The following is a 56,338-nucleotide window of genomic DNA, read 5'->3' as shown; positions in this document are numbered from 1 at the left end:
CTCGAAGGAGGCCGGGGTCTCCTCGGTGATGTCGTTGGGGATCTCGTCCAGGGTGTAGCCGACGGCCAGCTTGGCGGCGATCTTGGCGATCGGGAAGCCGGTGGCCTTGGAGGCGAGCGCCGAGGAGCGGGACACGCGCGGGTTCATCTCGATGACGATGACCCGGCCGTCCTCGGGGTTGACGGCGAACTGGATGTTGCAGCCGCCGGTGTCGACGCCGACCTCGCGGATGACGGCGATGCCGATGTCGCGCAGGATCTGGTACTCGCGGTCGGTCAGGGTCATCGCCGGGGCGACGGTGATCGAGTCACCGGTGTGCACGCCCATCGGGTCGAAGTTCTCGATGGAGCAGACGACCACGACGTTGTCCTGCTTGTCGCGCATCAGCTCCAGCTCGTACTCCTTCCAGCCGAGGATGGACTCCTCCAGGAGCACCTCGGTGGTCGGCGAGAGGGTCAGGCCCTGGCCGGCGATGCGGCGCAGGTCCTCCTCGTTGTGGGCGAAGCCGGAGCCGGCGCCGCCCATGGTGAAGGAGGGGCGCACGACGACGGGGTAGCCGCCGAGCGTGTCGACGCCGGCCAGCACCTCGTCCATGGTGTGGCAGATGACGGAGCGGGCGGACTCGCCGTAACCGATCTTGGCGTTGACGGCTTCGACGACGCCCTTGAACAGGTCGCGGTCCTCGCCCTTGTTGATCGCCTCGACGTCGGCGCCGATCAGCTCGACGCCGTACTTCTCCAGCGTGCCGGAGGCGTGCAGGGAGATCGCGGTGTTGAGCGCGGTCTGCCCGCCCAGGGTCGGCAGCAGCGCGTCGGGGCGCTCCTTGGCGATGATCTTCTCGACGAACTCCGGGGTGATCGGCTCGACGTAGGTGGCGTCGGCGATCTCCGGGTCGGTCATGATCGTGGCCGGGTTGGAGTTCACCAGCACGACCCGCAGGCCCTCGGCCTTGAGGACCCGGCAGGCCTGCGTACCCGAGTAGTCGAACTCGGCGGCCTGGCCGATGACGATCGGGCCGGAGCCGATGACCAGGACGGACTTGATGTCGGTGCGCTTAGGCACGCTGGCCCTCCATGAGGCTCACGAAACGGTCGAAGAGGTAGGCGGCGTCGTGCGGGCCGGCAGCGGCTTCGGGGTGGTACTGGACGCTGAAGGCGGGGACGTCGAGCGCCTGCAGGCCCTCGACCACGTCGTCGTTCAGGCAGACGTGGGAGACCTGGACCCGCCCGTACGGGGTGTCGCTCACCTTGTCCAGCGGGGCGTTCACGGCGAAGCCGTGGTTGTGCGCGGTCACCTCGACCTTGCCGGTGGTGCGGTCCTGCACCGGCTGGTTGATGCCGCGGTGGCCGTACTTGAGCTTGTAGGTGCCGAAGCCCAGTGCGCGGCCGAGGATCTGGTTGCCGAAGCAGATCCCGAAGAACGGGGTCCTGCGCTCCAGCACGCCCTGCGCCACGGCGACCTGGTGGTCGGCGGTGGCCGGGTCGCCCGGGCCGTTGGAGAAGAAGACGCCGTCCGGGTTGACGGCGTAGACGTCCTCCAGGGTGGAGTTGGCGGGGAGCACGTGCACCTCGATGCCGCGCTCGGCCATCCGCTGCGGGGTCATCGCCTTGATGCCGAGGTCCAGCGCGGCGACGGTGAAGCGCTTCTCACCGATCGCGGGCACCACGTACGGCTCGGTGGTGGCGACCTCGGCGCACAGGTCGGCGCCCTTCATCTCGGGCGCCTGCTGCACCCGGGCGAGCAGCTCGGCCTGGTCGGCCAGCGCCTCGCCGGAGAAGATGCCGCAGCGCATCGCGCCGCGCTCGCGCAGGTGGCGGGTCAGCGCGCGGGTGTCGATGCCGCTGATGCCGACGACGCCCTGGCGGACCAGTTCCTCGTCGAGCGAGCGGCGGGAGCGCCAGTTGGAGGCGACCCGGGCGGGGTCGCGCACGACGTAGCCGGCGACCCAGATCTGCTGGGACTCGTCGTCCTCGTCGTTCCAGCCGGTGTTGCCGATCTGCGGCGCGGTCATCGCGACCACCTGGCGGTGGTACGACGGGTCGGTCAGGGTCTCCTGGTAGCCGGACATGCCGGTGTTGAAGACGGCCTCGCCGAAGGTCTCGCCGATCGCGCCGTAGGCCTGGCCGCGGAAGGTCCGGCCGTCCTCCAGGACGAGCACGGCGGGCACACGCTCCCGCCGTTGGCGCTGCGTGGTGGGGGCAGGTGCGGTCATTGCGCGGCCTCTTCCGTCATCTTCGTCTTCGTACGTGTGGCAAGTTGAGCGATCGCCTCGACCCAGGCGGCGTGCTCGTCGGGGTGGTCGGCCCGGAAGCCGGAGTCCAGCTCGGTGCCGATGGGGGTCCCCCCGGCCGAAGGCTGGGGGAGCGTCCAAGTGACGACGAGCAGCCCGGACGGGACGACCTTGCCGGCGATCCCGGAGTCCGTACGGGCACCGGTCAGGTGCGCCGCCGGGATCCAGAAGTCGACGTCGCCGGGGCGCCGGACCAGCAGGCCGTCCTCGCCGAGGGTGAGGTCGGCCCTGCTGCGGGTGCCCAGGCCGTGCGCGACGACCCGGTCGAGCCAGTTCCCGGCGGTGGTCGTGCCGTGGTACCGGCCGCTGGTCTCCAGGATGGTCCGCCCGGCGCGCTCCGGCACGGCGGGCAGCGGCGGGATGCCGGACTGCAGGGTGCGCCGCCAGTTCCAGCCCTGGCGCATCAGCCAGTAGACGAGGCCGATGATGATCAGCAGGCCGACGGACCACCCGATGTACCCGGGCCAGTTGGTGACCTTCGCCTGCTCCTTGGCGAGCGTGGCGTAATCCATCACGCGGTGCCGTCCTGCTCGACCGGCTCGCCGGCCAGCACGGTGGCGCGCCCGCGCAGGAAGGTGGCGTGCACCCGTCCGGGCAGGTCAAGGCCCTTGTAGGGGGTGTTGCGGCTGCGGGTGGCGAAGCTGTCCGGGTTCACGGCACCACGGTACGCGGGATCGAACAGCACCAGGTTGGCGGGCTCACCCACCGAGACCGGCCGGCCGTGCCCGGTGAGACGGCCGATCCGGGCCGGGCGGTGCGACATCCGGTCGGCGACGCCCTCCCAGTTCAGCAGGCCGGTCTCGACCATGGTCTGCTGCACGACGGACAGCGCGGTCTCCAGGCCGACCATGCCCATGGCGGCCACGGCCCACTCGCAGTCCTTGTCCTCGGCCGGGTGCGGCGCGTGGTCGGTGGCGACGGCGTCGATGGTGCCGTCGGCGAGCGCGGCGCGCAGCGCCTGGACGTCCTCGGCGGTGCGCAGCGGCGGGTTCACCTTGTACACCGGGTCGTAGGAGCGGACCAGCTCGTCGGTGAGGAGCAGGTGGTGCGGGGTGACCTCGGCGGTCACGTCCCAGCCCTTGGCCTTGGCCCAGCGGATGATCTCGACCGAGCCGGCCGTGGAGACGTGGCAGACGTGCAGCCGGGAGCCGACGTGCGCGGCGAGCAGCACGTCGCGGGCGATGATCGACTCCTCGGCGACGGCCGGCCAGCCGCCGAGCCCGAGCTCGCCGGAGACCTGGCCCTCGTTCATCTGGGCGCCCTCGGTCAGCCGCGGCTCCTGCGCGTGCTGGGCGACGACGCCGTCGAAGGCCTTGACGTACTCCAGGGCGCGGCGCATCAGCACCGCGTCGTCCACGCACTTGCCGTCGTCGGAGAAGACCCGGACGTTCGCGGCGGACTCGTGCATCGCGCCGAGCTCGGCGAGCTTCTTGCCCTCCAGGCCGACGGTGACGGCGCCGACCGGCTGCACGTCGCAGTAGCCGGCCTCCTGGCCGAGCCGCCAGACCTGCTCGACGACGCCGGCGGTGTCGGCCACCGGGGTGGTGTTGGCCATCGCGTGCACGGCGGTGAAGCCGCCCATCGCGGCGGCCCGGGTGCCGGTGAGCACGGTCTCGGCGTCCTCGCGGCCGGGCTCGCGCAGGTGGGTGTGCAGGTCGACCAGGCCGGGCAGCACGAGCAGCCCGGTGGCGTCGATCTCGATGTCCGCCGCGGCCGCCAGGCCGGTGCCGATCTCCTTGATCACACCGTCGGCGAGGAGGAGGTCCTGCGGGGCTCCGCCCAGGATCTGAGCGTTGCGGATCAGGTAGCTGGTCACTGAGCGGTCTCCACGGAGTCGGTGCGGGGGGCGTCGGCGGGGGTGTCGGCGGGGGTGGCTCCGCCGAGCAGCAGGTACAGCACGGCCATCCGCACGGAGACGCCGTTGGCGACCTGCTCGACCGCGGTGCAGCGCGGCGAGTCGGCGACCTCGGCGGTGATCTCCATGCCGCGGACCATCGGACCGGGGTGCATCACGATGGCGTGCTCGGGCAGCTGGGCCAGCCGGAGGCCGTTCATGCCGTAGCGGCGGCTGTACTCGCGCTCGGTCGGGAAGAACGCGGCGTTCATCCGCTCGCGCTGCACCCGGAGCATCATCAGCGCGTCGGTCTTGGGCAGCACGCGGTCCAGGTCGTAGCTGATCTCGCAGGGCCAGTTCTCGATGCCGATCGGCAGCAGCGTCGGCGGGGCGACGAAGGTGACCTGCGCACCGAGGGTGGCCAGCAGGTGCACGTTGGAGCGGGCGACCCGGCTGTGCAGGACGTCGCCGACGATCGTGACCCGGCGGCCCGCGAGGTCGTGGCCGGCGCCGGGGTTGAGGTGGCGACGCATGGTGAAGGCGTCGAGCAGCGCCTGGGTGGGGTGCTCGTGGGTGCCGTCACCGGCGTTGATCACGCTGCCGTGCAGCCAGTCGGACTGGGCGAGGCGGGCCGGCGCGCCGGAGGCGTGGTGGCGGATGACCACCGCGTCGGCGCCCATGGCCTGCAGGGTCAGCGCGGTGTCCTTCAGGCTCTCGCCCTTGGAGACCGAGGAGCCCTTGGCGGAGAAGTTGATGACGTCGGCCGAGAGGCGCTTCTCGGCGACCTCGAAGGAGGTCTTGGTCCGGGTGGAGTCCTCGAAGAAGAGGTTGACGACGGTGCGGCCGCGCAGCGTGGGCAGCTTCTTGACGGCCCGGCCGGAGAGCTGGGCCAGCTCCTCGGCGGTGTCCAGGATCAGCAGCGCGTCGTCGCGGCTGAGATCGGCGGCGGAGACGAGGTGGCGCTTCACGCGGGTTACTCCGGGAGGTGCGGTTCGGTGGGCTTGGCGGCCATGGCCTGCGAGGACCGTGCGGTGAAGTCGCGGTCGCCGACCAGCACGGCGTCCACGCCGTCGCTGTCGGACAGGCGCACCTGGACGGCCTCGCGCAGCGAGGTGGGGAGGTTCTTGCCCACGTAGTCGGCGCGGATCGGCAGCTCGCGGTGGCCGCGGTCGACCAGGACGGCGAGCTGGACGGCGCGCGGCCGGCCGATGTCGTTGAGCGCGTCGAGCGCGGCGCGGATGGTGCGGCCGGAGAAGAGCACGTCGTCGACCAGGACGACGAGCTTGCCGTCGATGCCGCCGGGCGGGATCTCGGTGTGCTCCAGGGCGCGGGCGGGCTTCAGCCGCAGGTCGTCCCGGTACATGGTGATGTCCAGGGTGCCCAGCGGGATCTCGCGCCCGGTGATCTGGGCCAGCCTGGCGTGCAGGCGGCGGGCGAGGTGGACGCCCCTGGTGTGGATGCCGAGCAGCACGACGTCCTCCGCGCCCTTGGCGCGCTCGACGATCTCGTGCGCTATCCGGGTGATCACCCGGGCGATGTCCGTGCCGTCCAGCACCTGGTGCGGCGGCCGCGGCGTCGGTTCGTTGTGTGCGGTCATGCCGAAGCGGACCTCCTTCCCCGCCTCACTGGACGGGCCTTAAAGGATGTCGGGATGGCCCCCGCCGACTCGGCGCGGGCTTCGGGTCATCCTAGCAGTGCCCGGACGACAAACCGAAGTCCACCATTCCGCTTCCGCCGGTTAACACCCCGGACGCGCCGACGATGCGGGCCATTCGCACGACTGCCCCATTCGGCTTGACGCAACTACCTTACTCTACGTAACCTCACAGTGAGTTACGAGACGGACGTCGAACCCACCGGTAACGGCGTCGGCAATCGCCCGTGACCCACCACTGAACGCGAAGCAATCTCGTCCGGGGAGATCAATGTCCAGCGACTACGCGAAGCAACTCGGAGGCAAGCTCCGAGCGATCCGCACTCAGCAGGGTCTCTCCCTGCACGGTGTCGAGGAGAAGTCCCAGGGGCGCTGGAAGGCAGTCGTCGTCGGCTCGTACGAGCGCGGCGACCGTGCGGTCACCGTGCAGCGGCTGGCCGAGCTGGCCGAGTTCTACGGCGTCCCGGTACAGGAGCTGCTGCCCGGCGGCACCCCCGGCGGCGCGGCCGAGCCGCCGCCGCGCCTGGTCCTCGACCTGGAGAGACTGACCCAGGTCCCGTCCGAGAAGGCCGGCCCGCTGCAGCGCTACGCGGCGACCATCCAGAGCCAGCGCGGCGACTACAACGGCAAGGTGCTGTCGATCCGCCAGGACGACCTGCGCACCCTGGCCGTCATCTACGACCAGTCCCCGTCGATCCTCACCGAGCAGCTGATCTCCTGGGGCGTGCTGAACCCCGACGCGCGCCGTGCGGTGCGCGAGGAGGACGCGAGCTGAGGCTCACCGCACCGGCTTCCACCGGCGGATCCTTGCAGTTCCCGACACTCGCTCCACCTGTGTCGGCAAGCAGAAACGTCACGGCGCGGCACCCCGATGGGGGGCCGCGCCGCGGCGTGTGCGGGTACTGCCACCCCGCCTCCGAACGCTCGTCAGCAGACCGTTCCCAGGCTGTAGCCGGGCTGGGCCGCCACCCCGTCCAGCCGGACCGGCCGGGCCGCCGGCGCCCAGTCCTGACCGCCGCTCGACCAGGCCCAGGAGGCCGGCAGGTACTCCCCGCAGGAGGCTGCCGAGCCCTGCGAACCGTGCAGCACCGCCACGCCCGGCAGCTCCAGCGCCAGCCCCGTGCACAGCACCGCGCAGAGCAGCTCCAGGTCCTCGTCGTTGATCCGCACCACGCCGTCCTCCCACTGGAGCACCCGGGCCGCCGCGGTCAGCCGCCCGCCGGGGGCGTCCACCCGCAGGCGCAACTCGTACACGCCGGCGCCCGCGCCGACCAGCATCCGGCGGAACACCTCTCCCCCGCGCTGGTAGGCGGCGCGCACCCAGCGGGTGTGCTCGACGTCCGGCTCGTCCGCGCCCCCGTACAGGCCGCCGTCCAGCAGCAGGTCGACGTGGCAGAGCGTCAGCCCGTTCTCCCGGGCCCGGACCAGGCGGGGCAGGAAGTCCCCGGCCAGCTCCTCGCCCTGGTAGGCGAGCAGCTGGGACTGCAGCGGCGGGTTGACCAGGTAGCGGTCGCGGGCGGCGGGCGCGGCCGGGTCCAGCCCGTGCAGCAGGCAGAACTCCTCGAAGTCCTGCGGGTGGAACATCCGGGCCCGGACGGTGTCGAACCGCTCCAGCGCGTCGGCCAGCAGGTCGGCGGTGTCGGCCAGGTAGCGCTCGTGGTCGGGGGCGTCGGTGACCCCCCAGGCGCGGGCCCGCGCGAAGTCCGCCGGATTGGTCAGCACCCCGATGACGAACGCCTGCTCGGCGCCCTCGGCCCCCTGCGGCCGGTGCGACGCCCGGACTGCGGGCCGCGAGCCGCCGGCGGTGCAGTCGGAGTTACGGCGGGAGCGGCCATTTCGAGTCATCGGTGGCTCCTGGCATCGGCGGGTGACGGTCTGCGGCGGGCTCGCCGCTGACCGTCTTCCTCCCCAACCGCGCGCGCCGCACACGTACGGCGTGTCACAGGAATGTAACCACCGGTAATAGGACCGATGGCGGAGCCGGGACGGGCCTCGGGCCGACCCCTGGGGGCGAGTGCTACCGCGGCACCCGGGCCAGCTGGCGGGACTGCGCGACCAGGCGACCGGACTCGTCCCAGACCTCGGCGTCCTCCTCGAAGTACCCGCCGGCCAGGTTGCGGGTGGCGTGGGTGACCCGCAGCCAGCCCGGGACCGGCCTGGCGCGCAGGTGGACGGTCAGCTCGACGGTCGGGGCCCAGCCCGGCATGCCCAGGTCGAAGGTGACCGGGGGCAGCGCGTCGGCGACCAGCAGGAGCAGCAGCGGGTCGGGGTCGCGGCCGTCGGCGAGCCGGAACCAGCCCTGGATCCGCCCCTTGCCGGAGGGCTGTCCGAGCGCCCAGCCGACGGTGGCCGGGTCCAGCCGCAGGTCGAAGCGCTCCAGCAGGGCGGCCTGGGCGATCAGCTCCTTGGGCGCGTGCTCCACGCCGATGCACTGCTCCGGCGGCGGCAGCTGCGGCGGCACGGCGCTGGTGCGCACCTCGCCGTCGGCGGTGGAGAGGTCGCCGTGACTGGCCACCACGCGCAACCGCTCGACGCCGTCCTGGCTGAGCGAGGCGGTGCCGGTGGACAGGCCCCGGCCGCTGCGCAGCACCTCGGTGCGGACGGTGGCCGGGCCGGGGGTGGAGGCGGACAGGTAGTAACCACTGATCGACACCGGGTCGGGGTGGGTGCCGTGTTCCAGCGACAGCGCGTGTCCGGCCACGGCGAGCAGCAGCCCGCCGTTGACCCCGCCGCCGATCTGCCAGCCGGTGCCGAGCTCGGCCTCGTAGCGGCCGGGCTCCTCGGGATGTCTGGTCAGGGCGATGCCCTGGTCGAACTCGCTGCGGATCGCGGTGGTCATGTGGGGGGACCTGCCCTTCGCGCCTGGTTCCGGAACGTCAAGTTACTGACGAGTAGGCCCCACCCTACGCCGACCGGGTGAAACGCGCGACGACCGGGAACACCGGACCGCCGGGAACACCCACCGCCGGGAACGCCGGACGGCCGCCGGTCCCGGGACTCGGGTCCGACGGCCGTCCGAAGGGCAGCATGTCCGGCTACCGGCGGATGCTCGGCTTCAGCTCCTGGAAGCGGGCGAGCATGCCGTTCACGAAGGCCGGCGAGTCGTCCGTGGAGAACTCCTTGGCGATCTCGACGGCCTCGTCCAGGACGACCGCGTCCGGGACGCCGTCCTCCCAGATCAGCTCGTACGCGCCGAGCCGCAGGACGTTGCGGTCCACGATCGGCATCCGGTCGAGGGTCCAGCCCACCGCGTACTGCGAGATCAGGTCGTCGATGCGACGGGCGTGCTGGACGTACCCCTCGATCAGCTCCATGGTGTACTCGGCCACCTGGGGGGTGCCCTCGTCGGGCTTGGGCTCGCGGGCGCGGGCCACCCAGTCGGCGAGGACCTGCTGCGGGTCGACCCCGCGGTGGTCGGCCTCGAAGAGGATCTGGAAGGCCCGGGTACGGGCCTTGCTGCGTGCGGCCGACACGGACTTACTTCACCCGGCCGAGGTAGCTGCCGTCGCGGGTGTCGACCTTGACCTTCTCGCCGGTGGTGACGAAGAGCGGGACCTGGATCTCGGCACCGGTCTCCAGGGTGGCCGGCTTGGTGCCACCGGTGGAGCGGTCGCCCTGGACGCCCGGCTCGGTCTCGGCGATGGTCAGCTCGACCGCGGCCGGGAGCTCGATGTACAGGACGGCGCCCTCGTTGGTGGCGACCAGGGCCTCGAAGCCCTCCAGCAGGTACTTGGCGGCGTCGCCGACGACGGCCGGCTCGACCGTGATCTGGTCGTAGGTGTCCATGTCCATGAACACGAAGTTCTCGCCGTCCTTGTACGAGAACTGCATGCCGCGCTTGTCGACGTTGGCGGTCTCGACCTTGGTGCCGGCGTTGAAGGTCTTGTCGACGACCTTGCCCGTCAGGACCTCCTTGAGCTTCGTACGCACGAAGGCCGGGCCCTTGCCGGGCTTGACGTGCTGGAACTCGACGACGGACCAGAGCTTGCCGCCCTCCAGCTTGAGGACCATGCCGTTCTTGAGATCGTTCGTGGAAGCCACGGGCGCACTAACTCCTGTATAGCTGTCAAGGAACCAAGGGTTTGCGTCCTGCCACCGACGGCCCACGGGGCCGCCGTCACAGGGCGAGGAGCTCCTTGGTGGTGATGGTGAGCAGCTCGGGCCCGCCCTCTTCGAGGGGGCGCACGACGAGCGTGTCCTCGATCCGGACCCCGCCCTTGCCCGGGAGGTGGACCCCTGGGCCGACGGTGACCGGCACGCGGCTGTCCAGTTTACCCATGTCCGACGGACCGAGGCGCGGCGCCTCCCGGATCTCCAGCCCGATGCCGTGCCCCACCGGGTGCGGCGAGGCCTCGGTGTGCCCCGCCGCCTCCAGGACCTGGCGGGCGGCCCGGTCGGGTACGCACTGCTCCACGCCCGGTCCGAGCGCCTCCCGGCCGGCCCGCTGGGCGCGGAAGACCAGCCGGTGCAGCTCCACCTGCCAGGGTGCGGGGGCGGCCCCGATCACGAAGGTCCGGGCGGTGGAGACGCCGTAGCCGCGGTACTGGGCGCCCATCACCACGGTCAGGAAGTCGCCCTCCTCCACCCGGCGGTCGGTCGGCTGGTGGGCGGCCTGGCCGGAGTGGCTGCCGGTGCCGACCGAGACCGGGAAGGAAGCCCGGTCGGCGCCGTGGTCGATCATCCGGCGCTCCAGCTCCATCGCCAGGTGCCGCTCGGTGCGGCCGACCAGGATCGACTCCAGCAGCTCGCCGAGCGCTTGGTCGGCGATCTCGGCCGCGATCCGCAGGTCGGCGATCTCGTGCTCGTCCTTGACCACCCGCAGCCGCTCGACCACCTGCCCCAGGTCGGCCAGCCGGGCCCGCCCGGCCAGGCCCGCCACCGCCCGGTGCCGGCTGACGGTCAGGTCGTGCTCCTCCACGGCGAGGCCCGTCACCCCGAAGCCCGCGGCGGCGGCCGCCGCGGCCAGCGCGGTGTCCGCCCCCGCCGAGACCGGCAGCTGCGTCACGTCCGGGGCGATCAGGTGCTCCCCGGAGTCGTCCGGCGGCAGGTCGTCCGGGACGGCGAGCAGCGCGCGTTCCCTGGTCAGCAGCAGGGTCGCCCCGCAGGGGGCGCAGCCCGTCAGATACCGCACGTTCGCCGCCCGGGTGATCAGCGCCGCATCGGCCCCGGCCGCGCTGCAGTGCTCCCTCACCCGCTCCCGCCGCCCCGCGTACGCATCCGCCATGCGTCGAGCCTACGAACCCCCACCCCAAAGCGCCCGCCGAGCACCCCCGACAGAACCCCCGGGTGCTCCCGCCCGCACCCGCCCGCGCCCCCGCACCACCGCCGAGGGAGCTCCGTTCCCTACCTCTCCCCCGGTCCGATCAGCCCGCGCCCCACCTCCTCCTCCCCCGTCCGCCACACGACCCACCGCCGGGAAGCCCCACACCCCCCGGCGGCACGCCCACCCACCCCCACACAGCGAACCGCCCCTACGCCTCCCCCGGTCCGATCAGCCCGCGCCGGTAGGCCGGGACGAGGTTCTGCGGGACGAGCAGCTCGCGGCCGTCGACCGTGATCGGGACGAGCCTCGGCGGCGTCGCCTTCCACTGGGCCCGGCGGTGCCGGGTGTTGCTGCGGGAGGTCTTGCGCTTGGGTACGGCCATCGTGGGCTCCTATCGGGTGGGACCGGAGGTGTACGGGAGGAGGGCCATCTCGCGGGCGTTCCTGATCGCCCGGGCCATCGCCCGCTGCTGCCGGACGGTGAGGCGGGTGACGCGGCGGCTGCGGATCTTCCCCCGGTCCGAGACGAAGCGGCGCAGCAGGTCGGTGTCCTTGTAGTCGATGTACTCGATGCCCGCCGCAAGCAGCGGGTTGGGCCGGTGCTTCGGCGGGGCGGTCGTTTTGCGCATGCGGGTGGGCACTTCCTCGTTCTTCAGTGGACGGGGTCGAGCAGGTCCTGGAAGGCGTCCGGCAGGGCCTTCCGGCCGGGTTCGCCGGCGGCGAGTTCGGCGTCGGTGAGCAGGCAGGAGTCGAGCAGGCCGGTGATGCCGTCGACGTCCAGCCCCTCCGCGGTGAAGCTGAGCTGCTGCACCCGGTCGCCGTGCAGGGGGTGCCAGTCGAGGGCGGCGGCCGCCCGCCGCGCGGGCGGGTAGAGCTCCCAGGCCGCGTCGGGCAGGGAGGTGAGCCAGGGCCCGCACTCCTCGACCGCGAGGTTGGCCCCGGCGGCGTCCCAGGCGAGCATCAGGTCCGGCCGGTTGGCCAGCCAGAACCGGCCGCGGCTGCGCTGCGCCGCCGGGACGAGCAGTTCCAGCGCCTCGTGCAGCCGCTGCGGGTGCAGCGGGCGGCGGCGTTCCCAGACCAGGGTGGCGACGCCCGCCTCGTCGCGGTCCTGCGGCAGCAGTGCGATCGCCGGGTTGACCCGGTCGCGGGCGGCGGCGACGTCGAAGCCGCCGAGCGCGGCCCGGGTGAGGGTACCGGTGCCGAGCCGGACCACCCGGGCGGTGGCGTGGAGCTGCCGCAGCAGCGCGAGCCCCGGCGCGTGCGCCGTGGCGCGCGGGACGGCGAGGGTGGTGGCGTACTCGATCTGGTGGGCGAGGGCTTCCGCGCGGGTCCGCTCGTCCTGGGCGGCGGTGTGCTCGCCGTGCTCCACCAGGTCGTCGGGGACGGAGAGTTCGGCGATCAGCCGGTCCGGGTCGACCGCCGTGACCACGCCCGCGAGCTCGACGACGTCGGCCAGGTCCCGGCCGTCCGACTCCCCTGCGGCGATCACCTCGACGGCCGGGTGCGGGTCGCTGCCGCCCCACAACTCGACGACGGCGAGCCCGTACCGGCCCTCGTCGGCGATCTCCAGCAGCCGGGGCAGCAGGTCCTCGCGCAGCGCGCAGCACGGGCAGTCGTTGGTCAGCGGCACGTCGTCGGTGTCGAACGCCCCTTCGGCGTCCCGCAGTTCGCGGTGGACGAGGCCGAGCGAGGCGTCCCGGAGGTCGTGCCGCAGCACCACCGCGTCCACCGCGGCGGCGGCCAGTTCCTCGACGGCGGCGCGGCGTTCGTCGGCGTGCAGGCCGGCGACGACGACCACCGGCAGCTTGATCCGCTCCGGGTGGCCGTCCACCCCGCTCACCAGCTCGCCTTGCGGACGCCCGGCAGGTGGCCGGCGTGGGCGTGGGCGCGCAGGTTGATCCGGGAGAGGCCGAAGGCGCGCAGGTAGCCGCGGGGTCGGCCGTCCACCGCGTCGCGGTTGCGGATCCGGGTGGCGCTGGCGTCGCGCGGCTGGCGGGCGAGTTCGGCCTGCGCGGCGGCGCGCTCGGCGGGGTCGGTGCCGGGGTGGGCGATGAGCCGCTTGAGTTCGGCCCGGCGCTCGGCATAGCGGGCGACGACGGCGCGCCGCTGCTCGTTCTTGGCGATCTTGCTCTGCTTGGCCATCAGACCTTCTCCCCCCGGGCCCGGATGCGGGCGACGGCGGCCTCGATGCCGATCGTGTCGACGGTACGGATGCCCTTGGCGCTCAGCACGAGCCGGACGTACCGGCCTTCGCTGGGCAGCCAGTAGCGCTTGCGCTGGATGTTGGGGTCGAAGCGGCGGCTGGTACGGCGGTGCGAGTGCGAGATCGCGTTGCCGAAGCCGGGCCGACGGCCGGTGAGCTGGCAGTGCGCGGACATGGGTGCTCCCTGGCGTCCGGGAATGGGCAGGACCGGGCTCACGTTACACCAAATGAAAATGACATCCATTTCGGTGTACGGTTCCATCCAGCACCCACCCAGCACCGCCAGACCGCCAGGAGGACACCCCGTGGCCCGCAGCGAACTGCGCCCCGTCATCAAGCTCCGCTCCACCGCCGGCACCGGATTCACGTACGTGACCCGCAAGAACCGCCGCAACGACCCGGACCGGATGGTCCTGCGCAAGTACGACCCGGTCGCGGGCCGGCACGTCGACTTCCGCGAAGAGCGCTGACCGCCCCCAGAGAGGAGCCCTCCCATGAAGCCCGGCATCCACCCCGCCTACCGCCCGGTCGTCTTCCGCGACAAGGTCGGCGGCCTCGCCTTCCTCACCAGGTCGACGGTCACCAGCGACCGCACCGTCGACTGGGAGGACGGCCACACCTACCCGGTGATCGACGTCGAGATCTCCTCGGCGAGCCACCCCTTCTACACCGGCCAGTCCCGCGTGCTCGACACCGCGGGCCGGGTCGAGCGCTTCCGCCAGCGCTACGGCGACCGGCACTGAAAAGCCCGAACGGCGCCTCCCCGGGATGGGGAGGCGCCGTTCGGCACGTACGGACGGAGGTCAGCGCGGCGGCGGGACGGAGACCACCATGGCCAGCCGCACCGCCCGCTCCCCCGCGTTGCGGTAGACGTGCTGGTAGGAGGCGTCGAAGGAGACGGTGCTGCCGGCCGGCACCCGGTGCTCGCGCTCGTCGTGCTCCAGGGTCAGCTCCCCCTCCTCGACCCGGATGATCTCCACCGTCCCCGCCGGGTGCGGCTCCGAGGAGTACTCCTCACCCGGCTCGATCCGCCACTCCCACAGCTCCAGCGGCCCGGGCGCCTCGATCCCGTGCAGCAGCGTGCCGGTGCCGCCGGACGGGCCCGACCAGAGCGGCACGGCCTGGTCGCCCGGCACGATCCGGACGTCCGGCCCCTTCTCGTAGTCGAGCAGCGTGGCGATCGAGACGCCGAGCGCGTCGCCCAACCGCACGACGGTGGCCACGCTCGGGTTGGTGCGGCCCTGCTCGATCTGGACGATCATGCCGCGGCTCACGCCGGAGCGGGCGGCGAGAGCGTCCAGGGTGTGGCCTCGCTCGGCACGCAGCCGCTTGAGGTTCCGGGCGAGGGCCCGGGCGACGAGGTCGGGGTCCGGCACGCGGTCAGTCCTCCGGTGTCTTTCCGTCCACTGGTCGAAACAGTACGGAATATTGTTCGGAAAGTTCAGTTCACTGCACTACGCTGCCGGTCTCGGCAACGAGTCCATCCGACTGTACTTCGGAGTGCATTGTGCTGCCCTCATCACCCGTCCTCCCCGCCGCGCCCGCCGACCCCTCGGGAGGCCGGCCGTGACCGTGCTGCTCGCCCTCTCCGCCAGCCTGCTCTGGGGGCTCGCCGACTTCGGCGGTGGCGCACTCGCCCGGCGGCTGCCCGCGCTCGCCGTGGTCGTCGCCTCCCAGGTGGCGGCAGCCGCCGTCCTGCTGGCCGCCGTCATCGCCACCAGCGGCTGGGCCGCCGCCTCCCCCGCGCTCTGGTACGCCGTCGCGGCCGGGGTGATCGGCCCGTTCGCGATGCTCGCCTTCTACCGCGCGCTCGCGCTCGGCCCGATGGGCGTGGTCTCCCCGCTGACCACCGTCTCCGTGGTGGTACCGGTCGGCGTCGGCCTCGCGCTCGGCGACCGCCCCGGGCCCGGCCAGGTCGCCGGGATCGCGGTGGCCGTGGCCGGCGTGGTGCTGGCCGCCGGTCCGGAGCGCGGCGGCCCGGCCGCCGCCCGCAGCGCCCTGCTGCTCACCCTGGGCGCCGCCGTCGGCTTCGGCACCGTGATGGCCCTGATCGCGCACGCCTCGACCGGCGGCGGGCTGCTGCTGGCGCTCTGCGTCCAGCGGGTCTGCAACGTCGTCGTCGGCGGCGCCGCCCTGCTCACCGGCCCGCGCGGCACCGGCGGGAGCGGCACCGGCGGGCTCCTGCCCGGGCTGCGGGCCCGGCTGCCCGCGCTCACCGCGATCGGGCTCGCCGACGTCGCCGCCAACGCGCTCTTCGCGATGGCCTCGCACCGCGGCTCGGCCACCGTTGCCGCCGTCCTGTCCTCGCTCTACCCGGTGGTCACCGCACTGATGGCCCGCGGGGTGTTCAAGGAACGGCTGCGCCCGGTCCAGGTGCTCGGCGCCGGGCTGGCCGTCGCGGGCACCCTGCTGCTCGCGGCCGCATGAGCAACGCTCATGGGGGCGCCCCCATGAGCGAACCTCATGCCCCCACCCCATGAGCCCCGCTCATGCCCTCCCGGCTCACTCCCCCTGGGGGGTCCAGCGCTTCTCGACCCGGGCCAGCTTCCAGTACCCGATCGCCAACGCCCAGACCACCACGAACAGCCCGGCGATCGCGTAGCCGACGTTGTCCAGCGAGATGTCCGCGATCCAGCCGGTCACCGGGTCGGTCAGGTCGAGCTTCTCGTGCAGCACCCCGACCAGCTCGATGGTGCCGATGATGAAGGCCACCGCGATCGACAGCCCAGTGATGGTCAGGTTGTAGTACACCTTCCGCACCGGGTTGGAGAACGCCCACTGGTACGCGAAGTTCATGAACGTCCCGTCCAGCGTGTCGAACAGGCTCATCCCGGCCGCGAACAGCAGCGGCAGGCAGACGATGGCGTACCAGGGCAGCCCGGCGGCCGCCCCCGAGCCGGCCATCACCATCAGGGTGACCTCGGTCGCGGTGTCGAAGCCCAGACCCAGCACCATGCCGACCGGGAACATCTGCCCGGGCCGGGTGATCGAGCGGGTCGCCCGGTTCAGCACCCGGGCCATGAAGCCGCGCGAGTCCAGGTGCGCCTCCAGCTCCGCCTCGTCGAACTGCCCCGCCCGCATCGACCGGAACACCTTGAGGATGCCGAGCAGCGCCGCCAGGTTGAGCGCGCCGATCAGGTAGAGGAACACGCCGGAGGTGGTGGTCCCGATCACGCCGAGCCACTTGTGGGTGGCCGACTCGTCGTCCATCAGCGTGTTCGCCAGCTGCGCACCGCCCGCGACCAGGGCGGCCATGATGACCACCATCGAGGAGTGCCCGAGCGCGAACCAGAAACCCACCGAGACCGGCCGCTTGCCGTCCGCCATCAGCTTGCGGGTGGTGTTGTCGATCACCGCGATGTGGTCGGCGTCGAAGGCGTGCCGCATCCCGAGCGTGTACGCGGTGATACCCAGGCCCACCCCGAAGACCTGGGTACCGACCGCGTACCGCTCGGGTGCGACCAGGAAGATGAGCGTCCCGAAGGCCACCACGTGCATGGCCAGGATCACCCCCATCAGCCCGGCCGTACGGACGGTGTCCTCGCGCCTCCATCTGAACGTCGGCAGCACGGACGGGGCCGTCTTCGCCCCGTCGGCAATGGTTTCGGGCAGGGTCATCTCAGGATCACGCTCCAACACCTCGTGGAAAGACTTCGTGAAGCGCCGTGGCCGGTCTCCTGGCTTACGGGACGTTCGGGCCCGCCTTCCCAGGCGCGCGAGGCACCCAGTGGCGTCATGGACCCGGACGGCATTCCGTCGCGGACGAAGGAATGACCCGATCACAGTGGCGAGGGCCGCTCCGGAATCCGGACCCCTGAGGGTCCGTCACCGGTCTTCCCGAGCACCACGGCGGGGAACACCGTAGGGGTCGCGCCCCGACCCATGCAAGGCTGCGCACCTGCGCAGGTGTCCAGGATCACAGGCCCTCGCCTGCAAGAATGTGCGCATGCATCTCGTACCGGCCGACCGCGCGGGCCACCGCACCATCGACGGACACCGGGTCTGCGAGGCCATCGCCGCCATCGGCGACACCGCGCACGTCCGGTCCTGGTCCGAGCGGTTCTCCCTGCTCGCCGACCCCGGGCGGCTCGCCCTGCTGCTCGCCCTGCACCGCGCCGGCCCGCTCGCCGTCAGCGACCTCGCCGTCGCCACCGGCATGCGCGACCCCGCCGTCTCCCAGGCCCTGCGCCTGCTCCGCACGGCCGGCGTGGTCACCGGCGACAAGGACGGACGCGTGGTGCGCTACCGGCTCGTGGACGAGAGCATGCGCCCCCTCCTCGACGAGTGCGCCGCCGCCGAACACCACGAGCCCACCGCAGCCGCCGGCTGACCGACACTCGGGGAACAGCACCCGGGCGGCAGCCCGGATGAGTACGATCATGGCGTGCCGTCCCACCCCCACGTCTGGCCCGCCGACCGGTGGAACACCCGACCGGTCAAGGCCCGCGTGCTGGCGGTCGCCCGCACCCTCACCTCGGCCACCCGGGTCCTGGACGTCCTCGCCCTGCTCGACCCGGACGGCGTCGAACGGTACTTCACCGTCAACCCCGGCTCCGTCTTCGCCGACCGCGCCCTGGACGACTACCTGCACGCCCTGCCCGGCTTCACCGTGCTGGACTGGGAGGACGCCATCCGGCACCGCTTCGACCTCGCCGTCGCCTGCGCCGTCCACTCCTCCATGCACCGCCTGGACGCCGGCCTCGTCGTCCTCCCGCACGGCGCCGGCTACAACCGCCTGGTGACCGAGTCCACCCGCGACACGGTCAGCTCCGCCGGCCTCTCCCGGCACGAACTCACCCACCACGGGCGGGTGTTCGTCGACGTCCTCGGCCTGTCCCACCCCGAACAGCTGGACCGCCTCCGGACCTCCTGCCCCGAGGCACTGGACGTCGCCCGGGTGGTCGGCGACCCGTGCTTCGACCGGATGCTCGCCAGCCTGCGCTCCCGCGACGCCTACCGCGCCGCACTCGGCGCCGTCGACGGCCGCCGCCTCGTCGTCGTCGACTCCACCTGGAGCGAGCACTCGTTATTCGGCCGGCACCCCGATCTGCCCCGGCACCTGGTCCGCCGGCTGCCCGCCGACGAGTACACGGTGGCCGTCGTCCTGCACCCCAACATCTGGAGCCGGCACGACCCCGAGGCCCTGCTCGACACCGCCTGCCGGATGGGTCTGCGCCTGATCCCGCCCCACCAGGGCTGGCAGGCCGCCCTGGTCGCCGCCGACTGCCTGATCGGCGACCACGGCTCGGTCTCCGTCTACGGCGCCGCCCTGGAACGGCCCACCCTGCTCGCCGCCACCGGCGCCGCGGAACTCGACCCGGGCTCCCCCAGCTACGCCTTCGGCCAGGCCGCACCCCCGCTCGACCCCGACGGCGACCTCGCCGCCCAGATCGAACAGGCCCTGCAGAAGCAGGACCCGGCCGCACTGCGCACCGTCACCGACCGCTCACTGAGCCGGCGCGGCCACTCCGCCGAACTGCTGCGCCCGCTGCTCTACTCCTTCCTGGAGCACCTGGACGAACCCGAGCACGCACCGCTCCTGCCGCCCTACCCCAAGCCCGTCCCGCGCCCCGACACCACCGACGCTCCCACGGCGTACGACGTCGAGGGCGAGAGCGAGGGCACCGAAGTCACCCTGCGCCGCTACCCCTTCGACCCCCGTGACCACACCCCGCGCGGCTTCCACGCGCTCAGCGACGACCACCCCGGCGACGAACTGCGCTACACCGCCGAGGTCCTGGCCCGCACCGAGGTCCACGCCGAACGCCCCGCCACCCGCTGGCTCGCCGACTCCGCCGCCGAACTCCCCGGCCTCGCCGTCGCGGTGGCCGCCCTCGGCCCGGCCCGCCACCTGCTCCGGCTGCACACCGGCCTGCTGCTGGAGGCCTGCGCCGAACGCGACTGGAGCAGCCCCGAACCCCGCCTCGACCCGCTGCTGCTCGGCTCCGCCGTGGCCTGCTGGCTCGCCGACGGCGGCGACCCGGCCGGCCTCCCCGAGCACGGCCTCACCATCCGCACCGGCGAGCACCGCACCCGGGTCTCCTTCACCACCGGGCCGTAGACCTAGAGCCCCAGCTCCCGCAGTCGCGCACGACTGCGCTCCGCCAAGTCCTCGTCGCCCAGCTCCTCGGCGAGGGCGACCAGCAGGGTGTGCGCCTGGCCCTCCTTGGCGTACTGCTTCAGCTCCTCGGCCTTCCGGACGCAGGCACCGGCGTCCTCGACCGCGAGATCGAGCCGCCCGAGCGCCCGGTGCGCGCGGGCCCGCACCAGCGGCAGCTTCATCACCATGTCGTGGTCCTCCGTGGCCTCGGCCCGCGCAGCCGCCTCGGCCAGGACGAGCAGCGCCTGCTCCGGACGCCCGTCGGCGGTCAGCGCCTGGGCGAGGTGGTAGCGCTGCACGATCTCGCCGTGGTCGTCGCCCCGGTTCTCCTCCAGGGCCAGCGTGAACCGCTCCACCGCCTGGCCGGTCCGCCCGTCCGCCAGGCAGAGCAGGCCGTCCGTCTCGTACAGCACCCCCACGACGATCCGGTTGGTCACCAGCGGAACCAGCTCGGTGGCCCGCGCCAACTGCTCGGCGGCGAGCCCGTACTCCTTGCGCTCGTAGTGGGCACGGGCGAGCTGGTTGCGCAGCCGGACCACCGCATTCGGCTGGTTGTCCCACTGGGCCGACTCGACCCCGAGCCGATGGGTGGCGATCAGGTCCTGGTAGTGCTTGCGGTTGTGGTAGAGCGGCCAGAGCGACTCGCAGAGCCGCCACACCTCGCCGTGCCACTGCTCCTCGGCCGCCGCCTCCACCACGGCGCGCAGATTGGCCCGCTCCGCCTGCAGCCACTCCAGCGCCTCCGGGTACGAGGCGAAGCCCGGCAGGTCCTCACCGCTCGGCTCCTGCAGCCGCACCCGCGTCCCCATCGCGCGGTCGGCCAGCGACGCCCGCCCCCGGAAGTACGCCACCACCCGGGCCAGGAGCCGGGCCCGGTCGGGGAGTTCGCGCGCCCGGTCGTGGGCGTGCAACCGCACGACGTCGTGTGCCCGGAACCGCTCCTCCGGATCGTCGTCCACCACCTCGTCCAGCAGGTGCACGGCGCGCAGCTCGTCCAGCGCCGCCACGGCCCGCTCCACGCCCACCGCACGGGCGAGTTCGGCCGACACGAAGGGGCCCGGGTGGACCCCGATCAGGTGGTAGAGGGCCCGGCCCTCCGGCGGAAGCCGCTCGTAGACCAGGTCGTAGGTCGGACGGAGGTTCCCCTCTTCGCTGTCCAGGATGACCGACTTCCCCTCCCGGTCGTGCAGTTCGGCCACCACCCGGCCGACTGCCAGCCGATCGCGGTCCAGCAGCCGGCTCCCGATCGCGTTCAGCGCCAGGGGCAGCCCGCCGCACATCTCGACCAGCTCCGCCAACTCGCGGTCGGTACCCCGTTCGGCGCCCAGCCATGCCCGCACCAGGTCGGAGCCCGCCGTCAGGCTCAGCGGCCCGAGCTGTCGCACCTCGGCGCCGTCCGTCCGCAGCGCGGGCAGCCGTCGGCGGCTCGCGACCACCACCAGGCCGCTGGAGGGGAGCAGGGCCCGGACCTCCGCGGCGTGCTCGACGTTGTCCAGGAAGAACAGGCACCGACGCTCGGCGGTGACCGTACGGAACTTCGTGAACCGCTCCGCCTCAACCGGCGGAGCCTCCGTCCCGAGGGCCCGCAGGAAGCCCGCCACGATCTCGGAGAGGTCCACTCCGCCCTGGTGCCGGTAGGCCTGGAAGTCGGCGTAGAGGTCTCCGTCCGGGAACCGCGACCGGTAGTCCCGGGCGAACCTGGCGATCAGCTCCGTCTTCCCGACCCCGCCGAGCCCGGTGAACACCACGATCCCGGGCCGGCCCGCCGCGGCCCGCTCCAACGCGCCCACCAGTGCGGCGAGTTCGGGTTCACGATTGACGAAGCTCTCGCGCGGCGGCCGCACCTGGTGCGGGATCGGCACCCTGGGCTGCTGCTGGACCGTGATGCTCCCGCCCTGGATCACGTTCCCGTACACCGTGCCCGACACCTCGTTGGACACCTCGTAGTCGTCCACCCGTACGCTCCCTCCGGCAGGCCCGGGCCCAGCCTACGGGCTACCGGCCGTGCCGGACCTGAGCCCGCCTCAGGCCGCCTGGCAGGTCGGGCACCAGAAGAGGTTGCGCGCGGCGTGCTCCTCCGTGCGCACGTCCGTGCCGCAGACCAGGCAGGGCATGGCCGCGCGGCGGTAGACGTAGACCTCGCCGCCGTGGTCGTCCACGCGGGGCGGGCGGCCCATCGCCTCGGGGGTGTGCTCGGGGCGGACGGTGTCGATGCGGCCGGCCGTGACGCCCTCGCGCATCAGGGCGGCCAGGTCGGCCCAGATCACGTCCCATTCGCGGCGGGTGAGGTCGCGCCCGGCCCGGTGCGGGGCGATGCCGTGGCGGAACAGCACCTCGGCCCGGTAGACGTTGCCGACCCCGGCCAGCACCTTCTGGTCCATCAGCAGCGCGGCGACGGTGGTCCGGCTGCCGGATATCCGGCGCCAGGCGGCTTCCGGGTCGGCGTCGGCGCGCAGCGGGTCCGGGCCGAGGCGGTCGGCGACGGCGGCCTTCTCGGCGTCGGTGACGAGGGCGCAGGTGTTGGGGCCGCGCAGGTCGGCGTAGCCGTCCTCGTTCTCCAGCCGCAGCCGGACCAGGCCGACCGGCTCGGGTGCGGGGCCGGCGCCGAAGGTGAAGCCGCCGTAGAGCCCGAGGTGGACGTGCACCCAAGCGCCCTCCTCGAAGCCGAGGAAGAGGTGCTTGCCGGTGGCCTCGGCGCCGGTGAGCAGCTGCCCGTCGATCACCTTGGCCTCGTCGGCGAACCGGCCCTGCGGGCTGGAGGCCCGGACGGGGCGGCCGCCGAAGGCCTTCCGGTTCTCGGCGGCGAGGCGGTGGATGATGTGGCCTTCCGGCACGGGCGTCAGCTCCCCCGGGTGGTTCGACAGGACGGGCCGGCGGGCGGGCCCAAGGACTCGTCCATCATCGCAGCCGGCTCCGACAGCACCACGAACGCCCTGGTCAGCGGACCGGCATGCCCATCAGCCGGGCGAGGATGACGCGGTCCAGCTCGGCGGCCGTCCCGGCGACGTCCAGGGAGGAGTTGTCGATGATCGGCAGCCCGGAGTTGTACCAGCCGGCCATCCGCCCGTGGATGCGTGCCACCTCTTCGTCGCCGAGGCGCCGGTTGCCGCCGCGCCGGGCGTTGCGGCGCAGCACCGAGTCCAAGCTGGGCAACAGCACGACGGGGATCATGCCGGGGCCGATGTGCCGCTTCCAGCCGCCGAGGCCGATGGCCGGGCGGTCGGGGAAGACAGCGTCGTCGATGATGCAGGAGATGCCGTTGGCCAGGTAGTTGCGGCAGGCGAAGCCGCAGGTGCGGCGGGCCAGCCGGTACTGCGCCTCGGAGGCGTTGTTCCAGCCGGACTGCGGGTTGGCGAAGCCGGACTGCACCCATTCGCGGACGTCGTCCAGGCTGATGTGCGCGGTCGGGGTGGGCCGGCGTTCGGCCCAGTACCGGGCGACGGTGGTCTTGCCGGCCCCGGCGGGCCCGATCAGCAGGACGGCGATCGGCCCGGTGGGCGCGTGCTGGCGCGGCGGGTGCGCGGGCAGTTGCACGGGCGTCCCGGAGGGCAGCACGAAGTGCCCGGTGCCTCCGGCCGGGACGGGCGCGCTGGGCGCGCCGGGTGCCGGAGCGGGTGCCACAGGCGCAGGCGCCACAGGAACAGGAACAGGAGCAGGCGCAGGCGCAGAATTCGGCACCGGCCGCACCGACGGCGGAGGAGGCGGCGGCGGGACCGGCGCGCCCGACGGATTCGCCGACAGGCTCGCCCCCGACACGGCCGCCCCCGACGGGCTCGCCCCCGCACCGCCCGGCGGCACCGGCGGAGCGGCGGGACGCGGCGGGACCTGCCCACCTCCGGCGTACTGCGTCACGGCACCCTCCCGACACCTCTCAGCGGGGACACTACACGTCGGCCCGGCGGCGGGCACAGTCCGCCGCCGGGCCGTGGGCCCGTGCCTCAGCGCGTGGTGAGCTGCTCGGCGAGCGCGCGCAGCGCCAGCTCGTACGAGCCGATCCCGAATCCGGCGATGGTGCCGGAGGCCACCGCGGCGATCACCGAGGTGTGCCGGAAGGTCTCGCGGGCGTACGGGTTGGAGATGTGCACCTCGATCAGCGGCGCGGTGCGCTGCGCGGCGGCGTCCCGCATGGCGTACGAGTAGTGCGTGAACGCGGCCGGGTTGATCACCACCGGCACCTGCCCGTCGGCCGCCTCGTGCAGCCAGGCCACCATCTGCTGCTCGGAGTTGGTCTCGTGCACCTCGACCTCGAAGCCGAGCTCCTTGCCGAGCGCGGTGCAGCGCTCGACCAGCCCGGCGTACGAGGTGGCGCCGTAGACGTCCGGTTCGCGGCTGCCGAGCCGGCCGAGGTTGGGGCCGTTGAGCACCATCACCCGGGTCACGCCGAGACCTCCGCGTAGGCGGCGACCAGCAGGGACGGGTCGGGGCCCTCCAGGACGGAGGTCTTGCCGAGGCCGTCCAGGACGATGAAGCGGATCAGGTCGCCGCGCGACTTCTTGTCGATCTTCATCGCGTCCAGCAGCTTCGGCCAGGCGTCCGCCCGGTAGCTCAGCGGCAGACCGACGGAGGCCAGCACGGTGCGGTGCCGGTCGGCCGTCTCGTCGTCCAACCGCCCGGCCAGGCGGCCGAGTTCGGCGGCGTAGACCATGCCGATGGAGATCGCGGCGCCGTGCCGCCACTTGTACCGCTCGTTGCGCTCGATGGCGTGGCCGAGGGTGTGGCCGTAGTTGAGGATCTCGCGCCGGCCGGCTTCCTTGAGGTCGCCGGAGACGACGTCGGCCTTGACCTGGATGGCCCGGCGGATCAGTTCGACGGTGTGCGGGCCGGCCGGCGACTTGGCGCCCTCCGGGTCGGCCTCGACGAGGTCGAGGATGACCGGGTCGGCGATGAAGCCGCACTTGATGACCTCGGCGAGACCGGAGACGTAGTCGTGCTTGGGCACGGTCTCCAGGGTGTCGAGGTCGGCCAGCACGCCCACCGGCGGGTGGAAGGCGCCGACCATGTTCTTGCCCTCGGCGATGTTGATGCCGGTCTTGCCGCCGACCGCCGCGTCGACCATGCCGAGCAGCGTGGTGGGCATGGAGATCCAGCGCACCCCGCGCAGCCAGGTGGCGGCGACGAAGCCGGCCAGGTCGGTGGTGGCACCGCCGCCGAGGCCGACGACGACGTCACTGCGGGTGAAGCCGGTCTGGCCGAGCACCGACCAGCAGTACGCGGCGACCTCGGCGCTCTTGGCGTCCTCGGCGTTGGGCACCTGCAGCGCGATCGCCTCGTAGCCCTCGCCGGCCAGGTCCTCGCGGATGGCGTCGGCGGTGGCGGCCAGCGCCTCCGGGTGGATGATCGCGACCCGCTTCGCCCGGGTGCCGATGAGCGGCGACAGCTCTCCGAGCAGCTGGTGCCCGATCAGCACGTCGTACGGGTCGTGGCCGGCGCTGCCGCCGACGTGGATCCTGACGGTGGTGTCAGTCATGGGGGGTCTTCAGCTCCAGTGCTTCCAGTACGGCGTCCGCGACCTGCTCCGGGCTGCGCCCGGCGGTGTCGACCACGGCGGTGGCCACCTCCAGGTAGAGGGGGCGGCGGGCGTCCATCAGCTCGCGCCAGCGGGCCCGCGGGTTGACGGCGAGCAGCGGGCGGGGGGCGTCCAGGCCGACCCGCTTGACGGCGTCCGCCGGCGGGACCTCCAGGAAGACCACCGGCAGCTCGCGCAGCAGCTCGCGGGTGGCCTCGGCCGTCACCGCGCCGCCGCCGAGTGCCAGCACCCCGTCGTGTCCGGTGGCGGCGGCGCGGACGGCCGCCACCTCCAGCGCGCGGAAGTGCGGCTCGCCCTCGTCGATGAAGATCTCCGGGATGGGCCGGCCGGCCGTCGTCTCGATGTCGGTGTCGGTGTCCCGGAAGCCGACGCCCAGGCGCTCGGCCAGGACCCGCCCGACGGTGGACTTGCCACTGCCGGGCGGGCCGACCAGCACGACCACGGGAGAGGTCATCGGACGATCAGGTTGTCGAGGTAGCCCTGCACGTTGCGGCGCGTCTCGGAGACGTGGTCGCCGCCGAACTTCTCGATCACCGCGTCGGCCAGCACCAGCGCCACCATCGCCTCGGCGACGATGCCCGCCGCCGGCACCGCGCAGACGTCCGAGCGCTGGTGGTGCGCCTTGGCCGGCTCGCCGGTGCGCACGTCCAGCGTCTGCAGCGCCCGCGGCACGGTGGCGATCGGCTTCATCGCGGCGCGCACCCGCAGCACCTCGCCGGTGGACAGGCCGCCCTCGGTACCGCCGGAACGGCCGGAGGTGCGCCTGACGCCCTCGGGGGTCGGGACGATCTCGTCGTGCGCCTGGGAGCCCGGCACCCGGGCCAGCTCGAAGCCGTCGCCGACCTCGACGCCCTTGATCGCCTGGATGCCCATCAGCGCGGCGGCCAGCCGCGCGTCCAGGCGACGGTCCCAGTGCACGTGCGAGCCGAGGCCCACCGGCACGCCGTACGCCAGGACCTCGACCACGCCGCCGAGGGTGTCGCCGTCCTTGTGGGCCTGGTCGATCTCGGCGACCATCGCCTTCGAGGCGTCCGCGTCCAGGCAACGCACCGGGTCGGCGTCCAGCCGGGCCTCGTCCGAGGGCAGCGGGACCACACCGGCGGGCGCCTTCGCGGCGGCCAGCTCGACCACGTGGCTGACGATCTCGATCCCGGCCACCTCGCGCAGGTACGCACGGGCGACGGCGCCCAGCGCGACCCGGGCGGCCGTCTCCCGGGCGCTGGCGCGCTCCAGGATCGGCCGGGCCTCCTCGATCGAGTACTTCTGCATGCCGGCCAGGTCGGCGTGGCCGGGCCGGGGGCGGGTCAGCGCCTCGTTGCGGGCCAGGCCCGCCAGCACCTCGGGGTCGACCGGGTCGGCCGACATGACCTGCTCCCACTTCGGCCACTCGGTGTTGCCGACCATGATCGCGACCGGGCTGCCCATGGTCAGACCGTGCCGGACGCCGCCGAGGAAGGTCACCTCGTCCTGCTCGAACTTCATCCGCGCCCCGCGGCCGTAACCGAGCCGGCGGCGCGCCAGCGCGTCGGCCACCACGTCGGTGGTGACCGGTACACCGGCGGGCAGGCCTTCCAGCGTCGCGACGAGTGCGGGGCCGTGCGACTCCCCCGCCGTCAGCCAGCGCAACGTACCCAACGGAGCTCCTTCATCAGCGGACCGGCCCGCGGCACCGCCGCGGCCCGCCCGGGCGTGCCTTGTCCCTGAATCCTTTCATGACCCGGCAGCACCCGGGGGCACAGTCCGCGTGACGGACGGCAACCGGCCACGATCCGGCCGGGATCCCCTCCCGGAACCGTCCGAAGGGCGGGCCGCAGCCCCCGCCGAAGGCCCGGACCCGGGCCGGGGTCCGGGTCCGCCTCAGCGCCCGGCGAGCGCCTTCTCCCCCGCCTCGCGCATCGCCGCCAGCGGCCCGGGCGCCCGCCCGGTGAAGGCCTCGCTCTGCAGCACCGCCTGGTGCACCAGCAGGTCCAGCCCGCCCAGGACGGTCGCCCCGCGCTCGGCGCAGGCGGCGGCCAGCGCCGTCGGCCACGGGTGGTACAGCACGTCGAACAGCGCCCCCGGCGCGGCGGTCAGCGAGGAGGCGAAGGCGTCGGTCGCGCCGACCGGCGTGGTGGAGACGGTCAGCGGCCGGGCCAGCGCCTCGGCGCCGCGCTCCCAGTCGGCGGTGCGGACGGCCACGCCCAGCCGCTCGCCCAGCTCGGCCATCTCCCGGGCCCGCTCGGCGCTGCGCACGTAGACCGTCACCTCGCCGGTGCAGATCCGGGCGAGCGCCGCCAGCGCCGAGGAGGCGGTGGCCCCGGCGCCCAGCACGGCCGCCTCGGGCACCTCGGTGATCCCCCGCTCGCGCAGCGCGTTGACCAGCCCGGGGATGTCGGTGTTGTCCCCGGTGCGCCGGCCGTCGGCGGTGAACACCACGGTGTTCACCGCGTCCACCGAGCGCGCCGTCTCGCTGACCTCGTCCAGCAGCGGCACGATCGCCCGCTTCAGCGGCATGGTCAGCGACAACCCGGCCCACTCGGCCTCGTCCAGTCCGGCGAGGAAGCCGGGCAGGCCGGCCTCGTCGACCTCGAAGCGGTCGTAGCGCCAGCCGTCCAGCCCGAGCGCCGCGAAGGCGGCCCGGTGCAGGTCGGGCGAGAGCGAGTGGGCGATCGGCGAGCCGAGGACGGCCGCCCGGTGTCTGGTGGTCAACGCTGCCTCTCCGTGAACGTCTCGGTGAACGTCCCCGTGAACCTCTTCTTGAAGCTCTCCGTGAACTGCCTTCCGGCCCAGGCTACTTGCTGCAGTGCACGGCTTCCTTGTCGAACTTCAGGCCCTGCTGCGCGCAGTAGTCCGCGACGTTCTTCTTGTGCTCCTCGTCGGTCTCGGCGAAGAGCGTGCTGGTCGGGGACATCGCGATGAAGTACAGCCACTTGCCGTCCGCCGGGTGCAGCACCGCGCTGAGCGCCTCGTCGCCGGGGTTGGCGATCGGCGTCGGCGGCAGGCCCGGGTTGATGTAGGTGTTGTACTTGTTGGAGCCGTCGTTGATCTCCTTCGACGTCAGCTCCTTCTTGCCCAGCGAGTACTGCAGGGTGGTGTCCATCCCCAGGCGGTGCTTGATCACGCCGTCGGCGGCCAGCCGGTTCTGGATCGTCCGCGCCATCTTGGCGAAGTCGCCCGGGTTGTTGCCCTCGCGCTGCAGGATGCTCGCCTCGATCACGACCTCGTAGCCGTTCTTGAGGCCCACCGAGGCGGCCTGCCCGTCCAGGTTCGCGTACTTGTCGATGGCGTTCTTGATCATCTGCTTCAGCAGCTCCTCGGGCTTCATGCCGTCGGAGATGTTGTAGCGGGTCGGCCAGAGGAAGCCCTCGATGTTGTTGTTCGCGTACGAGGGCAGGCCGAGGCTCGGCAGCTGCGCCTTGGCGACGCCCGCCGTGGTGCCCGGCGCCAGCTTCAGCTTGGTGTCGATCAGGGCGTAGATCTCGGTGGAGTTCTTGCCCTCGGGGATCACCAGACCGGCGCCGCCGGCCCCGGCGAGCAGGTCGTTGAGCGCGGTCGCCGCCGGCAGCTCCTTCTTCATGGTGTAGAAGCCGGGCTGGATGGTCTTGCACTTGGGCTCGGCGTCGCAGGCCTTGCTGAAGGCGTCGACGCTCTTGACCACGCCCGCGTTCTTCAGCGCGAGACCGATCTGCCCACCGACCGCGTTCTGCTTGACCTCGACCTGGACGGACCCGGTGCCCTCGCCCGTGAAGTCCGGCGGCGGGCCGAAGTGGTCCTGGTAGAAGCCGTAGCCCCACCAGCCGGCCCCGCCCACGGCGCCGAGCAGCACCAGCGCGACCAGCAGACAGGCGCCGCCGTTGCGGCGGCCCGACTTCTTGCCCTTCTCCTTGCGCTTCTTCTTCGCCTCGCGGGAGTCGTCCTGCTCGCCGAGGAAGCCGCCGGTCTCATGCGGCTCGACGTCCTCGCCCGGGTGCGTGCCGTCCTCGTGGTGGCCGTCGTCGTGGCCGTCCCACCCGTCCGTCCCGTCCTCGCGCACACCGCCGACCGGGTCGGCCCCGGCCTCCAGGGCGGCGGCCTCGGCCTCCCAGTCGATGCCGTCCGGCCCGGGGCCCGAGGCGGGCGCGGGTGCCGGAGCCGCCTGCGGCCGGGCCTGCTGCTGCGCCGTCTGGTGCTGCGGCGGAACCGCCTGCTGCTGGGCGCCCGGCTGCTGCTGAGCGCCCGGGTACCCCTGCTGCTGGTACCCCTGCTGCTGCGGGTATCCCTGCTGCTGCATCGGCTGCTGGGGCATCTGCTGCTGCGGATACCCCTGCTGCGGCATCTGCTGCTGGGGCATCTGCTGCTGGGGCATCTGCTGCTGGTACCCCTGCTGCATCTGCTGCTGCGGGTACCCCTGCTGCTGGTACCCGTGCTGCATCTGCTGCTGGGGGTAGCCCTGCTGCGGCATCTGCTGCTGCTGCGGATACCCCTGCTGCACGTCGCCGTACTGCTGCTGGCCCTGCTGCGGGTACTGCTGCTGCCACTGGCCGTCCTGCTGGCCGGGGACCGGCTGTCGGCCGTCGTACCCGGGATCACCGGGGTGCCACGGCTCGCCCTGGGGGTTGTAGCCCCCGCCCAGATCGGTCATTGATCCCCTTAACCGACGGTGACGGCCGGAGGATCGGACCGGCCGTCCGGGACGACACGGTCCCGGCTGATTCTCGAACCGGCGTGCTAGCGCAGCGCCTGGAGGGAGACGTTACCGTACCGCAGCCTTACCCCCGCCCGGGTGGACGCACCGTCAGTGGGCGACCTCACCGACGGCACACACCGCCGTCACGGAGTCGCCGCACCGGAGCCGCCCGCCGCACCGGAGCCCGCCGACCCGCCGGAAGCCGGCCCCGACGCCGCGCCCGAGGCGGAAGCCGAGCCCGAGCCCGAGGCGCTCGGCTTCGCCGCCGCGCGGTTGGCGTTGAACTCCGCCACGTTGCGCTGCTGCACGTCGAAGCTGTCGGTGAACCGGGTGTCCCCGGGCTTCACGGTGACGAAGTAGAGCCAGTCCCCCGGCGTCGGGTCCAGCGCCGCCATGATCGCCTGCCGCCCCGGGTTGGAGATCGGGGTCGGCGGCAGCCCGGGGTGCAGGTAGGTGTTGTACGGGGAGTCCAGCCTGGTCTCGGTCACCGTCGTGTTCAGGGTGGAGCGGCCGAGCGCGTAGTTGATCGTGGAGTCCAGCTGCAGCGGCATGCCCTTGGCCAGCCGGTTGTAGATGACCCGGGCCACCTTGCCCATGTCCGCGGTGTTGTCGGCCTCGCCCTGGACCATGCTGGCCACGGTGACCAGCCCGTACATGGTCTGCCCGAGGTTCTGGGCGACGACCCCGGCATCGTCCCGGCTGAACTCCTTGCCGGCCCGCTCCACCATCTGCTTCAGCAGGTCGAGCGCGGTGGTGCCGTCGGTGACGCTGTACGTCGCCGGGAACAGGTAGCCCTCGGGGCTGCCGTTGGTGAAGTCCGGCAGGCCGAGTTCGGCGCCCTGTTCCTGGGCGGTGCGCTGGGCGGTGCCCTCGGGCAGGCCGAGCTTCTTGTCGATGGCCGCGTAGATCTGGTAGCCGCGCCAGCCCTCGGGGATGGTCAGGCCGTTGGCGTTGGCCGGGTCGATCAGGATGGCCAGCGCCGCCGCGGCCGACATCTTCTGCTTCAGCGTGTACGTCCCGGGCTGGATCCGCCCGGCGGCCGCCGCGCTGCCCTTCGCGGCCCGGGTGAAGGCGAGCGAGCTGGCCACCACCCCGTTGCGGACCAGCGCGGACGCGATCTGGGACAGGCCGGCGCCCTCCGGCACCGAGACCTGGACGCTGCCGGTGCCCTGCCCGCCGAAGTCGGCCGCGGCCGGGGGCTTGCGCTGCGCCTGGAACCAGGTGTAGCCGGTGAGCCCGATCCCGCCGAACACGGCGATCAACGCGAACGCGGTGAGCCCGCAGGCCAGTCCGTTACGCCGTCGGTGCGGATCCGGTGCATCGGGGCGCGGACGGGGCGCGGACGGCGGACGGCCCTCCGGTTCCAGTACCGGCGCACCCAGGTGCCCGGGTGTGAGCCCCGGGTAGTAGTCCTGGTCGATCATGGCTCGCGTCCCCTCGACGGTCCCAGATCGCCTCGGATCGATCGATCTCGATCGATATCGACCCGAAACGGTCTCGAAAGCGAACGAAGAGGGGTCCGTGCGGACGCGTCCGCACGGACCCCTCGAACCGGGACGTTAGATCAGGCTCCTCAGCCGACCGCCTCGACGCTCTCACCGGGCGGGCGTCCGCTCACCCGTTCGGACTCAAGGGCGGTCTGCAGGATCACCACCGCGGCGGCCTGGTCGACCACCGAGCGGCCCTTCTTCGCCTTGACCCCCGAGGCCCGCAGCCCGTGGGTCGCGGTGACGGTCGTCATCCGCTCGTCCACCAGCCGCACCGGCACCGGGTAGAGCCGGTTCGCCAGCCGCGCCGCGTACGCCCGCACCTTCTCCGCCGCCGGGCCCTCCTTGCCGCTCAACGAGCGCGGCAGCCCGACGATCACCTCCATCGCGCCGTACTCCTCGACGATGGCAGCGAGCCTGGCCTGCGACTTCACACCGGCCGGCACGGTCTCCACGGGCGTGGCGAGCACCCCGTCGGGGTCGCAGGACGCGACCCCGATCCGGGCGTCCCCGACGTCGACGGCGATCCGCCGCCCCCGCCGGAAGGGCTTCTCCTCGAACTCCATCAGGACTCCATCAGCTGGCGCGCTCCGCGACCAGGCCGCGCACCGCGGCGATGGCCTCGCCGACCGCCGCCGGGTTGGAGCCGCCGCCCTGGGCGACGTCGTCCTTGCCGCCACCGCCGCCGCCGAGGGTCTTGGCAGCGGTCCGGACCAGCTCGCCGGCCTTGATGCCGCGGCCGCGGGCGTCCTCGTTGGTGGCGATGACGGTCAGCGGGCGGTCGTTGGCCACGGTGAAGGCGGCGACCACGGCCGGGCGCGAACCGAGCCGGCCGCGCACGTCCAGGACCAGCTTGCGCAGCTCGTCCGCGCCCACGCCGTCGGCGACCTGCGCGGCGACCACGGCGATGCCGTGCACGTCCTCGGCCGAGTCGGCCAGGCCCGCCGCGGCGGCCAGGACCTTCTCGGCGCGGAAGCGCTCGATCTCCTTCTCGGCGTCCTTGAGCTTGGCGAGCATGCCCGAGATCTTCTCCGGCAGCTCCTCCGGGCGGCCCTTGACCAGCTCGGTGAGCTGGGAGACCACGGTGTGCTCCCGGGCCAGGAACTTGTACGCGTCGACGCCGACCAGCGCCTCCACGCGGCGCACCCCGGAGCCGATCGAGGACTCGCCGAGCAGCTTCACCAGGCCCAGCTGGGCGGTGTTGCCGACGTGGGTGCCACCGCACAGCTCCTTGGAGAAGTCGCCGATGGTGACGACCCGGACCTCGTCGCCGTACTTCTCGCCGAACATCGCGATGGCGCCGGCCTTGCGGGCCTGGTCCATCGTCATGACCTCGGCGGTGACGTCGAGCTCGCGGCCCAGCACGTCGTTGATCTTCTGCTCGACGTCGACCAGCACGCTGCCCGGGACGGCGGCGGGCGAGCCGAAGTCGAAGCGGAAGCGGCCGGGGGCGTTCTCGGAGCCGGCCTGGGCGGCCGTCGGGCCGAGCGCGTCGCGCAGCGCCTGGTGGGTCAGGTGGGTGGCCGAGTGGGCGCGGGCGATCGCCCGGCGGCGCTCGGTGTCGATCGTGGCGTACGCCGAGGCGCCCAGCACGACCTCGCCGAACAGCACCCCGCCGGAGTGCACGACGACGCCCGGGACGGGCTGCTGCACGTCGCGGATCTCCACCACCGCGCCGGACTCCAGCCGGATCCGGCCGTGGTCGGCGAGCTGGCCGCCGCCCTCGGCGTAGAACGGGGTGCGGTCGAGGATGATCTCGACCTCGTCGCCCTCGGTGGCGGCCGGCGAGGGGACGCCGTCCACCAGCAGGCCGACCACGGTGGCCTCGCCCTCGGTGCGGGTGTAGCCGGTGAAGACGCTGGCGCCGGACTTGTCGGCGACCTCGCGGTACGCGGCGACGTCGGCGTGGCCCATCTTCTTCGCCTTGGCGTCCGCCTTGGCGCGGTCCCGCTGCTCCTGCATCAGGCGGCGGAAGCCGGCCTCGTCGACCTGGAGGCCCTGCTCCTCGGCCATCTCCAGGGTCAGGTCGATCGGGAAGCCGTAAGTGTCGTGCAGCTTGAACGCCTGGTCGCCGGAGAGGACGGCGCCGCCGGCCTGCTTGGTCTCGGTGACCGCGGCGTCCAGCAGGCTGGTGCCGGCCTTCAGGGTCTGGAGGAAGGCCGCCTCCTCGCCGACGACGACCGTCTCGATGCGCTTGCGGTCGGTCTCCAGCTCCGGGTACTGCGGGGCCATCGCCTTGATGGCGGTGTCCGTGAGGTCCTTGGCCACCACACCGGTCGCGCCCAGCAGGCGCATGTTGCGGATGGCGCGGCGCAGGATGCGGCGCAGCACGTAGCCGCGGCCCTCGTTGCCGGGGGTGACGCCGTCGCCGATCAGCATCAGCGCGGTGCGGATGTGGTCGGTGACCACGCGCAGCGAGACGTCCGACTTGTGGTCGGCGCCGTAGGTGTGGCCGGTGAGCTCGGCGGCGCGGTCGAGGATCATCCGGCTGGTGTCGATCTCGAAGAGGTTGTCGACGCCCTGCAGGATGGCGGCGAGGCGCTCCAGGCCGAGGCCGGTGTCGATGTTCTTGCTCGGCAGGTCGCCGAGGATCTCGAAGCCGTCCTTCCCGTCGCCGTGGCCGCGCTCGTACTGCATGAAGACCAGGTTCCAGATCTCCAGGTAGCGCTCGCCGTTGACGGCCGGGCCGCCCTCCTCGCCGTAAGCGGGGCCGCGGTCGTAGTTGATCTCCGAGCACGGGCCGCACGGGCCGGGGACGCCCATCGACCAGAAGTTGTCCTTCATGCCGAGGCGCTGGATGCGCTCGGAGGGGACGCCGATGACGTCACGCCAGATCTGCTCGGCCTCGTCGTCGTCCTTGTAGACGGTGATCCAGAGCTTCTCCTTCTCCAGGCCGTAGCCACCGTCCGCGACGGGGGTGGTGAGCAGCTCCCACGCGAACTTGATGGCTCCTTCCTTGAAGTAGTCACCGAAGGAGAAGTTGCCGCACATCTGGAAGAAGGAGCCGTGCCGGGTGGTCTTCCCGACCTCCTCGATGTCCAGGGTGCGCACGCACTTCTGGACGCTGGTGGCGCGCGAGAACTGCGGCTTGACCTCGCCCAGGAAGTACGGCTTGAACGGCACCATGCCGGCGTTGACGAGCAGCAGGGTGGGGTCGTCGGCGACCAGGGACGCCGACGGAACGACGGTGTGGCCGCGCTCCTCGAAGAAGCGCAGCCAGCGGCGGCGGATCTCTGCCGACTCCATTAGTGGTCCTTCCGGTTCGGGGTGCCGCCCCGCGGCGGCAGGGCGCGGCGGGGCGTTTCTTCAGTGGTCTGGGGGATGGTGCGGCCCCTGCCGTTGGGCAGGGCGCCGGACGGAGGCAGGGCGGCGGCCGGGCTGCCGGGCGCCGCCGAGATAGCTCGGTACTGCGGCTCGCCTCTGAGCACTCGGCGCTGCCGGGGCTCCACCACGGCGGTGCCGTGCAGGCCGAGGTCGTCCTTCAGCTGTTCCTCGCGCTCGGCCATGCCGGCCTTCACGTCCAGGGCGAACTGCTTGGCCAGGTCGCCCAGGTGCAGCGCCCCGCGTGCGGCGGTGCCGGAGAGGCTGTCCGGGGTGAGCCGGTGCACGGCCTCGTTGGCCTTGTTCATGGCCCAGACGGTGGCGCCGGCGCCGACCGCCATCCAGAAGATGCGTCGCACCATGCCGTCAGCCCCTCACCGCTCGCCGGACCCGGGAGAGCAGGCCGCCGCGCGGCGCGCTCGCGGCGCGCACCTCGGCCCGGATCAGCCGGGCCAGCTCCTCGCGCTCGCCGCTCTGCAGCGGTACGGACGGCAGGTGGCCCTGCTGCTTGGCGACGGCCTTGCGGACGCCGTAGCTGAAGGCCGCGACCTTCACCAGCGGTCCACCCAGGGTGGCGGCCACGGTGGAGGAGAGCGCGTTGGCGTTGGCGGCGGCGTCCTGCACGTTGGCGGTGATCTCGTCCACCCGCTCCAGCTGCTGGTTGGCGCTGCGCACCGCGGCGCCCGCGTCGGTCAGCAGCGGCACGGCCTGCTCGGTGACCGCGGAGACCAGGACGGCGGCCTCCTTCAGGACCCGGGAGAGGCGGGCCAGCACGACGGCGAGCAGGGTGACCAGGACCGCCCAGAAAACGGCGACGAGCAATCCGGCCAGCTCTCCCACGGACACCTTTGCGCGCTCCCTCGCCTCACTGTTCTCCAGACGGAACCCTATCGCGCCGACGCCCGGTTTCCGGACCGGGTTCTCCGCGCGGGCGATCCGACCGGGTGTACGATCCGCGCGCGTAACCTACCGGCCGGTCACCTCGTTCTGCCAGGCAGGCCGTCGCCCGTACGGCCCGATGCACGTCCGGACCGCGACGGTCCGGCCTGGAACACGGGGAGCAGCGCTTGGCCGGCGACTGGACAGCACAGCCGCGGGAGCCCGCGGCGGGGCCGCGCGAGCCGGAGCCCGGCCGGCTGCCGGCCGAGGTGACCGGCTTCGTCGGGCGGCAGCGGGAACTGGCCGAGGTGGCGGAGCTGCTGGCCGCCGCCCGGCTGGTGACCGTGACCGGGCCGGGCGGGGTGGGCAAGAGCCGGCTGGCGGTGCGCGCGGCGGCCCACGCGGGCGAGGCGTTCCCGGGCGGCGCCTGGCTGGTGGACGTGGCGCCGGTGCAGGACCCGCTGCTGCTCGGCCACGCCCTCCTGGAGGCCCTGCGGCTGACCGACGGCACCGCCCGTCCGCCGCTGGACGTCCTGACCGAGCGGCTGGCCGGCCGGCGCCTGCTGCTGGTGCTGGACGGCTGCGAGCACCTGGTGGAGGCCTGCGCCGAACTGGCGGACGCGCTGCTGCGGGCGCTGCCCGGGCTGCGGCTGCTGGCCACCAGCCGCACCGCCCTGCGGGCCTCGGGCGAGCACCTGCTGACCCTCGCGCCGCTGCCGGTCGGGCCGCTGCCCGAGGGCCGGCTCTCCGGGAGCCTGCTCTCCGGGAGCCTGCTCTCCGAAGGCCCGCTCCCCGAAGGCCCACGGCCTGCAGGCCCGCCGCCCGACGGCCCGCTGCCGGTGGGCGAACTCCCGGATGCGGTACGGCTGTTCGCCGAGCGGGCCCGGGCGGTGCTGCCCTCCTTCGAGGTGACTGCGGCCAACGCGGAGGCGGTCGGCCTGCTCTGCCGCCGGCTGGACGGGATCCCGCTGGCCGTGGAGCTGGCCGCAGGCCGGCTGCGCGCACTGTCGGTGGAGCAGATCACCGCCCGGCTGGACGACCGCTTCCGGCTGCTCACCGGAGGCTCCCGCACGGCCCTTCCACGGCACCAGACCCTGCGGACGACGATCGGCTGGAGTCATGAGCTCTGCACCGTGCAGGAACGTTTACTCTGGGCCCGCCTGTCGGTCTTCGCCGGCAGCTTCGACCTGGAGGCCGCCGAGTACGTCTGCGCCGGCGAGGGCATCGAGACCGAGGACGTGCTCGACCTGCTGGACGAACTGGTCGCCAAGTCGGTCGTCCTGCGCGAGGACAGCGCCTTCGGCGTCCGCTTCCGCCTGCTGGACACCCTGCGCGAGTACGGCGGCCACTGGCTGCGCGCCGCCGGCGAGGAGCCGCGGCTGCTGCGCCGCCACCGGGACTGGTACCTGGGCGTCGCCACCTGGGGCGAGGTCGAGTGGTTCGGCCCCCGCCAGGCGGAGACCGCCGAACGCACCGAGCTGGCGCACACCAACCTCCGCGCGGCGCTGGAGTTCTGCCTCGCCGAGCCCGGCGAGGAGCAGATCGCCCTGCTGATGGCCGGCACGCTCTGGTTCTACTGGGTCGGCTGCGGCCACCTCGGCGAGGGCCGGTACTGGCTGGACCGCGCGCTCGCCCTGGACCGCGAACCCACCGAGGCCCGCGCCAAGGCGCTCTGGGTGACCGGCTACATGGCCACGCTCCAGGGGGACCTGGGCGCCGCCCGCCCGGCCCTGGAGGAGTGCCGCCGCCAGGCCCTGGACACCGGCGACGACCGCGCCCTCGCCTACTCCGTCCACCGGCAGGGCTGCGCCGCGCTGATCGGCGACGACCCGGACCGCGCCGCCGACCTGTTCGAGGAGGCGCTCTGGCACTACCGAACCATCGGCGAGCTCAACAGCAACGTGGTGATGGCGATGCTGGAGCTGGGCCTGGCCTACCTCTTCCAGGGCGACCTGGACTGCGGCGAGCTCTGGTTCGGCCGGGCCCGCGAGCTGTGTGAGGAGCACGGCGAGCAGTGGGCGTACGCGTACGTGCTGTTCGCGATGGCGTACTCGCACTGGCTGGACGGCGCCGTCCAGCCGGCCCGCGCGCTGGCCAGGGAGTGCGTCCGGCTGAACCACCGTTTCCACGACCTGCTGGGCATCGTGCTGGGGATCGACCTGCTGGCGCTGCTGGAGACCGAGCCGAACGGCCCGGGCGAGCCGGGCGACCTGCGCGAGGCCCGGGTGCTGCAGGGCGCTGCGCACCGGATCTGGCGCGCGGTCGGCACGCCGTTCCTGGGCTCGCGGAACTTCTTCGGCACGCACCGGGAGTGCGCCGAGCGGGCCCGGGCCGGGCTGACCGAGCAGGAGTACGAGGAGTGCTACCAGGCCGGTACCCGGCTGGACCTGGACGCCGCCGTCTCCCGGGCGCTCGGCGGCGGGGGCCCGGCGGACGGCTCGGAGCCGGGGCCGGGGCCCTGTTCGGTGCCGCCCGCTCCGGCGCCCTCACCGGTCCGGAACAGCTGAGCGCCGGCCGTGACGGCCAACCCGCGACGGCCGACCGGAATAGTTGAAACTTGTCCATTGCTTGAGGAGGCAAGGAACCACCCGGAAGGAGCACCATGGCCGTCCACACCGCAGCCGACGAGTACCGCATGGCGAAGTTCTACTTCGACTCCAAGGCGTACTCCGACGCCGCCCGCATGCTCGAAGGCGTACTGGCCGAGGAGCCGGCCAACCTCTCCGTCCGGCTGCTGCTCGCCCGCAGCTACTACCACTCCGCCCAACTCGGCCGCGCCGAGGCCGAGTTGCTCCGGATCCTGGAGGCCGACCCGGCCGAGGACTACGCCCGGCTGATGCTCGGCCGCACCCTGGAGCGCCAGGGCCGCGCCGAGGAGGCCCGCCCGCACCTGCGGCTGGCCGCCGCGATGACCGGCGAGACCCCGTAGGTACGGGCGAGACCCCGTAGGCACCGGCGAGACCCGGTCAGCGGGAACCGGAAAAGGGGCGAGCCCCCGCCGCCTCGAAAGGCGACGGGGGCTCGCTGGGTACTGCAGGTGCCGGAACGGCGGCGGGTCAGCGCGAGTAGTACTCGACGACCAGCTGCTCGTCACAGATCACCGGGACCTCCTTGCGCTGCGGCGCACGGTCCAGGCGGAAGGCCAGGGCCTTCAGGTTGACCTCAAGGTACTTCGGGGTCTGGCCCTCGCCCGCGTAGCCACCCTCACGGGCGACCTGGAACGGGACCTTCTCCTTGCTGCGCTCGCGGACGGTCACCACGTAGCCCGGCTTCATCTGGAACGACGGCTTGTTGACCTTGCCACCGTTGACCTCGATGTGGCCGTGGACGACCATCTGGCGGGCCTGGTAGATGGTGCGGGCGATGCCCGAACGCAGGACCAGGGAGTCCAGACGGGTCTCCAGGTCGGCGACGAGCGCCTCACCGGTCTTGCCCTCGGCCTTCTTCGCGCGGTCGAACGCGCGCGCCATCTGCTTCTCGCTCAGGTCGTACTGAGCGCGCAGACGCTGCTTCTCCATCAGACGGACCTTGTAGTCCGAGTTCTGCTTCCGACCACGGCCGTGCTGGCCGGGCGGGTACGGGCGGGCCTCGAAGTACTTGACGGACTTCGGGGTCAGCGGCACGCCGAGCGCACGCGCGATCTTGACCTTGGGACGCTTCTGGTTCGCCATGAACCAAACCTTCCTTGCTTACGAATACGGCTTCACCAGGTGTTGACGGAGGTCGCATCTCGCGACCCGGAGAAAACCCCGCCGCCTGCACGGTGGGATCAGCCGCTCTCCGGAGCCGGGCACGAAAGTGCTGGTCACACGGGCCGACCCGAAATCCGGGCTGCCCGCGACACCGAAACGGTGCGCGACGCTCCTGGTGCGGGCCCCTCGAAAGAGGGGCCTACGGCCGGTGCCCCGCTGGTGCGGCCGGTCGGTGGGGTCTCCCCCGCCGCCGTCCCGGGACACGGCACTCCGATCGAGTATACCGGGGTGATCGACCACCCGTGTCACCCGCCCGTCACTCGCCCCTGAGCCTGGCCCTCGTCCACTCCACGACGTCCGCGTACCGGGCCTCGCCGCCGCGCCTGGTCGGCTGGTAGTACTCCCGGCCGTGCACCGCGTCCGGCGCGTACTGCTGGGTGGCGATGCCCTCCGGCAGGTCGTGCGGGTACTGGTAGCCCTTGCCGTGGCCGAGCTTGCCCGCGCCGCCGTAGTGCGCGTCCCGCAGGTGCGCCGGCACCGCGCCCGCCAGGCCCTGCCGGACGTCCGCCAGGGCCGCGTCGATGGCCAGGTAGGCCGCGTTGGACTTGGGCGCGAGGGCGAGCGCGATCGCCGCCTGGGAGAGGATGATCCGCGCCTCCGGGAAGCCGATCAGCGCCACCGCCTGCGCGGCGGCGACGGCCGTCTGCAGCGCCGTCGGGTCCGCCAGGCCGACGTCCTCGCTGGCCGAGATCATCAGCCGGCGGGCGATGAACCGCGGGTCCTCGCCCGCCTCGATCATCCGGGCCAGGTAGTGCAGGGTGGCGTCCACGTCGCTGCCGCGGATCGACTTGATCAGCGCGCTCGCCACGTCGTAGTGCTGGTCGCCGTCCTTGTCGTAGCGCACCGCCGCCTGGTTGACGGCCGTCTCGGTGGTGGCCAGCGTGATGGCCGGCTCGCCCTTCTCCAGCGCGGCCCCGGCCGCCGCCTCCAGCGTGGTGAGCGCCCGCCGGGCGTCCCCGCCGGCGAGGCGCACCAAGTGGTCCTCGGCCTCCTCGGTCAGCTCCAGCGCGCCCTCCAGGCCGCGCTCGTCGGCGACCGCGCGGCGCAGCAGCGCACGGATGTCATCGTCGGTCAGCGACTCCAGCGTGAGCAGCAGCGAACGGGACAGCAGCGGGGAGATCACCGAGAAGTACGGGTTCTCGGTGGTCGCCGCGATCAGGGTGACCCAGCGGTTCTCCACGGCCGGCAGCAGCGAGTCCTGCTGGGCCTTGGAGAAGCGGTGGATCTCGTCCAGGAAGAGCACCGTCTCCCGGCCCGACATCCCGACCGCCCGCCGGGCGCCGTCGATCACCGCCCGGACCTCCTTGACCCCGGCGGTGATCGCGGACAGCTCGACGAAGCGCCCCTCGACGGCCTGGCTGATCACGTGCGCCAGGGTGGTCTTGCCGGTGCCCGGCGGCCCCCAGAGGATGACCGAGCTGGTCGCGGCCGGGCCGCGCGAGCCCGCGACCAGCCGCCGCAGCGGCGAGCCGGGCTTCAGCAGCTGCCGCTGCCCGGCCACCTCGTCCAGGGTGCGCGGGCGCATCCGCACGGCCAGGGGCGCCCGCCCTGGCTCCTTGGCCTGGCGTTCCTCGGCGGCGGCGGTGAAGAGGTCCGGTTCGTCCACACCGGAAGCCTATGCGAGGCCTCCGACACTCCTCACTGCTGCGGCGCCCGGCGGTCCAGCACGACGACCTCGAACTCCTCCAGCGACCGCAGGGTGCCGCCCAGCGTGGTCAACGCCTTCGCCCGGGAGTCGGCCGTCGGCCCCCGCGAGGCGTCGAAGGTCGCCTGGTCCGCGTAGATCGCGCCCACGGAAAGCCGGCCGGTCGTGCGGTCGGCCAGCATCGCGCCGGTCACGAAGCCGGGCTGCTTCGCCAGCACCGGCAGCACCCGGTCGCGGAAGACCTCGGCGGCCGTGTCCACCGTGGCCGGGTCGACGTCGGACCGCGACAGCCGGAACCTCGCGCCGGGCCCGGCCACACCGGGCGGCGCCGTCGCCACGGCCTCCCAGACCTCGGTGGTCACCGTGCCGGCCAGCGGCGCCAGCAGCTCGCGGCGGCGCTCACCGAGCGCCTCGTCACTGGCGCGCTCGGCCTCCTCGGACTCCCACCACGAGCCCATCGTGATCTTGCCGACGCTCCGGTCCGCGAACAGGCCGTAGCCGCGGTACCCGGGTTGGCCGGAGAGCAGCTCGACGGCCTCGGTGGCCAGGCCGTCGAGGGTCCGGTCGATCCGGTCCGGGTCGCCGGTGGCGTAGACGGTACGGACGAACATGAGCGCGCCTCCTGTGGACGCCCGGGCGCCACGCGGGGCCGGTCTCGGTAGCAGCGCCCGGTGAGCCCCGTCTACTCCAGTCTGGCAGCGTGGTCCGGAACGTACTTCTGCAGGTCGCGCGGCGGCCGCTGGTACCCGCGCGGGGCCGGGCGGGGCGGCAGCTCGATCCGCGGCGCCATGATCTCCTGGTACGGCACGGTGGAGAGCAGGTGGGCGATCATGTTGATCCGGGCCCGGCGCTTGTCGTCGCTCTCCACCACGTGCCAGGGCGAGTCCGGGACGTCCGTGTGGACGAACATCTCGTCCTTGGCCCGCGAGTAGTCCTCCCAGTGGGTGATCGACTCGACGTCCATCGGGGAGAGCTTCCAGCGCTTCATCGGGTCCTCCAGCCGGTCCCGGAAGCGGCGCTCCTGCTCGGTGTCGCTCACCGAGAACCAGTACTTGCGCAGCAGGATGCCCGCCTCGGTCAGCATCCGCTCGAAGGTCGGGCACTGGTGCAGGAACTGCCAGTACTCCTCGTCGGTGCAGAAGCCCATCACCCGCTCGACCCCGGCGCGGTTGTACCAGCTGCGGTCGAACAACACGATCTCCCCGGCCGCCGGCAGGTGCTCGACGTACCGCTGGAAGTACCACTCGGACTTCTGCCGCTCGGTCGGCGTGGGCAGCGCCGCGACCCGGGCGATGCGCGGGTTGAGGTACTCCGTGACCCGCTTGATCGCTCCGCCCTTGCCCGCGGCGTCACGCCCCTCGAAGACCACCACGAGCCGGGCGCCCTCGACCCGCACCCACTCCTGGAGCTTCACCAGCTCCTGCTGCAGCCGCAGCAGCTCCCGCTCGTACGGCTTCCTCCCCAGTCGCTCCGGCTTCGCGGTCCGCTGCTTCTCGGCCACCCTCTGACCCTCCGTCCGGCTGCTGCTGATGCACCCTCACCGTAGGCGCAGCACGGCGAGCCCGCAGGCCGGACCGGACCGCAGGAAGGAAGCGGGAGCTCAGACCGCGACGACGAAGGGCTCGGGGTAGCGGCAGAGCCCGCGCGGGCCGCCGTCGTACGCCGCCAGCGGCAGCGCCTGGAAGTAGGCCTCCGGCACCTCGAACGGGCCGACGACCTCGTGCCGCCCGGCCGGCGTGAAGCCGAACCGCGCGTAGTACGCCGGGTCGCCGAGGACCACCACGAGCTTCTCCCCCGCCTCCTCGGCCTCCGACAGCGCGGCCCGGACGACGAGTTCACCGACGCCCCTGCGCTGCCACTCGGGCGCCACCGCGACCGGCGCGAGCGCCAGCGCCTCGCCGTCCCCGACCCGCAGCCGGGTCAGCAGCGCGTGTCCGACCACCAGCCCGGTCTCGTCGACCGCGACCAGCGAGAACCCGGGCAGCCAGGCGGGATCGCGGCGCAGCGCGTCCACCAGGTCCGCCTCGTCCGGGCCGGGGAACGCGGCCATGTGAACGCGTCTGGTGGCCGGGGCGTCCTGCGGACATTCGACTCTCGTAGTGACCTGCATGAGTCACCCTCCCTGTGTCTCACACCGTTGTGGACCGGCCCCGGACGGTGGGTGGACCGTCCGGGGCCGTTGCAGGCTAGCGGATGACGAGACGTCAGGCCTTGGGCTGCGCCTCGGACTTGGCGTCCTCGCGGACCTTGGGCTGGGCGTCCACGCCGGCCTCGCGGCGCTGCGCCGGGGTGATCGGGGTCGGGGCGCCGGTCAGCGGGTCGCCACCGGTGGACGTCTTCGGGAAGGCGATGACGTCCCGGATGGTGTCGTAGCCGCCGAGCAGGGTGACGATGCGGTCCAGGCCGAAGGCGACGCCACCGTGCGGCGGCGGGCCGTAGTTGAAGGCGTCCAGCAGGAAGCCGAACTGCGAGGCCGCCTCCTCCTCGGAGAGGCCGATCGCGTCGAACGCCCGCTTCTGCACGTCGCGCTGGTGGATACGGATCGAACCGCCGCCCAGCTCCGAGCCGTTGAGGACCAGGTCGTAGGCGTTGGACAGCGCCGCGCCCGGGTCGGTGTCGAAGGTGTCCAGCGACTCCGGGGTCGGGGCGGTGAACGGGTGGTGCACCGCGTGCCAGCCCTGGAACGCGCCCTTGTCGTCCTCGATCGGCTCGAACATCGGGAAGTCGACGACCCAGAGGAACGCCCACTTGGACTCGTCGATCAGGCCGCAGCGGCGGCCGATCTCCAGGCGGGCGGCGCCCAGCAGCTCCTGCGAGGCGCGCTCCTTGCCGGCCGCGAAGAACACCGCGTCGCCGTTCTTGGCGCCGGCGGCGGCAGCCAGGCCGGCCAGGTGCTCCTCGGAGAGGTTCTTGGCGACGGGGCCGCGCAGCTCGCCGGTCTCGGCGTCGATGAGCACGTAGGCCAGGCCCTTGGCGCCGCGCGCCTTGGCCCAGTCCTGCCAGGCGTCCAGCTGCTTGCGCGGCTGCGAGGCACCGCCGGGCATGACCACGGCGCCGACGTACGGGGCCTGGAAGACGCGGAACTCGGTGCCCTTGAAGTACTCGGTGAGGTCGGTGAGTTCCTGGCCGAAGCGGACGTCCGGCTTGTCGGAGCCGTAGCGGCCCATGGCGTCGGCGTAGGTCATCCGCGGCAGCGGGTTGGGGACCTCGTAGCCGTGCACCTCGCGCCAGATGGCGCCGATGATCTTCTCGCCGAGGGCCAGGATGTCCTCCTGGTCGACGAAGGAGGCCTCGATGTCCAGCTGGGTGAACTCCGGCTGGCGGTCGGCGCGGAAGTCCTCGTCGCGGAAGCAGCGGGCGATCTGGTAGTAGCGCTCCATGCCGGCCACCATGAGCAGCTGCTTGAACAGCTGGGGCGACTGCGGCAGCGCGTACCAGTGGCCGGGCTGCAGGCGGACCGGGACGAGGAAGTCGCGGGCGCCCTCGGGGGTGGAGCGGGTGAGGTACGGGGTCTCGATGTCGAGGAAGTCGTTCTCCTCCATCACCCGGCGGATGATGTTGTTGACCTTCGAGCGCAGCCGCAGGCCCTTGGCCGGGCCCTCGCGGCGCAGGTCCAGGTAGCGGTAGCGCAGCCGGACCTCCTCGTTGACCGTGCCCGGCTCGTACTCGGCGACGGGGAAGGGCAGCGGGGCGGCCTCGGAGAGCACCTCGATCGCGCTGACGACGACCTCGACCGCGCCGGTCGGGATGTCCGGGTTCTCGTTGCCCTCGGGGCGGACCCGGACGTCGCCGACGACCTTGACGCAGTACTCGGCGCGCAGGCCGTGGACGGAGTCCAGGTCGCGGACCACGATCTGCACGGTGCCGGAGGCGTCGCGCAGGTCGATGAAGGCCACGCCGCCGTGGTCGCGGCGGCGGGCGACCCAGCCGGCCAGGGTGACGGTGGTGCCTGCGTGCTCCGGGCGGAGCGTGCCCGCGTCGTGCGTGCGGATCACAGCTGCTTCTCCTTCAGGGTGGTGACGAGTGCGTCGAGGGCGACGGGGGTCTGCTCGCCGGTGCTCATGTCCTTGAGCTGGACGACGCCCTCGGCGAGGTCCCGGTCCCCGGCGATCAGGGCGAAGCGGGCGCCGGACCGGTCGGCGGACTTCATGGCGTTCTTGATGCTCTTGACGCCGAAGGCGAGGTCGGTGGCCACGCCGGCCCGGCGCAGCTCGATCACCTTGGCGAACAGGACGTTCTTGGCCTCCTCGCCCAGCGCGACCGCGTACACGGCGGTGGCCGGCGGCAGGTCGAGGGTGACGCCCTCGGCCTCCAGGGCGAGGTAGGTGCGGTCCACTCCGAGGGCCCAGCCGACGGACGGCAGCGCCGGGCCGCCGATCATCTCGGACAGGCCGTCGTAGCGGCCGCCGCCGCCGATCGCGGACTGCGCGCCGAGGCCGTTGTGCACGAACTCGAAGGTGGTGCGGGTGTAGTAGTCCAGGCCGCGGACCAGCTTCGGGTCGTCGACGAAGGCCACGCCGGCCGCGGTGAGCAGCTCGCGGACCTTCTCGTCGTAGGCCTTGCACTCCTCGCAGAGGAAGTCGCGCAGCATCGGGGCGTCGGTGAGCTGGGCCTGCACCGACTCGCGCTTGTCGTCCAGCACGCGCAGCGGGTTGATCTCGGCGCGGCGGCGGGTGTCCTCGTCCAGGTCCAGGCCGGAGAGGAACTCGATCAGCGCGGCGCGGTAGACCGGGCGGCACTGCTTGTCGCCGAGGCTGTTGAGCAGCAGCGAGTAGTTGCTCAGGCCCAGCGAGCGGAAGGCGTCGTCGGCCAGGATGATCAGCTCGGCGTCCAGCGCCGGGTCCTCGGCGCCGATCGCCTCCGCGCCGACCTGGGAGAACTGGCGGTAGCGGCCCTTCTGGGCGCGCTCGTAGCGGTAGTACGAGCCGGAGTACCAGAGCTTGACCGGCAGGTTGCCCTGCTTGTGCAGGTTGGCCTGGAGCGCGGCGCGCAGGACCGAGGCGGTGCCCTCCGGGCGCAGCGCGAGCTCGTCGCCGCCCTTGGTGGTGAGGGTGTACATCTCCTTGCTGACGATGTCGGTGGACTCGCCGACGCCGCGGGAGAACAGCTTCACGTCCTCGAAGACCGGGGTCTCGACGTAGCCGTAACCGGCCCGCCGGGCGGGCGCGGCGATGCGCTCGCGGATCGCCAGGAAGGTCGCGGAGCTGGGGGGCAGCAGGTCGTAGGTGCCCTTGGGGGCGGTGAAGGTGCTCAACTTCTCTATCCGTCACATTCCTCGTCGCGGGAAAGCCGGGGCGCCGACCGCCCCCGCTGCCTGTCGGAGGTAGGGGTTGGTGGCGCGCTCACGGCCGATGGTGGTCTGTCCGCCATGGCCGGAGAGGACCACGGTGGTGTCGTCGAGGGGCAGGCACACCCGGGCCAGCGACGTCATGATCGCCTCGCTGTCCCCGCCCGGGAGGTCGGTACGCCCGATGGAGCCGGCGAACAGCAGGTCGCCCGAGAACAGCACCGGAGGGAGGTCCTCGGCACCGGGCGTCCGGAAGGTCACCGACCCCTTGGTATGGCCCGGGGCGTGGTCCACGGTGAGCTGCAGGCCGGCCAGCTCCAGCACGCTGCCGTCGGTGAGTTCGCGCACGTCGTCGGGTTCGCCGACGGTGAGCTCGCCCATCAGCTGGGTGCCCAGGGAGCGGCCGAGCGCCTTCTCCGGGTCGGACATCATGTACCGGTCCTCGGGGTGGATCCAGGCCGGGACGCCGCGGGCGCCGCAGACCGGGACCACCGAGGCCACGTGGTCGATGTGCCCGTGCGTGAGCAGCACGGCGACGGGCTTCAGCCGGTGCTCGCGGACCATCTCCTCGACGCCGCGCGCCGCTTGGTGCCCGGGGTCGACGATGACGCACTCCTCGCCCGCCGCCGGAGCGACCAGGTAGCAGTTGGTGCCCCAGGCTCCAGCGGGGAATCCGGCGATGAACACGCGCGTCCTTCGGGTGTGCGGCGGTCGGTCGGCGAGGACCACCAGGAGTGATGCTGCGAATCAGTTGTCCAGGGGCAGCCTACCGGCGGTCCGGTCCCGGTAGCGAACCAGATAGCGGGCCTGGCGCGGCCGTCCGACGGGTTCACCACCGGGTTCACCGTGTTCTTACGGCCCCGGTCCCTACACTTGGCCGCCGATGGATGCGATGATCCGCTCCGGAATCCATCCACTTTTCCCGCACATCCGTAGGAGACACGGCCGGTGGTCAGCAGCGAACAGCGGCGGCGGCAGCTCGCCCGCGACAAGTACGAGCGCCAGATGCAGCGCCGCGCCGAGGCGGCGGCCGCGCGCAAGCGCCGCAACACGATCCTGGGCGCCTCGCTCGCCGTCGTGGTCCTGGCCGGCGGCGGAACGCTGTTCGCCACCGGCGCGTTCAGCTCGGACGACAAGGACAAGTCCGCCTCGGCGGCCGGCTCCGCGCAGGCGGCGCCGACCAAGGCCACCGAGCCGACGACGCCCACCCGCAAGCCGGTCGAGGGCTGCACCGACCCGGCGCCGGGCGCGCCCAACGGCAAGCAGTGGCAGGCCGAACCGGCCATGTCGATCGACCCCAGCGGCTCGTACACCATGGCGCTGGACACCAACTGCGGCAAGGTGACGATCGCGCTGGACGCGGCCAAGGCCCCGCACACGGTCAACTCCTTCGCCTTCCTGGCCGGCGAGAAGTACCTCGACCACACCAAGTGCCACCGCCTCACCACCGACGGCATCTTCGTGCTGCAGTGCGGCGACCCGACCGCCAGCGCGACCGTCCCCGGCGGCACCGGCGGCCCCGGCTACAAGTTCGCGGACGAGAACCTGACCGGCGCGACCTACCCGGCGGGCACCGTGGCAATGGCCAACTCCGGTCCGGGCACCAACGGCAGCCAGTTCTTCCTGGTCTACAAGGACACCCAGCTGCCGCCGAAGTACACCCCGTTCGGCAAGATCACCGGCGGCCTGGACGTGGTGCAGAAGATCGCCGCCGCCGGCACCCTGGAAGGTTCCCCGGACGGCCACCCGATGGCCGACGTCACCTTCAACTCGGCTACGGTGTCGAAGGGTTGACCAGCCCCGGGGCCGCCGGCGAGCGATGTCCGCGACATCCCCGCCCGGCCCCGGCCCGAAATCGCCCGGCCCGGATGCGGACAGCACCGGGCCTGGTCGCCTATGTTGGCGTTGTATAGGGTGCCCGGACCCGCCTGGCCGTCACCCTCGGCAGAAAGGCACGGCGGACGGGGACGGCGGACTCATCGGTCCGCCGCACATCAACTGTGGACGACGGACGCGCGCCGCCCCGGCGCGGGCGCGACGTCATGTGGAGGACGCGCTATGAGCAGCGACCCGTGGGGCCGTGTGGACGAGCAGGGCACGGTCTACGTCAGGACGGCCGACGGCGAACGCGTCGTGGGTTCCTGGCAGGCCGGCTCGCCCGAGGAGGCCCTCGCCTACTTCGAGCGCAAGTACCAGGGCATCGAGGTGGAGATCGGCCTGCTGGAGAAGCGGGTGCGCACCACCGACCTGGCCGCCAAGGACGCCCTGACCGCGCTGGAGCACCTGCGCGCCCAGGTGGTCGAGGGGCACGCGGTCGGTGACCTGGAGGCCCTGGCCAAGCGGCTGGACACGCTCGCAGGCGAGATCGAGAGCCGGCGCGAGGAGCGCAAGGCCGCTCGCGCCAAGGCCCAGGACGAGGCCCGCGCGGCCAAGGAGGCGCTGGTCTCCGAGGCCGAGCAGCTCGCCGAGTCCACCCAGTGGCGGGAGGCCGGGGACCGGCTGCGTGCGCTGGTGGACACCTGGAAGGGCCTGCCGCGGCTGGACCGCAAGAGCGACGACGAGCTGTGGCACCGCTTCTCGCACGCCCGCTCGGTCTTCTCCAAGCACCGCAAGGCCCACTTCGCCACCCTGGACGCCGAGCGCGACCGGGCGCGGCAGACCAAGGAGGCGCTGGTCGCCGAGGCCGAGGCGCTGTCCTCGTCCACGGACTGGGGCAGCACCGCGGCCGCCTACCGCGACCTGATGGCGCGCTGGAAGGCCGCCGGCCGGGCCCAGCGCGACATCGAGGACGAGCTGTGGGCGCGGTTCCGCGGCGCGCAGGACGTCTTCTTCCAGGCCCGTTCCGCGGTGTTCAGCGAGCGGGACGCCGAGCAGGTGGAGAACCAGAAGCTCAAGGAGGCGCTGGCCGCCGAGGCCGAGGCGATCCTGCCGATCACCGACCTGAAGGCCGCCAAGGCCGCGCTGCGCGAGGTCAACGAGCGCTGGGAGGCGATCGGGCACGTGCCGCGCGAGGTCCGTCCGAAGCTGGACGGCCGGCTGAACGCGGTCGAGCGGGCCATCCGCGAGGCCGAGGACGCCGAGTGGAAGCGCTCCAACCCGGAGGCCAAGGCCCGCGCGGCCGGCATGGTCGGCCTCTTCCAGGCCAAGGCCGACAAGCTCCAGGCCGACCTGGCCAAGGCCCGCGCGGCCGGCAACGCCGGCCGGACCGCCAAGCTGGAGTCCGAGCTGGCCGGCGTGCAGACCCTGCTGGAGCAGGCGCACAAGAGCCAGGAGGAGTTCAGCGGCTGATCCCGCATGGACGACGAAGGCCCCCGGGGAAACCTCCCCGGGGGCCTTCCTCATGCCGTCGTCACTTGCGGGCGGAGGTGACGCGGTAGACGTCGTACACGCCCTCGACGCCGCGCACCGCCTTGAGCACGTGGCCGAGGTGCTTCGGGTCGCCCATCTCGAAGGTGAAGCGGCTCATCGCCACCCGGTCGCGGGAGGTCTGGACCGCCGCCGACAGGATGTTGACGTGCTGGTCGGAGAGGACCCGGGTGACGTCCGAGAGCAGCCGGGAGCGGTCCAGCGCCTCGACCTGGATGGCCACCAGGAACACCGAGGACTGGGTGGCCGCCCACTCGACGTCGATCATGCGTTCCGGCTGCTGGCTGAGCGCCTCCACGTTGACGCAGTCGGCGCGATGCACCGAGACGCCGTTGCCGCGGGTGACGAAGCCGACGATCGGGTCGCCCGGCACCGGGGTGCAGCAGCGGGACAGCTTGACCCAGACGTCCTCGACGCCCTTGACGATCACGCCCGGGTCGCCCTTGGCCCGGCGGCGCACCGCACGGCGGTTGTCGTGCGTCGGGGTGGCGGTCTCCGCCAGGTCCTCCGTCGCGCCCTCCTCGCCGCCGAGCGCCTGGACCAGCTTCTGCACGATGTTCTGCGCGGCGACGTGGCCCTCGCCGATCGCGGCGTAGAGCGAGGAGATGTCGGGGTAGCGCATCTCGTGGGCCAGGGTGACCAGCGAATCGCCGGTGAGGATCCGCTGGATCGGCAGGCCCTGCTTGCGCATCGCCCGGACGATCGCCTCCTTGCCGTGCTCGATCGCCTCCTCGCGGCGCTCCTTGGAGAACCAGGCGCGGATCTTGTTGCGGGCGCGCGGCGACTTGACGAAGCCCAGCCAGTCCCGGGACGGCCCGGCGTTCTCCGCCTTGGAGGTGAACACCTCGACGGTGTCGCCGTTCTCCAGCGTCGACTCCAGCGGCACCAGCCGCCCGTTCACCCGGGCGCCTATCGTCCGGTAGCCGACCTCGGTGTGCACCGCGAAGGCGAAGTCCACGGGGGTGGCGCCGGCCGGCAGGGCTATCACGTCGCCCTTGGGGGTGAAGACGAAGACCTCGTTGCTGGCCAGGTCGAAGCGCAGCGACTCCAGGAACTCACCCGGGTCGGCGGTCTCCTTCTGCCAGTCCAGCAGCTGCCGCAGCCAGGCCATCTCGTTGACGGCGCCGGCCTTGTCGTCCTTGCGGACCTGGGTCGGGGTGTCGGTGCGGACCTTGGACGCCCCGGCGACCGCGCGCTGCTTGTACTTCCAGTGCGCGGCGATGCCGTACTCGGCCCGCCGGTGCATGTCGAAGGTGCGGATCTGGAGTTCGACGGGCTTGCCGCCGGGGCCGATCACCGTCGTGTGCAGCGACTGGTACATGTTGAACTTGGGCATCGCGATGTAGTCCTTGAACCGCCCCGGCACCGGGTTCCACCGCGCGTGGATGGTGCCCAGCGCCGCGTAGCAGTCGCGGACGGTGTCGACCAGGACCCGGATGCCCACCAGGTCGTAGATCTCCGCGAAGTCCCGGCCCCGGACGATCATCTTCTGGTAGACCGAGTAGTAGTGCTTCGGCCGGCCGGTCACGGAGGCGGTGATCCGGGCGCCGCGCAGGTCCGCCTGGACCTGGTCGATGACGGTCGCCAGGTACTCGTCCCGCTTGGGGGCCCGCTCGGCGACCAGCCGGACGATCTCGTCGTACATCTTGGGGTAGAGGATCGCGAAGGCGAGGTCCTCCAGCTCCCACTTGATGGTGTTCATGCCCAGCCGGTGCGCCAGCGGGGCGTAGATCTCCAGCGTCTCGCGGGCCTTCTTCTCCTGCTTCTCCCGCTTGAGGTAGCGCATCGTGCGCATGTTGTGCAGGCGGTCGGCCAGCTTGATCACCAGGACCCGCGGGTCCTTGGCCATCGCCACGACCATCTTGCGGACGGTCTCGGCCTGGGCCGCCTCGCCGAACTTGACCCGGTCCAGCTTGGTGACGCCGTCCACCAGCAGGGCCACCGAGTCGCCGAAGTCCTTGCGCAGGGTCTCCAGGCCGTAGTCGGTGTCCTCGACGGTGTCGTGCAGCAGCCCGGCCATCAGCGTCGGGGCGTCCATGCCGAGCTCGGCGAGGATCGTCGCGACGGCCAGCGGATGCGTGATGTACGGGTCGCCGCTCTTGCGCTTCTGCCCGCGGTGCCACTTCTCGGCCACCGCGTACGCCTTCTCGATGTCACGCAGCAGCGCCGGGTCGGCCTTGGGGTCGTTGGCCCGGATCGAGCGGAACAGCGGCTCCAGGACGGGGTTGAGCACGCTGGAGCGCTGGCCGCCGAGGCGGGCCAGCCGGGCCCGCATGCCGCCGGTGGAGCCGCGGCCGGACGGGGCGAGCGAACGCGAGGAGGTCGGCGCCGGGCGTGCCGGGGTGGCCCCCGAGGGCGTGGGACGGTTTTCGGGGGCGGCCGCTGCGGCCGTGGGCACAACCTCGTCGGGCAAGGACAACTCCTCGGGGCACCGGGCCGGCCCCTGCCGGGGCCCGAACGGACGGGGACAACCGGGAGGGGATGAATCTTCATGGTACCGAGCCGGGCGGCCCGGTGTTCATCCGGCCGGGCCCGGAAACGGAAGGGGCGGCGGCCGGGTGTCCCGACCGCCGCCCCTTCGCACACGTACCTCAGACCGTGACCAGCGTCTCCAGCGGAGCGCCCGCCAGGTGCCCGGCCAGCCGCTCGCGGCCGTCCAGGAAGCCCAGCTCCATCAGCACCACGACGCCCGCCAGCTCGGCCCCGGCCTCCTTGACCAGGTCCAGCGAGGCGCCGATGGTCCCGCCGGTGGCCAGCACGTCGTCCACCACCAGCACCCGCTCACCGGGTGCGAAGGCGTCGCACTGCACCTCCAGCGTCGCCGAGCCGTACTCCAGCTCGTACGAGCGCCGGAACACCTCGCCGGGCAGCTTGCCCTGCTTGCGGATCGGCACGAAGCCGAGCCCGGCCGCGAAGGCCGCCGGGGCCGCCAGCACGAAGCCGCGGGCCTCCAGGCCCACCACCTTGGTCGCTCCGAGCTCCTTGGCCCGGTCCGCCAGCGCCCGGGTGAGGGCGCCGAAGGCCTCGGCGTCGGCGAGCAGCGGCGCGATGTCCTTGAACAGCACACCCGGCTTCGGGTAGTCCGGGACGTCCCGGATGCGGCTGTTCAGCAGCTCGGCCAGTGCGATGTCGGCGGTGGTCACGGTGTGTCCTCGGGGTTCGTGGTGCGGATCAGCGCTTGGTGGACGGACGGCCCTTGGCACGCGAGGTGCCGGCCGCCCGGCCGCGCTGACCGACCATACCCGCAGGCTGGCCGTCCTCCGCGAGCTCGCCCTCGGACACCGCGTCCGCGACCTCGCCCTTGGCGGCCGCGGCGGCCCGGTGCTGCAGGACGCGCTTGCGCAGCGCCTTCAGCTCCGGCTGCTCCTCCTTGAGCTGCGCCAGCAGCGGGGTGGCGACGCAGATCGAGGAGTAGGCACCGGCCGCGAGGCCGATGAACAGCGCCAGCGAGATGTCGTTCAGCGTGCCGGCGCCCAGGATGCCACCGCCGATGAACAGCAGTGCGGCGACCGGCAGCAGCGCGACCACGGTGGTGTTGAGCGAGCGCACCAGGGTCTGGTTGAGGCCCGCGTTGGCGGCCTCGCTGTAGGTGAGCTTGTTCTGCTTGGTGAGCCCCTTGGTGTTCTCCTTCACGGTGTCGAAGACGACGACCGTGTCGTAGAGGGAGTAACCGAGGATTGTCAGGAAGCCGATCACCGTACCCGGGGTGACCTCGAAGCCGACCAGGGCGTAGACGCCGATGGTGATCAGGAGGTCGTGGATGAGGGCGACCAGGGCGGCCACCGCCATCCGCCACTCGAAGGCGATCGCCAGGTAGGCCGTCACCAGGATCATGAAGATGATCAGGCCGGTGAGCGCCTTGTTGGAGATCTGCTTGCCCCAGCTGGGGCCGATCACCTGGGCCTCGACGGTGTCGAGCGGAACGCCGATCTTCTCGGCGAGCTGCGAACGCACCTCGTCGGAGCTCTTCGGCTCCTCGGTGCTGACCTGGATCCGGATCTTGCCGTTGTCCGTCGACTGCACCAGCGGGTGCGAGGAGACGACCTGGTCGGCCTTCTCCTGCGCCTGCGAGACGGTCAGACCGGGCTTGGCCACGGTGTAGACCGAGCCGCCCTTGAACTCGATGCCCAGGTGCAGGCCCATGGCCAGGCCGATCGCCGCGACCAGCACGATCACGCCGGAGATGGAGTACCAGAGCTTGCGGCGCCCGACGAAGTCGAAACTGACCTCGCCCTGGTAGAGCCGGTGGCCCAGATTGGAGAAGCGCGACACGGTGTCAGGCCTCCTTCACGGCGGCAGAGGAGGAGCTACGGCGACGGCTGCTGCGCAGCGGCGGGCGGGCGCCCAGCCGCTTCGGGTCCAGGCCGGACCACGGGTGGCCGTCCAGGAAGAACTTGCGACGGGCCAGCAGCGTGATCAGCGGCTTGGTGAAGAGGAAGATCACCACCACGTCGAGCGCGGTGGTCAGGCCCAGCGTGAAAGCGAAGCCCTGGACCTTGCCGACCGAGACCACGTAGAGCACGGCGGCACAGAGGAAGGAGACGAAGTCCGAGACCAGGATGGTGCGCCGGGCGCGCGGCCAGGCCCGCTGGACCGCCGGGCGCAGCGGGGCGCCCTCGCGGACCTCGTCGCGGATGCGCTCGAAGTACACGATGAAGGAGTCGGCGGTGATGCCGATCGCGACGATCGCACCGCAGACCGCGGGCAGGTTCAGCGCGAAGCCGATCCCGCCGCCGAGCAGGCTCATGATCGAGTAGGTCAGGATCGCCGAGACGACCAGACCGGCGATCGAGACCAGGCCGAGGCCGCGGTAGTAGACCAGCGAGTAGGCGACCACCAGCAGCATGCCGATCGCGCCGGCCACCAGGCCGGCCTTGAGCTGGTCGCTGCCGAGCGCCGGGGAGACGGTGGTGATGTCGCTCTTGACGAACTCCAGCGGCAGGGCGCCGTAGCTCAGCACGTTGGACAGGTCCTGCGCCTCGGCCTGGGTGAAGCCGCCGGTGATGACCGCGGTGCCGCCCGGGATCGGGCCGTTGACCTGCGGGTGCGAGACGACCTGGTTGTCCAGCACGATGGCGAACTGGTTGGTCGGCGGGGTCTGGCTGGCCAGCTGGCCGGTGACCTTGGCGAAGGCGTCGGTGCCGGTGCCGTTGAACTGCAGCTGGACCTGCCAGCCCTGAGCGGTCTGGGTGTCGAAGGTGGCCTGGGCCTTGGAGACGTCCGCGCCCTTCACGGCCGCCGGGCCGAGCGCCAGCTTCTCGTAGTAGCCGTTCTTGCCCGCCTTCTGGGAGCAGGCGACGACGGCCTTGTCCTCGGGGCCGGTCTGCGCGGCGCGGACCTCGGGCTTGGAGCAGTCGAGGGCGGCGAAGGCGGCGGACAGCTCCGGCGGCACGGTGCCCTGGGTCATCGCGGCGCTGAGGTCGGCGGCGCTCGGCGGGGTGGCCGCGGCGCTCGGGGCGCCGGTGGCGGCGGCCGACGGCGCGCCGGCCGCGGGGGCGGACGGGGCCGTGCTCGCGCCGGTGGCGGCGGCCGACGGGCTGGCGCCCTCGGCGGCCAGTGCCTCGCCGACGGTGCGGCCCTGCTTGGTGGCGCTCGCGGTCGCGGACGGCGTGCCGGTCGCGGCGCCGGCGGCGGCCGACGGGGTCGCGGCCGGGGTGCCGGAGGCTCCGGCGGACGGGGTGCCGGTGGGCGCCGGGACGGTGACGCCGCTGGGCGCCACGGCCAGGACCGGACGGAAGAACAGCTTGGCCGTGGTACCGACCTGGTCCGCCGCGTTCTGCCGGTCGCCACCCTTGGGGATGTTCACGATGATCGTGTTCTCGCCCTGGGTCTGGACCTCCGCCTCGGAGACACCCATCCCGTTGACACGGCGCTCGATGATCCCGGTGGCGATGTCCATGTTGGACTTGTTGATCGCCTTGGGGTCGGTCGACTTCGCGGTCAGCGTGATGCTGGTGCCGCCGGCGAGGTCGATCCCGAGCCGGGGCTTGGTGTTGCCCGTCCCGAACATGAGGGCGACCAGTCCGACGGTGACGACCAGGATGAGGGCCAGCGCCCGTCCTGGGTAGCCGTCGCGCGGGCGCGACTTGGGTGTTGCCACCTTGCTCGTTTCTCCCTGTCCATGCCACTTCCCCGACCGGACCCCCGTCCGGCTCGTGGCGGAACGGGGGTCCGGCGGTTCTGCGGCCCTGAGGTCCTGTGGGCTCGCGGCACTGCGCCGCGCGGCCGGGCGGGTTGCCCGTCCGTACTACTTGCTCGCGGGAGCCCCGCCCTCGGCATCGCCCTTCGCGGCGCTGTCCTTGGTCAGCGTCAGCGGCTTGTCCTCGACCGGCGCGGCGTCGGCGTCCTCGGCCTCCGGCTCGGGGAGCTCGTCGTCGGCGGGGCGGCCGTTGATGATCGCGTCGTACTCCTGGGGGTCCAGGACGGCCGCGATCGCGCTCTTGGTGAAGTGGGTGACCACGCCGGGCGCGATCTCCAGCTCGACGGTCTCGTCGTTGACCGCCTTCACCTGGGCGTACAGACCGCCGATGGTGCGCACTCCGGCCCCCGGCTCCAGCGCCGTCTGCATCTGCTGCATCTGCGACTGGCGCTTCTTCTGCGACCGGAACATGAGCACGATCGCGATGATCGGGAGGAGAAGGATGATGAGGTTCACTGCAGCCAGGGTCCTTTACGGGCCGCCGGCCGGCGGCCTGTGTGGTATTGGTCGGCCCGTCAGGTGAGAGGGGCGGTCCGGCGGAGTCTAGGCGACCCCGATTCGATCGGACAACGCCAAGCATCGCATCCTGCCGCCGAAAGTGGCGAGCCTCCGCCTGCACTGTTTCCCCGGGCTTCGATCCCGGCTCCTCCATGCGGCGCGGCGCCGCCGCCGGGCGGGAACCTCCGGGTCCGACTCACCCGTTCAGCCGACGGCGGTCAACTTTCGTCGGCGGGGAACAGCTCCGACTGGGCCGGCACGCTGCCGCGCGAGGTCTGGGCCGCCCCTGCCTGGGCCGGCCGGGTCAGGCCCAGGTGCTGCCAGGCGGCGGCGGTGGCGATCCGCCCGCGCGGGGTCCGGGCGAGCAGGCCCTCGCGCACCAGGAAGGG

At 72.5% G+C, this 56,338-nt stretch carries 56 protein-coding genes and 1 riboswitch (2 of these 57 only partly in view); of the genes, 10 read left to right on the top strand and 46 right to left on the bottom strand.

The window, feature by feature from the left end:
* The 6 genes in view from carB to pyrR are tightly spaced (at most 5 nt apart) and all read right to left on the bottom strand, a layout consistent with a single transcriptional unit that may run on beyond the window.
* Nucleotides 1–1,062: the 5' end (the start) of a carbamoyl-phosphate synthase large subunit gene (gene carB, locus BX285_RS16885; RefSeq protein ID WP_097238731.1), read on the bottom strand. Its footprint begins 2,247 nt before the window's first position; only the first 1,062 of its 3,309 coding nucleotides appear in the window; the start codon lies at nucleotides 1,060–1,062; its stop codon lies beyond the left edge, outside the window.
* Nucleotides 1,055–2,212 (bottom strand): glutamine-hydrolyzing carbamoyl-phosphate synthase small subunit, encoded by a 1,158-nt coding sequence (gene carA / locus BX285_RS16880; RefSeq protein ID WP_121175553.1) that lies wholly within the window; start codon nucleotides 2,210–2,212, stop codon nucleotides 1,055–1,057. Before carA ends, carB begins: the two co-directional genes overlap by 8 nt.
* Entirely contained in the window at nucleotides 2,209–2,802 is a 594-nt protein-coding gene (locus tag BX285_RS16875) for a hypothetical protein (RefSeq protein WP_121175552.1), read from the bottom strand. Before BX285_RS16875 ends, carA begins: the two co-directional genes overlap by 4 nt.
* Nucleotides 2,802–4,106, bottom strand: coding sequence for a dihydroorotase (locus tag BX285_RS16870; protein WP_097238729.1), 1,305 nt, complete (start codon nucleotides 4,104–4,106; stop codon nucleotides 2,802–2,804). The genes BX285_RS16875 and BX285_RS16870 overlap by 1 nt, the downstream gene beginning before the upstream one ends.
* Nucleotides 4,103–5,092, bottom strand: a complete 990-nt coding sequence (locus BX285_RS16865) for an aspartate carbamoyltransferase catalytic subunit (RefSeq protein WP_097238728.1) — start codon at nucleotides 5,090–5,092, stop codon at nucleotides 4,103–4,105. Before BX285_RS16865 ends, BX285_RS16870 begins: the two co-directional genes overlap by 4 nt.
* Nucleotides 5,093–5,097: 5 nt before the next feature.
* Nucleotides 5,098–5,721, bottom strand: coding sequence for a bifunctional pyr operon transcriptional regulator/uracil phosphoribosyltransferase PyrR (gene pyrR, locus BX285_RS16860; protein WP_121175551.1), 624 nt, complete (start codon nucleotides 5,719–5,721; stop codon nucleotides 5,098–5,100).
* Nucleotides 5,722–6,049: 328 nt separating this feature from the next.
* On the opposite strand from pyrR, the gene BX285_RS16855 reads away from it, so the two are divergent.
* Nucleotides 6,050–6,553 (top strand): transcriptional regulator, encoded by a 504-nt coding sequence (locus tag BX285_RS16855; RefSeq protein ID WP_030056198.1) that lies wholly within the window; start codon nucleotides 6,050–6,052, stop codon nucleotides 6,551–6,553.
* 152 nt (nucleotides 6,554–6,705) lie between these two features.
* Here the strand turns inward: BX285_RS16855 and BX285_RS16850 are convergent, their stop codons facing one another.
* The 10 genes from BX285_RS16850 to rpmB form a co-directional block, all read right to left on the bottom strand.
* Nucleotides 6,706–7,623 carry a hypothetical protein gene (locus BX285_RS16850; RefSeq protein WP_121175550.1) on the bottom strand — a complete coding sequence of 306 codons (918 nt, stop codon included), beginning with the start codon at nucleotides 7,621–7,623 and terminating at the stop codon, nucleotides 6,706–6,708.
* Between the two features lie 172 nt (nucleotides 7,624–7,795).
* Nucleotides 7,796–8,617: a thioesterase family protein gene (locus BX285_RS16845; RefSeq protein ID WP_121175549.1), complete on the bottom strand. Its 822-nt coding sequence runs from the start codon at nucleotides 8,615–8,617 to the stop codon at nucleotides 7,796–7,798.
* A 196-nt stretch (nucleotides 8,618–8,813) separates the two neighbouring features.
* Nucleotides 8,814–9,251 carry a transcription antitermination factor NusB gene (nusB, locus tag BX285_RS16840; protein WP_030056201.1) on the bottom strand — a complete coding sequence of 146 codons (438 nt, stop codon included), beginning with the start codon at nucleotides 9,249–9,251 and terminating at the stop codon, nucleotides 8,814–8,816.
* A 4-nt stretch (nucleotides 9,252–9,255) separates the two neighbouring features.
* Nucleotides 9,256–9,819 carry an elongation factor P gene (gene efp, locus BX285_RS16835; protein ID WP_097238724.1) on the bottom strand — a complete coding sequence of 188 codons (564 nt, stop codon included), beginning with the start codon at nucleotides 9,817–9,819 and terminating at the stop codon, nucleotides 9,256–9,258.
* Nucleotides 9,820–9,895: 76 nt separating this feature from the next.
* Nucleotides 9,896–11,002: a Xaa-Pro peptidase family protein gene (locus BX285_RS16830; protein WP_097238723.1), complete on the bottom strand. Its 1,107-nt coding sequence runs from the start codon at nucleotides 11,000–11,002 to the stop codon at nucleotides 9,896–9,898.
* 247 nt (nucleotides 11,003–11,249) lie between these two features.
* A complete protein-coding gene (gene rpmF / locus BX285_RS16825) occupies nucleotides 11,250–11,423 on the bottom strand; it encodes a 50S ribosomal protein L32 (RefSeq protein ID WP_121175548.1) in 174 nt (57 codons plus the stop codon).
* 9 nt (nucleotides 11,424–11,432) lie between these two features.
* Nucleotides 11,433–11,669: a 30S ribosomal protein S18 gene (gene rpsR / locus BX285_RS16820; protein ID WP_097238721.1), complete on the bottom strand. Its 237-nt coding sequence runs from the start codon at nucleotides 11,667–11,669 to the stop codon at nucleotides 11,433–11,435.
* 23 nt (nucleotides 11,670–11,692) lie between these two features.
* Entirely contained in the window at nucleotides 11,693–12,880 is a 1,188-nt protein-coding gene (locus tag BX285_RS16815; protein ID WP_259470552.1) for a GTP-binding protein, read from the bottom strand.
* Complete coding sequence (rpsN, locus tag BX285_RS16810) at nucleotides 12,877–13,182, bottom strand: 30S ribosomal protein S14 (protein ID WP_121175547.1); 306 nt, start codon at nucleotides 13,180–13,182, stop codon at nucleotides 12,877–12,879. Before rpsN ends, BX285_RS16815 begins: the two co-directional genes overlap by 4 nt.
* Entirely contained in the window at nucleotides 13,182–13,418 is a 237-nt protein-coding gene (gene rpmB, locus BX285_RS16805; protein WP_121175546.1) for a 50S ribosomal protein L28, read from the bottom strand. The genes rpsN and rpmB overlap by 1 nt, the downstream gene beginning before the upstream one ends.
* Before the next feature lie 130 nt (nucleotides 13,419–13,548).
* Between rpmB and rpmG the strand changes: the two genes are divergently transcribed.
* Nucleotides 13,549–13,713 carry a 50S ribosomal protein L33 gene (gene rpmG, locus BX285_RS16800; RefSeq protein ID WP_097238718.1) on the top strand — a complete coding sequence of 55 codons (165 nt, stop codon included), beginning with the start codon at nucleotides 13,549–13,551 and terminating at the stop codon, nucleotides 13,711–13,713.
* A 24-nt stretch (nucleotides 13,714–13,737) separates the two neighbouring features.
* Nucleotides 13,738–13,986 carry a type B 50S ribosomal protein L31 gene (locus BX285_RS16795; RefSeq protein WP_097238717.1) on the top strand — a complete coding sequence of 83 codons (249 nt, stop codon included), beginning with the start codon at nucleotides 13,738–13,740 and terminating at the stop codon, nucleotides 13,984–13,986.
* 60 nt (nucleotides 13,987–14,046) lie between these two features.
* Here the strand turns inward: BX285_RS16795 and BX285_RS16790 are convergent, their stop codons facing one another.
* The gene (locus tag BX285_RS16790; RefSeq protein WP_097238716.1) at nucleotides 14,047–14,619 is read right to left on the bottom strand and encodes a helix-turn-helix domain-containing protein; all 573 of its coding nucleotides are present in this window, start codon (nucleotides 14,617–14,619) and stop codon (nucleotides 14,047–14,049) included.
* 190 nt (nucleotides 14,620–14,809) lie between these two features.
* Between BX285_RS16790 and BX285_RS16785 the strand changes: the two genes are divergently transcribed.
* Nucleotides 14,810–15,670: a DMT family transporter gene (locus BX285_RS16785; protein ID WP_121175545.1), complete on the top strand. Its 861-nt coding sequence runs from the start codon at nucleotides 14,810–14,812 to the stop codon at nucleotides 15,668–15,670.
* A gap of 75 nt (nucleotides 15,671–15,745) precedes the next feature.
* On the opposite strand, the gene BX285_RS16780 is transcribed toward BX285_RS16785, so the two are convergent.
* The gene (locus BX285_RS16780; protein WP_097238714.1) at nucleotides 15,746–16,861 is read right to left on the bottom strand and encodes a HoxN/HupN/NixA family nickel/cobalt transporter; all 1,116 of its coding nucleotides are present in this window, start codon (nucleotides 16,859–16,861) and stop codon (nucleotides 15,746–15,748) included.
* Nucleotides 16,862–16,892: 31 nt separating this feature from the next.
* A riboswitch (cobalamin riboswitch) is annotated at nucleotides 16,893–17,107 on the bottom strand.
* A gap of 82 nt (nucleotides 17,108–17,189) precedes the next feature.
* Between BX285_RS16780 and BX285_RS16775 the strand changes: the two genes are divergently transcribed.
* The gene (locus BX285_RS16775) at nucleotides 17,190–17,573 is read left to right on the top strand and encodes a metalloregulator ArsR/SmtB family transcription factor (protein ID WP_051830108.1); all 384 of its coding nucleotides are present in this window, start codon (nucleotides 17,190–17,192) and stop codon (nucleotides 17,571–17,573) included.
* Nucleotides 17,574–17,627: 54 nt separating this feature from the next.
* Nucleotides 17,628–19,304: a hypothetical protein gene (locus BX285_RS16770; RefSeq protein WP_220783913.1), complete on the top strand. Its 1,677-nt coding sequence runs from the start codon at nucleotides 17,628–17,630 to the stop codon at nucleotides 19,302–19,304.
* 2 nt (nucleotides 19,305–19,306) lie between these two features.
* Here BX285_RS16770 and BX285_RS16765 read toward each other — a convergent pair whose 3' ends face one another.
* From BX285_RS16765 to BX285_RS16700, 14 genes are all read right to left on the bottom strand, one after another.
* Nucleotides 19,307–21,298 carry an AAA family ATPase gene (locus BX285_RS16765; RefSeq protein ID WP_121175544.1) on the bottom strand — a complete coding sequence of 664 codons (1,992 nt, stop codon included), beginning with the start codon at nucleotides 21,296–21,298 and terminating at the stop codon, nucleotides 19,307–19,309.
* A gap of 69 nt (nucleotides 21,299–21,367) precedes the next feature.
* On the bottom strand, nucleotides 21,368–22,177 hold the full coding sequence (locus tag BX285_RS16760; RefSeq protein ID WP_097238712.1) for an Fpg/Nei family DNA glycosylase: 810 nt from the start codon (nucleotides 22,175–22,177) through the stop codon (nucleotides 21,368–21,370).
* Nucleotides 22,178–22,280: 103 nt separating this feature from the next.
* Nucleotides 22,281–22,964, bottom strand: coding sequence for an AAA family ATPase (locus BX285_RS16755; RefSeq protein ID WP_398900438.1), 684 nt, complete (start codon nucleotides 22,962–22,964; stop codon nucleotides 22,281–22,283).
* Nucleotides 22,965–23,281: 317 nt separating this feature from the next.
* A complete protein-coding gene (aroQ, locus tag BX285_RS16750) occupies nucleotides 23,282–23,710 on the bottom strand; it encodes a type II 3-dehydroquinate dehydratase (RefSeq protein ID WP_097240365.1) in 429 nt (142 codons plus the stop codon).
* An 8-nt stretch (nucleotides 23,711–23,718) separates the two neighbouring features.
* On the bottom strand, nucleotides 23,719–24,810 hold the full coding sequence (aroB, locus tag BX285_RS16745) for a 3-dehydroquinate synthase (RefSeq protein ID WP_097238711.1): 1,092 nt from the start codon (nucleotides 24,808–24,810) through the stop codon (nucleotides 23,719–23,721).
* Entirely contained in the window at nucleotides 24,803–25,324 is a 522-nt protein-coding gene (locus BX285_RS16740) for a shikimate kinase (protein WP_097238710.1), read from the bottom strand. The genes aroB and BX285_RS16740 overlap by 8 nt, the downstream gene beginning before the upstream one ends.
* The gene (gene aroC, locus BX285_RS16735; protein ID WP_097238709.1) at nucleotides 25,321–26,505 is read right to left on the bottom strand and encodes a chorismate synthase; all 1,185 of its coding nucleotides are present in this window, start codon (nucleotides 26,503–26,505) and stop codon (nucleotides 25,321–25,323) included. Before aroC ends, BX285_RS16740 begins: the two co-directional genes overlap by 4 nt.
* 222 nt (nucleotides 26,506–26,727) lie before the next feature.
* Nucleotides 26,728–27,558: a shikimate dehydrogenase gene (locus tag BX285_RS16730; RefSeq protein WP_121175543.1), complete on the bottom strand. Its 831-nt coding sequence runs from the start codon at nucleotides 27,556–27,558 to the stop codon at nucleotides 26,728–26,730.
* 82 nt (nucleotides 27,559–27,640) lie between these two features.
* Nucleotides 27,641–29,470 (bottom strand): endolytic transglycosylase MltG, encoded by a 1,830-nt coding sequence (gene mltG / locus BX285_RS16725; RefSeq protein ID WP_121175542.1) that lies wholly within the window; start codon nucleotides 29,468–29,470, stop codon nucleotides 27,641–27,643.
* Nucleotides 29,471–29,658: 188 nt separating this feature from the next.
* Nucleotides 29,659–30,939, bottom strand: coding sequence for an endolytic transglycosylase MltG (gene mltG, locus BX285_RS16720; protein ID WP_097238705.1), 1,281 nt, complete (start codon nucleotides 30,937–30,939; stop codon nucleotides 29,659–29,661).
* A gap of 149 nt (nucleotides 30,940–31,088) precedes the next feature.
* Entirely contained in the window at nucleotides 31,089–31,568 is a 480-nt protein-coding gene (ruvX, locus tag BX285_RS16715) for a Holliday junction resolvase RuvX (RefSeq protein WP_097238704.1), read from the bottom strand.
* 10 nt (nucleotides 31,569–31,578) lie between these two features.
* Complete coding sequence (alaS, locus tag BX285_RS16710; RefSeq protein WP_121175541.1) at nucleotides 31,579–34,248, bottom strand: alanine--tRNA ligase; 2,670 nt, start codon at nucleotides 34,246–34,248, stop codon at nucleotides 31,579–31,581.
* Entirely contained in the window at nucleotides 34,248–34,685 is a 438-nt protein-coding gene (locus BX285_RS37325) for a DUF6167 family protein (RefSeq protein ID WP_179852924.1), read from the bottom strand. The genes alaS and BX285_RS37325 overlap by 1 nt, the downstream gene beginning before the upstream one ends.
* 4 nt (nucleotides 34,686–34,689) lie before the next feature.
* Complete coding sequence (locus BX285_RS16700; RefSeq protein ID WP_121175540.1) at nucleotides 34,690–35,169, bottom strand: DUF948 domain-containing protein; 480 nt, start codon at nucleotides 35,167–35,169, stop codon at nucleotides 34,690–34,692.
* Between the two features lie 221 nt (nucleotides 35,170–35,390).
* On the opposite strand from BX285_RS16700, the gene BX285_RS39230 reads away from it, so the two are divergent.
* Together BX285_RS39230 and BX285_RS16690 are read left to right on the top strand one after the other, a co-directional pair.
* Nucleotides 35,391–37,709 (top strand): regulator, encoded by a 2,319-nt coding sequence (locus tag BX285_RS39230; protein ID WP_310794216.1) that lies wholly within the window; start codon nucleotides 35,391–35,393, stop codon nucleotides 37,707–37,709.
* 95 nt (nucleotides 37,710–37,804) lie between these two features.
* Nucleotides 37,805–38,131: a tetratricopeptide repeat protein gene (locus tag BX285_RS16690; protein WP_121175539.1), complete on the top strand. Its 327-nt coding sequence runs from the start codon at nucleotides 37,805–37,807 to the stop codon at nucleotides 38,129–38,131.
* Between the two features lie 127 nt (nucleotides 38,132–38,258).
* Here BX285_RS16690 and rpsD read toward each other — a convergent pair whose 3' ends face one another.
* The 8 genes from rpsD to BX285_RS16650 form a co-directional block, all read right to left on the bottom strand.
* On the bottom strand, nucleotides 38,259–38,873 hold the full coding sequence (gene rpsD, locus BX285_RS16685) for a 30S ribosomal protein S4 (protein WP_097238700.1): 615 nt from the start codon (nucleotides 38,871–38,873) through the stop codon (nucleotides 38,259–38,261).
* A gap of 337 nt (nucleotides 38,874–39,210) precedes the next feature.
* The gene (locus BX285_RS16680) at nucleotides 39,211–40,560 is read right to left on the bottom strand and encodes a replication-associated recombination protein A (protein WP_097238699.1); all 1,350 of its coding nucleotides are present in this window, start codon (nucleotides 40,558–40,560) and stop codon (nucleotides 39,211–39,213) included.
* A gap of 32 nt (nucleotides 40,561–40,592) precedes the next feature.
* Complete coding sequence (locus BX285_RS16675) at nucleotides 40,593–41,210, bottom strand: antibiotic biosynthesis monooxygenase (protein ID WP_121175538.1); 618 nt, start codon at nucleotides 41,208–41,210, stop codon at nucleotides 40,593–40,595.
* Between the two features lie 71 nt (nucleotides 41,211–41,281).
* Nucleotides 41,282–42,100, bottom strand: coding sequence for a polyphosphate kinase 2 (gene ppk2 / locus BX285_RS16670; RefSeq protein WP_097238697.1), 819 nt, complete (start codon nucleotides 42,098–42,100; stop codon nucleotides 41,282–41,284).
* A 99-nt stretch (nucleotides 42,101–42,199) separates the two neighbouring features.
* Nucleotides 42,200–42,709 (bottom strand): GNAT family N-acetyltransferase, encoded by a 510-nt coding sequence (locus BX285_RS16665; RefSeq protein WP_097238696.1) that lies wholly within the window; start codon nucleotides 42,707–42,709, stop codon nucleotides 42,200–42,202.
* A gap of 94 nt (nucleotides 42,710–42,803) precedes the next feature.
* Complete coding sequence (gene aspS, locus BX285_RS16660; RefSeq protein WP_097238695.1) at nucleotides 42,804–44,594, bottom strand: aspartate--tRNA ligase; 1,791 nt, start codon at nucleotides 44,592–44,594, stop codon at nucleotides 42,804–42,806.
* Nucleotides 44,591–45,853, bottom strand: a complete 1,263-nt coding sequence (gene hisS, locus BX285_RS16655; protein WP_097238694.1) for a histidine--tRNA ligase — start codon at nucleotides 45,851–45,853, stop codon at nucleotides 44,591–44,593. The genes aspS and hisS overlap by 4 nt, the downstream gene beginning before the upstream one ends.
* 12 nt (nucleotides 45,854–45,865) lie before the next feature.
* Nucleotides 45,866–46,573 (bottom strand): MBL fold metallo-hydrolase, encoded by a 708-nt coding sequence (locus BX285_RS16650; RefSeq protein WP_097238693.1) that lies wholly within the window; start codon nucleotides 46,571–46,573, stop codon nucleotides 45,866–45,868.
* A gap of 261 nt (nucleotides 46,574–46,834) precedes the next feature.
* Between BX285_RS16650 and BX285_RS16645 the strand changes: the two genes are divergently transcribed.
* Both BX285_RS16645 and BX285_RS16640 read left to right on the top strand, forming a co-directional pair.
* A complete protein-coding gene (locus tag BX285_RS16645) occupies nucleotides 46,835–47,680 on the top strand; it encodes a peptidylprolyl isomerase (RefSeq protein ID WP_121175537.1) in 846 nt (281 codons plus the stop codon).
* 264 nt (nucleotides 47,681–47,944) lie between these two features.
* A complete protein-coding gene (locus BX285_RS16640) occupies nucleotides 47,945–49,174 on the top strand; it encodes a DUF349 domain-containing protein (protein WP_097238691.1) in 1,230 nt (409 codons plus the stop codon).
* A gap of 61 nt (nucleotides 49,175–49,235) precedes the next feature.
* Here the strand turns inward: BX285_RS16640 and BX285_RS16635 are convergent, their stop codons facing one another.
* The 6 genes from BX285_RS16635 to ruvB all read right to left on the bottom strand — a co-directional run.
* Nucleotides 49,236–51,671, bottom strand: coding sequence for a bifunctional (p)ppGpp synthetase/guanosine-3',5'-bis(diphosphate) 3'-pyrophosphohydrolase (locus tag BX285_RS16635; protein ID WP_179852922.1), 2,436 nt, complete (start codon nucleotides 51,669–51,671; stop codon nucleotides 49,236–49,238).
* A gap of 172 nt (nucleotides 51,672–51,843) precedes the next feature.
* Nucleotides 51,844–52,395, bottom strand: coding sequence for an adenine phosphoribosyltransferase (locus BX285_RS16630; RefSeq protein ID WP_097238690.1), 552 nt, complete (start codon nucleotides 52,393–52,395; stop codon nucleotides 51,844–51,846).
* Between the two features lie 28 nt (nucleotides 52,396–52,423).
* The gene (gene secF / locus BX285_RS16625; RefSeq protein WP_121175536.1) at nucleotides 52,424–53,524 is read right to left on the bottom strand and encodes a protein translocase subunit SecF; all 1,101 of its coding nucleotides are present in this window, start codon (nucleotides 53,522–53,524) and stop codon (nucleotides 52,424–52,426) included.
* Nucleotides 53,525–53,528: 4 nt separating this feature from the next.
* On the bottom strand, nucleotides 53,529–55,352 hold the full coding sequence (gene secD / locus BX285_RS16620; protein WP_373560524.1) for a protein translocase subunit SecD: 1,824 nt from the start codon (nucleotides 55,350–55,352) through the stop codon (nucleotides 53,529–53,531).
* 147 nt (nucleotides 55,353–55,499) lie between these two features.
* Nucleotides 55,500–55,907 carry a preprotein translocase subunit YajC gene (yajC, locus tag BX285_RS16615; RefSeq protein WP_097238688.1) on the bottom strand — a complete coding sequence of 136 codons (408 nt, stop codon included), beginning with the start codon at nucleotides 55,905–55,907 and terminating at the stop codon, nucleotides 55,500–55,502.
* A gap of 260 nt (nucleotides 55,908–56,167) precedes the next feature.
* A protein-coding gene (gene ruvB / locus BX285_RS16610; protein ID WP_121175535.1) for a Holliday junction branch migration DNA helicase RuvB crosses the window boundary here: on the bottom strand, nucleotides 56,168–56,338 show its final stretch. The gene runs 915 nt beyond the window's last position; only the last 171 of its 1,086 coding nucleotides appear in the window; its start codon lies off the right edge, out of view; the stop codon is at nucleotides 56,168–56,170.

Source organism: Streptomyces sp. 1114.5 (assembly GCF_003635085.1).
Classification (GTDB): domain Bacteria; phylum Actinomycetota; class Actinomycetes; order Streptomycetales; family Streptomycetaceae; genus Kitasatospora.
Note: the sequence above shows the minus strand (reverse complement) of the source record. Positions and strands in the feature narration are given on the sequence as shown.

Coding starts and splice junctions, on each gene's coding strand:
- carA (WP_121175553.1), bottom strand. CDS start 2,212: ATGACCGCACCTGCCCCCACCACGCAGCGCCAACGGCGGGAGCGTGTG.
- BX285_RS16875 (WP_121175552.1), bottom strand. CDS start 2,802: ATGGATTACGCCACGCTCGCCAAGGAGCAGGCGAAGGTCACCAACTGG.
- pyrR (WP_121175551.1), bottom strand. CDS start 5,721: ATGACCGCACACAACGAACCGACGCCGCGGCCGCCGCACCAGGTGCTG.
- BX285_RS16855 (WP_030056198.1), top strand. CDS start 6,050: ATGTCCAGCGACTACGCGAAGCAACTCGGAGGCAAGCTCCGAGCGATC.
- BX285_RS16850 (WP_121175550.1), bottom strand. CDS start 7,623: ATGACTCGAAATGGCCGCTCCCGCCGTAACTCCGACTGCACCGCCGGC.
- BX285_RS16845 (WP_121175549.1), bottom strand. CDS start 8,617: ATGACCACCGCGATCCGCAGCGAGTTCGACCAGGGCATCGCCCTGACC.
- BX285_RS16830 (WP_097238723.1), bottom strand. CDS start 11,002: ATGGCGGATGCGTACGCGGGGCGGCGGGAGCGGGTGAGGGAGCACTGC.
- rpmF (WP_121175548.1), bottom strand. CDS start 11,423: ATGGCCGTACCCAAGCGCAAGACCTCCCGCAGCAACACCCGGCACCGC.
- rpsR (WP_097238721.1), bottom strand. CDS start 11,669: ATGCGCAAAACGACCGCCCCGCCGAAGCACCGGCCCAACCCGCTGCTT.
- rpsN (WP_121175547.1), bottom strand. CDS start 13,182: ATGGCCAAGCAGAGCAAGATCGCCAAGAACGAGCAGCGGCGCGCCGTC.
- rpmB (WP_121175546.1), bottom strand. CDS start 13,418: ATGTCCGCGCACTGCCAGCTCACCGGCCGTCGGCCCGGCTTCGGCAAC.
- BX285_RS16795 (WP_097238717.1), top strand. CDS start 13,738: ATGAAGCCCGGCATCCACCCCGCCTACCGCCCGGTCGTCTTCCGCGAC.
- BX285_RS16780 (WP_097238714.1), bottom strand. CDS start 16,861: ATGACCCTGCCCGAAACCATTGCCGACGGGGCGAAGACGGCCCCGTCC.
- BX285_RS16775 (WP_051830108.1), top strand. CDS start 17,190: ATGCATCTCGTACCGGCCGACCGCGCGGGCCACCGCACCATCGACGGA.
- aroQ (WP_097240365.1), bottom strand. CDS start 23,710: ATGGTGCTCAACGGCCCCAACCTCGGCCGGCTCGGCAGCCGCGAACCG.
- aroB (WP_097238711.1), bottom strand. CDS start 24,810: ATGACTGACACCACCGTCAGGATCCACGTCGGCGGCAGCGCCGGCCAC.
- BX285_RS16740 (WP_097238710.1), bottom strand. CDS start 25,324: ATGACCTCTCCCGTGGTCGTGCTGGTCGGCCCGCCCGGCAGTGGCAAG.
- mltG (WP_121175542.1), bottom strand. CDS start 29,470: ATGACCGATCTGGGCGGGGGCTACAACCCCCAGGGCGAGCCGTGGCAC.
- mltG (WP_097238705.1), bottom strand. CDS start 30,939: ATGATCGACCAGGACTACTACCCGGGGCTCACACCCGGGCACCTGGGT.
- ruvX (WP_097238704.1), bottom strand. CDS start 31,568: ATGGAGTTCGAGGAGAAGCCCTTCCGGCGGGGGCGGCGGATCGCCGTC.
- alaS (WP_121175541.1), bottom strand. CDS start 34,248: ATGGAGTCGGCAGAGATCCGCCGCCGCTGGCTGCGCTTCTTCGAGGAG.
- BX285_RS37325 (WP_179852924.1), bottom strand. CDS start 34,685: ATGGTGCGACGCATCTTCTGGATGGCGGTCGGCGCCGGCGCCACCGTC.
- BX285_RS16690 (WP_121175539.1), top strand. CDS start 37,805: ATGGCCGTCCACACCGCAGCCGACGAGTACCGCATGGCGAAGTTCTAC.
- rpsD (WP_097238700.1), bottom strand. CDS start 38,873: ATGGCGAACCAGAAGCGTCCCAAGGTCAAGATCGCGCGTGCGCTCGGC.
- BX285_RS16675 (WP_121175538.1), bottom strand. CDS start 41,210: ATGTTCGTCCGTACCGTCTACGCCACCGGCGACCCGGACCGGATCGAC.
- BX285_RS16665 (WP_097238696.1), bottom strand. CDS start 42,709: ATGCAGGTCACTACGAGAGTCGAATGTCCGCAGGACGCCCCGGCCACC.
- BX285_RS16640 (WP_097238691.1), top strand. CDS start 47,945: ATGAGCAGCGACCCGTGGGGCCGTGTGGACGAGCAGGGCACGGTCTAC.